The sequence below is a fragment of the Methanolobus halotolerans genome, assembly GCF_004745425.1.
In the GTDB taxonomy this organism is placed as follows: Archaea; Halobacteriota; Methanosarcinia; order Methanosarcinales; family Methanosarcinaceae; genus Methanolobus; species Methanolobus halotolerans.
Genome location: NZ_PGGK01000019.1, coordinates 1 through 41876, shown reverse-complemented (window position 1 = coordinate 41876; position 41876 = coordinate 1). Strand labels below are relative to the sequence as shown.

Genomic DNA, 41876 nt, shown 5'->3' with positions numbered 1-41876 from the left:
TGACAAAGGTAAGGAAGATAGGTAAGAAAAAGCAGCCGGTTGAAGAATATCTGAAAATGCAGCGTCGTTTTAAGCACCTTTTTACAATGGAAGGTGGTGAGGAAGAGATTGCAAAGATACAGGCGATTGCGGATAAGAACATTGAAGAGTTCGGTCTTTGAAGTAACGTGATCTATATGGAGTAATGATGGCAGGAGATTCTCATGATAAAACGCGAGTATATGCTGGGAAATGATGCGATAGCGCAAGGTATAGTGGAAGGCGGGGCGCAGGTAATATCCGGTTACCTGGCACACCCTCCTCCGAGATAATCGGTACCATTGCTTCAATGAAGGAAAGGAATTTCTATGTCGAATGGTCGGTCAATGAGAAGGTCGCCTTTGAAGTAGCTGCGGGAGCTGCTATGGAGGGTGTGCGTTCCATTGTCACCATGAAACATGTGGGACTTAATGTAGCCGCAGACCCACTGATGACCCTGGCTTATACAGGTGTCAGGGGCAGCATGATCGTTCTTGTGGCCGATGACCCTTCGTGCCACTCTTCACAGAATGAGCAGGATACTCGCAGGTACTCGCAATTCGCGCTTATTCCATGTCTGGACCCATCAACACCTCAAGAAGCAAAGGATATGATCCCTTATGCTTTCGGGTTGTCCAACAGGATGCAGCTTCCGGTGATCTTCAGGACGACCACCCGAATATCTCACGGGAAATCCGATATAGAGCTTGGTCCTGTAACGCAGTACATGCCTGCAGCTGATTTCGAGAAGGATCTTGAAAAATGGGTGATGGCACCCAAGAATGCCCGTATGCGCCATCCTCATCTGCTTAAATTACAGGAGGATATTTCTAGGGAACTGGAAGATTCACCATGGAATAATCTTGAGCTACGCGAAGGTGCAAACTTTGGTGTGGTAGCTTCGGGCGTGGCTTCTGTTTATGCAAAGGAGGCGCTCATCAAGCTGGGTGGCGATGCATCCTTCCTGAAAATAGGGACTTATCCTGCTCCCGAAGGCAAGATACGCTCCATGCTGCAAAGCGTCGATAAGGTAGTCATCCTGGAAGAGATGGAGCCTATAGTTGAAGAGCAGGTGCGCATGATCGCCCAGGAGATGGACATGCATGTGGATATCATCGGAAAGATGAAAGGGCCTGTTCCAAGGATCAATGAGCTGAATGTTGACGTGTGCATGGATATACTTTCAGTATACCTGAAGCAGGATGCAAGCCAGAAGTAAGCATTGCTGCCAGAACCGAATCAGGAGGATGCGGTCTGGAACTGCCCCAACACCCTCCGGTGATGTGTCCCGGATGCTCTCACAGGGCTACTTTCCACGCCATGAAAAAAGCCTTCGGAAAAGATGCTATCTTTCCCAGTGATATTGGTTGCTACACCCTGGGAATACTTAACGGGGCAGTGGACACCACTCTCTGTATGGGTGCAAGCATAACCGTTGCAAGTGGGCTGTATTATGCAGGTGAGAAACGGCCCATATGCTGCTCCATTGGTGATTCCACATTCTTCCATACCGGGATGAACGGCCTGCTCAATTCCATTTATAATAAGGCTGATATCACCGTGACCATTGTAGATAACCGTATAACGGCCATGACGGGGCACCAGCAGAATCCGGGAATGGGGAAGACTAGTTACCGGAGAGCCCACCGTGGAGGTCTCCCTTGAGGCCCTATGCCGTGGAATGGGCGCTGAGTTCGTGGAAGTTGTTGACCTTTACGACCTTGAAAGGACCGAGGAGGTCTTCAGAAGGGCCAGGGATTTCAAGGGCACTTCAGTGGTCATAACCAGGCAGGCATGTGTAATAGATGCAAAACGTGTCGGTATAAAGAGGAAACCCTTTGTTATAGATACTGAGAAGTGTACAGGTTGCAGGACATGTGTGAGGCTTGGCTGTCCTGCCATCGAGTTTGATGTGAAGGTAAAGCGTGCACGTATTAATGCAATGTGCACCGGCTGTGGTGTCTGTGCCAGGATGTGTAGGTTTGAATCAATCTCGGAGGTGAAGGGATGAATGCAAAAGGAATATCTGATTTCGATCTTGTGATAGCCGGTGTCGGTGGACAGGGTACCATCCTTGCCTCTGATATAATCGGCAGGGCAGTTGTTAGGGAAGGTTTTTCCATACGTGCAGCTGAGACTCACGGTATGGCCCAGAGGGGGCGGTTCAGTTGTAAACCATATAAGGATAGGTTGCACGCTCGGATCCATGATACCTCTGGGAGGTGCAGATGTGCTGCTTGCCCTTGAACCCAGTGAGACACTTCGTTATTTGGATTATCTGGCTGAGGACGGAGTCGTAATAGTAAACACTACGCCCATACTTCCTGTCACAGTGAAATCCGGGCTCTGCTCATATCCTGATGTTGAGGAAATAATGGCATCATTGCAGAGAAAGCGGAAAGTTGTGGGTTTCAATGCCACACAGTTAGCTATTGAGGCAGGTAATGCACAGGCTATGAATGTCATTATGGTGGGAGCGATTTCGAACTATCTGCCTTTATCACCTGATGTCATGCTTGATTGTGTAAGGGAACTTGTGCCTCCAAAGACAGTGGACGTCAATGTGAGGGCATTTGAACTTGGAAGATTAGCTGCTCAAGGATGAATCTCGATTCATTCTGACTTTTTATTTGAAATAATCTGTTAATTTAACTCTGCTTTAGTTTTTCTTGGCTTTGTAAAACAATTCTTGAATTACTTTCTTCCGGTTAAATACAGTAAATACAATCAACAATGTGAAACGCATTTAAAAATGATGAAGGTGTATAGAAATCGAGGTTTTCTACGAACCCAAAAATAAGTATATCTAGAGAATCAATATTGATTTTTATTCAAATAAAACCAATGTTGCCCTCCTACTCATGACAGAACGTGCAATTGTTAAAAAAAGGATGCATCTGTGGACTATATAAAATATTTTGGCAGTCCTGCGCGGATTAATTGCTTATGGATTAGTTGCTTATATATTATTGTCAAGTAACCTATATTGTTGTTCTACATAAACAGAAACACTATCTAACTAGGAATATTAAATTTTTTCAGTGGACCCGGCGGGAATTGAACCCGCGGCCTTTACGTTGCGAACGTAACGATCTCCCCCTGATCTACGGGCCCAAAACGGGAATTTAAACTTAAACAAAAGAAAAAGAAAGAAAAAGGTTACAAAGGCCTTCCGACTTCTGTGACCATTACGCTTTCAACACCTTCGACCTTTGCAAAGGCTTCCTCGACCTGCTCGGTACCGCCTTCAAGGTCGCCTACCATGACAACCATCATGAGCGCATTCAGACCAAAGGCTATAGGCTCTTCCTTGGATGTTCCAAAGGTCGCACCCTCCGGCAGGGCTGCAATGAGCCTTTCCTTCAGTGCTGTAAGGTCGGTGTCTACATCTACAGGCATTATTTTAATTGTTGCTGCTACATCTCCCATTATCTCACCTCACGGTCCCATAAAGCCACATTTCGGGCATGTATAAGGATTACTCTGTTGTCTGCAGCTTACACACCTTCCGAGTTCTCTGCCACAACTTGGGCATGGGAAGCGTGCAAATCCGGTATCTACCAGCCTTTTGCCGCACGCGGTACACTTTTCAACTTTATTTACCATATAAATTCTCCTTTAAGCGTGATATCTGATCTGATCAATATAATACTGAAAAATTCAGCATGTCGATGATTTGAGTACATACGCAGTATATCATTTAAATATTCCCCTTGATGTGAGTTCCTACTATATCTTTTCCGATAACAGCATCAACAACTCTTTCGGGATGCTTTCCATTGACTATAACACAATCCATCCTGTATTCCTTCAAAAGCAGGGGCAGTGTGTTATCCATACAGGTCGGGCCCATGCTCAGGACCTCGTCCGCTGTCATCCATGTCTGTACCACATCTTCTGCGTATACGCCATCCACATCAGTGACCTTGATGAATCTTGCATTAAGTTCCCTGGCAACCCATGCAGCTATAGTATCCGATGTCACATCCCACGAATGAGGAAGTTTGTCGGATTCCTTCAGAACTCTGTAAGGAAACAGCATTGTAACTCCAACGGGGATCCCCTCTATGGAATCAGTGGAACCGATCCCGGTCCGGTCCACAACATAGTAGGCATACTGTTCCATGGCGAGTATAGCCATCCAGTGGGCAGCATCGTCCCCGATCCCGTATCTCTCACTGACCGAACGGACGTCATCTGCAAAAGGTCCGCCGCCTGGCACGATAAGTATTGAAAAAACGCTCTGATCAATATCTGCCCCAAAATTATCAGATAGCGACCTGATAACCGCAGGTGCATCTTCCATCAGACTGCCACCTAATTTCACAACTACCCTTTTCATGGTACTCCTGTTATATTATGCCTGCTTATCCCTTAAAATATCTGCCTCGAACATCCTTGCAGCCGCATATGCCGGGAACACTCTGGAAATCTCATAACCCCATTTCTGAGCAACGGAGATGCATTCAAAACCAAGCCTTTTTGCAGCTTCCCTGATAAGGAACTCGCCCAGGCCTGCCGATACTATCCTGTCAAGTTCATTTCTCTGTGCTACCTGTAGTATCGCTTCGCCCAGCACACTGATCTGCTTTTCCTTTACCTGCTCAGATATACGGTATATATCATCAGGAGAAACTTCCGTGAGATCGGCACATACAACCCTTGCAAGCCTTCGCATGGCATCTGTCTTACTTTTTCCTGCACCGTCTGCAGTTTCACAGGTGTATATATCTTCTGGGATATCGTCCAGAACAAGGTATGAATCCCCTGTAGTTGCAAACAGTTCGGAGGACACGCGGCACTTACCGGCAACCATGTCCAGGCTGTCGAGCAGGTATGCAAGATTTGTTCGCAGGACGCCCGAGTAGACTAGTTCACTGCGGACCAGTCGGGAAAAATCAGAGATACCTGCTACATGTTTACCATCTTTTATAGGTATTATGTCGCTGGTCGTACTTCCCATGTCCACGAATATACAATCGCCGGTCTCCGCACCAATAAGATTCGCAGATGCAGCCCAGTTGGCTGCGGCAAGCTTACGCAGGTCTCCTGATCCATCATAGAACTGCCCCTGGCTGTCAATATACCTGACATCGCAATCAAAGGCACGGTCTACGGATTCTATAATGAATTTTATACCTGCTTCCTTGTCTTGGAAACAATCGGCAAGTTCTCCGGTCATCACAACACTCACCCCGTCAGGATGATGTTTTTCTGCAATCTCCTCTAAAGCCTCAGGAAGCCTGGTATCCTTCCATAGCGGTATATAATGCAATTCTATTATCTCACCATCGGCAGAAGCAAGCTTTGTATTTGCACCGCCAATGTCAATTCCGATTATTTTCATAAAATGTCCTCAAAGTCATCTTTTGTGAACGAGAATTCCCCGTCAATCTCAACAGATTCTGGAAGCGTTCCTGATATGTTTTTCAGGAGGAGATCTCCGATCTCGGCTTTCAATGTTCTTGCAAGCCCGAAAATAGCAGTCGTAGGCCGTGGGTTCACATCGACCACATAGTTCTTTTCACCATGAACGATATCAATTCCGACATAACCATTACATTTCAATGCTTTTACAGTAGCATCTGCAACATCAAATAGTTCACTCTGATAACTTGTCCTGTAAGGCACCATGTTACCATGATAACTTACCTGCGAATTCTCATTGCTGCTGTTTATTTCAATGAATTGTTTATTCACGCTTAAAGGGAGTGTCTTCTTCCCGCCTATAATGCTTACACTAAGGTGGTCGCCTTTGATATACTCATTTGAAATATACCCTTCTGCAGCATCGTTGAAAAAGGATATCCTTACCCCCTCGGATGCACATCCGAATCTGGGTTTGATTATGCATAAACCTTCATGTTCCCCGGTTATCAATCGGGGCACGTTTATTAAGCATGATTGCAACTTCCGGGTACACTCCAGTTTATCGGCACACATCCTGACGGACTGTGGGGAGCAGCCCAGGTTTATTGTATTGCTATCGATGATCTCCGTGAGATCGGCTAGTATTTCATCCGGCCCTATCACAAGCCCTGCATCACAATTGGCAGCTTCATTCTCAAGCACACTTTCAAAATCTTCAGTGCAGGAGATCACCGCTTTTCCTTTCTCAAGCAGGGGGCCGGAAGAGAGGTAGGAAACCTCATGGCCCAGTCTTGAAAAACTGTTCACAAGTGTCCCGAGCATGGCTGCGCCTTCCAGCATGAGAGTCCCACCAAGTCCTGCTCCGACAGCATACTCTGCAAGAAGTATTTTCATGTTGGATGCAAGTGCATTATTTAATATATTATTTGCTATGAATGTACCATGATCCTAATAATATAAATTAAAAATAAATATATAGTATCAAGTGAATTAGGAGTCCGGGATGACTATGGAATTTAATGCTGATAATCCATTTGTGCAGGCAATCGCAGTATCAACCACGCTGGCAGTCTTCATGATAGGTGTGGCAATGGGCATCATGAGACTGGCATCCACCGGCTCGCCTTCTGTACCTCTTCCCATCATACTGCTCATATTCGCAGTGATCTTCATTGCAGGATCGGTCTATTTTGAGAACAGGGGTGCCGATTATGTCGGATCCATGATCGGAGGGGGAATAGCATCTTTTGCTGCGACCTTTTCAGCGACTGCTTTCTTCACAGGCATAAGATATGCAATGGAAGGCGGGATCAGTACACTGGGATGGGAACAGATCATATCTGCCCTTGCTATCTGCATGGTTGCAAGCATGCTCATAATCAGGATGCTGCAACACAAACTGCAGTCTGTTTATTAATGTCGTGCTGTATGGGTATCATGGATGATATCGACTTTTTACCTCTTGAATCTTGTTTTTTTTAGAAAATTCTTCTCAAGATGAGAAAACTATTTATAGAATATCAAACAATGGTAAATAGGATACACTCAATCATACATTGAACTCTGGAGATAATGAGATGGAGAAAGGACCTGAGAATGGTGATCTTGGTTCGGGAACAGCTGACTCCGCAAAAGTTGATGAGTGTCCTCAGGAAGATGAGGTTTCACAACTTCAGGACAAGCTGTTACGAGTCACTGCAGAATTTGACAATTTCAGAAAAAGAAGTATTCGCGAAAGGGAAGAATACCGCAAGTTCGCAGTCGAAAAGATCATCACAGAGCTACTTGAAGTTTATGATAACTTCGAAAGGGCAATAGAATCTGCAAAACAGACCGATGACATAGAATCTGTGGTTAAGGGCGTAGAAATGGTCTTTAAACAATTTGCATCGATCCTTGAGAAGGAAGGACTTCAAAAGATCGAATGCAGAGGTGAGGAGTTCGATCCCACCCTGCACGAGGCCATAATGCATGTGGAGCATCCCGAACACGAGGAAGGCACTGTCGTTGATGTCTGCAAGCCTGGTTATTACCTGCATTCAAAGGTAATAAGACCGGCAATGGTTGCAGTATCAAAGAAGCCCGGTGATGAAGAATAGGACTCTTTAAAATAAGAGTGCTGTCAAATAAAATAAGAACATAATAGTACATATCGATCAATAAAGAGGTAAAGAGTATGGGAAAGATTTTGGGAATAGACCTTGGAACAACAAATTCATGTATGGCGGTTATTGAAGGTGGGGAGCCTACTATAATCCCAAATTCCGAAGGAGGCAGGACAACACCTTCAGTTGTTGCCTTTTCAAAGAAGGGAGAAAAACTTGTAGGACAGATTGCCAAGAGGCAACTCATCACAAATTCCGATAACAGTGTCAGTTCTATCAAAAGGCACATTGGTGAAGGCGATTACACAGTAAACCTCAACGGAAAGGATTACACGCCCCAGGAGATCTCGGCAATGATCCTGCGCAAGCTGAAGGATGATGCAGAAGCGTATCTTGGCGAGACGATAACTGATGCGGTCATTACCGTTCCTGCGTATTTCGATGACTCCCAGAGGCAGGCAACAAAGGATGCAGGCTCCATTGCAGGTTTCAACGTAAAGAGGATCATCAACGAGCCGACAGCAGCATCCCTTGCCTATGGAATAGACAAGGAAGCAGGTGACCATAAGATTATGGTATATGACCTTGGAGGAGGCACATTCGATGTGTCCGTCCTGGAACTCGGAGAAGGTATCTTTGAAGTTCTTTCCACAAGCGGCGATACCCACCTGGGTGGGGACGATTTCGACCAGAGGCTCGTGGAACATATCATAACTGAGTTCAAAAAGGAAGAAGGTATTGACCTTTCCAAGGACAAAGCTGCAATGCAGCGCTTGAAGGATGCGGCGGAGAAAGCAAAGATCGAACTCTCCAGTACTACATCCACTAACGTCAACCTTCCATTCATCACTGCTGATTCCAACGGGCAGCCCAAACACGTCGACATGGACATAACAAGGGCGCAGTTCGAGAAGATGATAGCAGACTTGCTGGACAAGACACTTGTGGCCGTTAACAGGGCACTTGAGGATGCAAAGCTCAAGCAGGGCGACCTTGAGAAAGTATTACTGATCGGTGGTTCCACCAGGATCCCGGCTGTTGTAGAGCTTGTACGTAAGGCTACAGGCAAGGATCCCTTTAAGAACATCAATCCTGACGAAGCAGTCGCCATCGGTGCTGCCGTACAGGCAGGAGTTCTCAGCGGAGAGGTCCATGACGTGCTCCTGCTCGATGTCACACCACTTACCCTTGGTATCGAGACCCTGGGAGGGGTTGCAACACCTCTTATCGAAAGGAACACAACGATACCAACAAGGAAGAGCCAGATATTCTCAACAGCCGCTGACAACCAGCCTTCTGTGGAAATTCATGTAGTTCAGGGTGAGAGGGGCATCGCCTCAGCTAACAAGACACTGGGGAAGTTCATGCTTGACGGCATTCCACCTGCGCCACGAGGCGTTCCACAGGTCGAGGTCACCTTCGACATCGATGCAAATGGTATCCTCCATGTCACTGCAAAGGATCTTGGTACCGGCAAGGAACAGTCCATATCCATCCAGAAACCCGGAGGACTCAGCGATGAGGAGATCGACAAGATGGTCAAGGATGCCGAAGCTCATGCAGAGGAAGACAAAAAGCGTAAGGAAGAGATAGAAGTCAAGAACACGGCAGAATCCCTCATCAACGCCACTGAGAAAACCCTTCAGGAAGCAGGGGATGTTGCAACACCCGAGCAGAAATCAAAGGTGGAAAGTGCTGCAGAGGATCTGAAAAAGGCCATGGAAAGCGATGATGTCGAGGATATCAAATCCAAGACAGAAGCACTCCAGACAGCCATGTACGACATATCTGCTGCAATGTATCAGAAAGCCCAGGAAGAGGCTGCTTCAGCCGCCTCTGCTGAAGAGGGTGCTACATCTGAAGGTTCCTCTGATGAGGACATTGTGGATGCTGACTATGAAGTAGTCGACGATGATAAGAAGTAACTCGATCTAAAGGAAACTACAAGTAAGATACTGCGATTGTGACAGTATCTTACATTGCATTTTATGTAGCAGAGGAAATTCACAGGAATCATACATGTCCACGACACGCGATTATTACGAAATACTCGGTGTATCGAAAGATGCAACAGAAGCTGAGATCAAAAAAGAATACCGGAAACTTGCAATGAAGTACCATCCGGACAAGAACAAAGAGCCGGATGCGGAAGAGAAGTTCAAGGAGATGTCCGAGGCATACGCAGTCCTCTCCGATCCCGAGAAGAGAGAACAGTACGATCGCTTTGGTCATGCAGGTATCGATAGTCGCTACACTCAGGAAGACATTTTCAGAAATGCAGATTTCAGGGGTTTTGAAGATCTTGAGGACATACTGGGGGGGATCTTCGGAGGTTCTTTCGGAGGCTTTGGTGGCTTCGGTGGTTTTGGCGGTGGCAGACAACAGCGCCGTGGACCTGTAAGAGGTTCCGACCTGCGATATGACCTGAACATCACGCTGGAACAGGCTGCTACGGGAGCGGAAACAACCATCAACGTTCCAAGGGCAGAGAGCTGTGAGGTATGTGGCGGTACTGGTGCAAAACCGGGAACAAACCCTAAGACATGCCCTACCTGTCGTGGTTCCGGACAGGTCACACACGCCCGAAACACTCCTTTCGGACGCTTCATGTCAACAACGACATGTAATATGTGCCATGGCACGGGAGAGATAATAGAGGATCCCTGTACTGCATGCAGAGGCACCGGCAAACAGAAAAAAGTACGTAAGATCTCGGTAAAGATACCCAAGGGTGCAGATAACGGAATGCGCTTAAAGATCAGGGGTGAAGGAGAGGATGGCAGTCCAGGTGCTCCTCCCGGAGATTTATACGTAGTCATCCATGTTGAACCTCATAAGTTATTCGAACGTGCAGGTGACGATATACTCTATGAGTTACCCATTAACTTCACACAGGCAGCCCTTGGTGCTGACGTAATGGTCCCCACACTGCACGGCAAAGTAAAAATGAACATAAAACCCGGGACCCAGACACATTCCATACTGCGCCTGAAGGGTAAAGGGATGCCATATCTTCATGGACGCGGACAGGGTGACCAGCTTGTCAGGGTCAATGTAAGGACACCCACAAAACTTACTGAAGAGCAAAAAGAGCTGCTTCGCAAACTGGATCTTTCAAAAGAGGGTGATCAGGTAAAGAGTACCAAAGGTGGCAAGGGTATATTCGACAAAGTAAAAGAGGCCTTTGATTAGGACCTGGTCCTGAATATTATATTACTTCTCTATTTCTTCTTTTTTTAAATAGAACGGCAAGATTTAAAAACCAATACCAGATATATGGCTTGTTTGTTCTGTCAATTATACTTATATTCAGAAGGGATCCTATGAAAATTGTTATCATCGGAGCAGGTGAAGTCGGTTATCATATCGCAAAGGCACTTCACCAGGCAAATGATGTTGTTGTCATCGACCAGAGAGAAGAGGCATGTGAACGTGCCGATGAGCTCGATGTCCAGGTAATTAGGGGCAATGGTGCCAATGTATCCATACTTGATCAGGCTCTTGAGGACACGGACCTGCTCGTGGCTGTTACCGGATTGGACGAGGTCAATATAGTAGCCTGTATGGCATCAAAACTAATTGTAAAGAATAAGAGCCGCTTTAATACAGTTGCAAGGGTAAGTAATCCTGATTATATCGATAAACCGGTTGCAAAACGTACTCAGATAGGCATAGATACAATGATATGCCCTGAACTCACACTCGCCTCGGAGGTTGCCGAGATACTGTCAATCCCTTATGCAATTGGTGCGGAATATTTCGCAGAGGGTAAAGTCGAGATGATGGAGTTTGCCGTATCAGGTGGCAATAAACTTGTTGGAAAGGAGCTAAAGGAACTTAACATGGCTAACTGTTGTATTGTCAGTGCTCTTTTCAGGGATGCAGAGGTAATTATCCCCCACGGTACGGACAGGATACAGGAAAACGACCATATTGTCGTTATCGGAAAACCGGCTGCAATGGCAGATGTACGCGACATGTTTGGTGAAAAGGTGGGCAGACGCAGCAAAGTCATGATTATCGGGGGGGGCATCGTAGGCTTCTATCTTGCAAAGCTTGTATCTAAAGGTGACTTCGACCTCAAGATTATCGAGGCTAATAAGGAGCGCTCATCCCAGATCGCAGACCAGCTTCCTAATGTACTTGTACTCAATGGTGACGGAACTGATATCAATCTTCTAAAGGATGAAGGTGTCGGAGAGATGGATGTTGTCATTGCAGTCACCAACAGCGACGAGAAGAACCTGCTCTGTGCACTTATAGCCAAGCAGCTTGGGGGGAAGAAGGTAATAGCCAGGGCTGACCGTTCGGACTATGTATCCCTTTTTGAGATGGTCGGTGTGGACAGTGCCGTAAGTCCCAGGCAGGCGACGGTAAACGAGGTTCTGAAGCTGACAATGGGTCAGGGAATAGAAACTGTCACGACCATAGAAGGTGAAAAGGCAGAGATAATCGAGTATACCGCTTCTAAAAGATCAAAGATCGTAGGAAAACCGCTCAAAAATATCAAATTCCCGTCGGGTGCCATTATCAGCATGGTCGTCCATAAGGGAAATACAGTTGTCCCACGCGGGAATTATGTTATTGAGGAAGGTGACAGGGTAGTCGTATTTGCCCTGCAGTCTGCAAATGCCGAAGTAGAAAGACTGTTTAAGTAATTATTTTTTGAAGGAATGTTGCGTATGAATTATGCGATAATTCTCAATGTCCTGGGAAAACTTCTACAGTTCCTGGCACTTCTAATGGCTATCCCTCTGCTTGTTGCAGTATACTATGGAGATCCTTTACTTCCATTTGCAGTTACACTTGTTGTCGCAGGCTTTTTGGGAATTATGCTCTCTCGTCATTACGGAGCCGGGGGTGACTGGAAGGCAAGAGAAGGATTTGCCATAGTTGCTTTTGGATGGCTAACTGCTGCTGTTTTCGGCTCTATCCCATTCATACTCGTAGGAATTGATCCTCTGAATGCGCTTTTTGAATCCATGTCTGGATTCACAACTACGGGAGCAACAGTTCTGCAGGATATAGAGACTCATTCAAAAAGTATACTCTTCTGGCGCAGCATGACCCAATGGCTCGGAGGAATGGGGATTATAATGATCTTTATTGCAATCCTCCCAAAACTGGGGGTTGCAGGAAGACAGTTATTCCGTGCAGAAACCCCCGGGCCTACAGAAGACAAGATAAAGCCCCGTATCAGAGGAACCGCAAAGATACTCTGGACAGTCTATATAGCCATCTCTGTTTTAGAGATGGTGTTATTGAAACTTGCAGGTATGTCCTATTATGATGCCGTCACACATACCTTCACGACAATGTCAACCGGGGGTTTCTCACCCTACGGGGCAGGTGTGGCCGGATTTGACAACCCCCTGATAGAAGGGATAATAGTTGTTTTCATGTTCATTGCAGGGGCAAACTTTGCTCTTCACTACAGAACATTATACACAGATCATCAGAGCCTTATAAAGGACAATGAATTCCGGTTCTATGCAGCTATAATACTAATAGCGACCATTGTTTTGACATTCTCCCTCTGGAAGGATATGGGGCAGTCTATTGGAACTGCTTTCAGGTATGCTATTTTCCAGGTTGTTTCCATAACTACAACTACAGGTTACGCATCTACTGATTTCGATTTATGGGCCGATTCATCAAGGATCGTTCTGCTTGCGGTAATGTTCATTGGCGGATGTGCCGGTTCCACAGCAGGGGGAATTAAAGTTGTCAGGCTTCTTTTGCTTTTTAAGTATGCACAAAACGCTCTTTTCCGATCCATTCATCCAAAAGCTGTCAAAACTATCAAGCTCAATAACAAAGCAGTACCTGAAGACGTGATGCAGGCAATAGTATCCTTTGTGGTCATCTATATTATGATCTTTGCTGTCTCTACAGCATTACTCTCTCTGATGGGAATGGAACTGATAAGTTCGATCACTGCATCAATTGCCACATTGGGTAACATAGGTCCGGGATTTAATCTCGTAGGTCCGATGTCCAATTTTGCTATGGTCCCGGCTCTTGGAAAAATATTGCTGATAGCAAATATGTGGATAGGAAGGCTAGAGGTTTTCACAGTGATCGTAATGCTCACACCGGAGTTCTGGAGAAAGTGACAGGAACCGGTTTGTTAAAAAGACTTAATTAAAAATATGAAGGCAGGAAGGTCCTGCCTTTCAGCGCTCAAAGTCAAGTTCATATTTGACAACGTTCTTGAACAGTACTCTCAGGTCCCATAGAAGTTTCCTGTTGGCTTTGAACAGGGCGTATAGAAGGTCGATCAGGCTCATGGTCGAGAAATTGAAACCTTTTAGTGAATGGGCCAGGCCGTTTAGCTCCTTATCTGTGAATTTGATAAAGACATTTTTGACTATGAGGCTGTTGTCGATCTCAATTCCAATTGTTGAACGCCACTTTTTTTCGTATTCGTTTAATTTTGCCACAGAAACATCACCCACGGAAATTGCGTTGTAGGCAACTTCGCCTGCGAGCTTACCCGCCTCCATGGCGTTGATAATACCTCCGCCGGTGATCGGGTCGGATTGCCTTGCAGCGTCACCTACAAGAATCAGTCCGTTTGCAGTTGTCCGTTCGATACTGCCACTTACAGGAACCCCTCCGACATCGATCTCAAGAATACGGGCATCCGGGAACTTATCCGCTACGAAGTCTTCCAGATACTGAATCACAGTCTTTTCCCCTGACTTGCTTCCGAGAATACCTATTCCCACATTTGCCAGATCCTTTCCCTTTGGGAAGATCCAGATGTAACCTGCAGGTGCAACTTCATTACCAAGGTAGAAGTAACAATAGTCCTGATCTATGCCCGTACCGCTCATCAGGAACTGGGCACAGGTCTCAATATCCGCAGGTTTGAGAGAAGTATCAATGCCTGCCCACCTGCCGATTTTTGATTCGATCCCGTCGGCACCTATCACGATCTTACATCGTATGTCATGCTCCTCTCCCTGATGCATGACCTTAACGCCCCTGACGAAGTCATCTTCTATGATAAGTCCTGTGGCCCTTGTTTTCACAAAGATCTCAGCACCTGCTTCTGCACTTTCGTATGCAAGTGCCCTGTCAAACAGTTTACGTTCCAGGACATAACCTACCTCTCCGCCCGCAACTTCCTCTGCCATCTCGATCATACTTCCGTCCGGAGAGAATATGCGTGAACCTTTTACATCGGCACATATCCAGCGGCTGTCCGGATTTATATGCTTCCTCAGCCAGACCTTGCTTACTCCTTCGGCACACCTTACAGGGTCTCCGATCTCCTGTCGCTTCTCGATCAAAAGAACACTAAGGCCTTTCTTTGCTGCTGATTTTGCAGCAACAGAGCCAGCAGGGCCTGCACCGACCACCACTATATCGTAATAGTCTTTCATTTACTCACCTCTATAGCCCCTAAGGGACAGACTTTAGCGCAGATCCCGCAACTCGTACAACTATCATCCACTTCGATCCAAGTTTCGACCAATTCAAGCGCACCGGCAGGGCACACACCCACACATGCACCGCAGTATCCGCATTTGAACTTGTTCACTTTAATGGCCATCAATTATCACCTGTATTAAACATAACTTTTTCTAAAAGCTTTTTAAGAAGATATATCCTTCCCGTTCAAAACGGTGGATCACACAAGGTTATCCTGTATGCCGTAAGCGATAAATATATTTGCATTACTGGCACAAACTTAATTTGACCCGTGACTTACCGTTATCCTTCATACCGAACTTACTGTCAATATAAGACTTTGACAAACCATGACCATGAAGCATGATCTCCACAAGGTCGTGAGGTTCGTCAATATCAGTACTAAGCAGGAAAGAGTCGTAAACATGAACTGATTGTCCCATCTCTTCCGCTATCCTGCAATGATTCAGGAAACTGGAGTCATAATATTTTACATAGAAACTGTCAGGATTCCTGATAAAAAGGACATTCGTACCTCCGCCTTTCCCGGGAACGATGATCAGGTCCTTTTCGATAGATTTCATTTCCTTTATGTGTCCGGGAGTCACAAGGGGCATATCCGCCATGATGATCAGGACCGGCTCACTGACTGTGTCCAGATATCCGTTAATGGCATTATTAAGTTCATGTTCACTGAACAGTATGTTAACATCAAGGTCACTCGGAACACCATTCTTCGGAGTTGTGAGCACATCGATATCACTCACTCCCGCAACCTGAAGGCTTCCGACAACGTCCCTTAGCATAAGTTCAACGAAATGTTCCCTCTCTTCGAGTGACAGAGCAGGAGAAAGCCTTGACTTTGCATGTTGTTTTTTATAGGGGATCATTGCTCTCATATGCATTCCTCATAAAGTGCATTCCTTTTCATGGGCGTCCTTCCACTCTCCCTGATCATCCACTCCAGCTCACCTGCAGATGTGTATTCACCGTTGCTGCCTCCGGAAGCAGTGGTTATGTGATCTTCCATGAGCGTTCCTCCCAGGTCGTTCGCACCACAATAAAGAGCCGTTTGTGCAAGTTTTATTCCCAGCTTTACCCAGGGTGCCTGTATATTATCAATATGCTTATGCAGTATGATCCTGGAAAGGGCAAAAAGCTGCAGGTCTTCGATACCGCCTGTCATATAGCGGCCTTCAAGCATCATGTTCTCACCGATGCGGTTGTTGTATGGCATAAAGGGCATAGGGATGAACTCGGTAAATCCTCCGGTCTGCTCCTGTATCTCCTGTACCCTGAAGATGTGCTTAAGTCTCTCACTGACAGTTTCCACATGCCCATACATTATAGTTGAATTGGTACGCAGGCCGATATCGTGTGCAGTGATGATTGTATCCGTCCATTCCTGGGTACTGAGCTTATCGGGACAGATGATCTCACGCACTCTGTCCACCAGTATCTCTGCAGAGGTACCTGTAAGAGTGCCAAGCCCGCTTTCTTTCAACCTTATAAGAGCTTCTTCAACTGACATCCCCGCTTGGCCTGCACAATAGAATACTTCCATGGGTGAAAGACCATGGATATTCATTTCAGGATATTCCACTTTTATTGCCTCAAAGATATCCGTGTAATGGTCGATAGTGAGTTTTGGAGTGTAGCCCCCCTGGACACAGACTTCTACTGCACCTGCATCATCAGCCAGTCTCACTTCTTCAAGCACTTGGTCTTTTGTGAGTACATACCCTTCTTTTTGTTTGAAGGCACAGAATCCGCAGTTCCCGATGCACTGGTTTGTAAGGTAGATGTTTCTGTTGATGACATAACTGACTGTATCGCCTACAGCATCCAGACGTATATCATTCGCAAGATCGAACAGCTCGAAAGGATGGGCATCCAGCAACCGAAGGGCATCTTCGGATCCGATATTCCCGCATCGTGCATTTTCAATAATCTCATCCGAAAGCAATATATGTACTCCTTACGCAATTTTTATGTTTGCTTTTCCTGGCTCTGCGGCATCGAAAAATTTACTGTAGACTGTGTTCCTCTGTTTTGGCTGCCTTCCTGAGGAGCGTATGAACCATTCAAGCTCCTGAGCAGACATGAACTCCCCGTTGGTTGCACCTGCAGACCTGGATATCTTTTCTTCCATAAGTGTTCCGCCTAGGTCATTGGCACCACAGTACAGAGCCACCTGAGAGAGCTTCTTACCGAGTTTCACCCAGCTTGACTGGATATTATTAACGTGAGTGTTGAGGATTATCCTGGCCAGGGCATATATCCTCAGGTCCTCCATGCCCGGTGTGATATATTTCCCGGACTTTAGCATTTCTTCTCCAACGCGATTGTTATAGGGCATAAAAGGTAAAGGTACGAACTCCGTGAAACCACCTGTGATCTTTTGTATACTCCTGATAAGCATGATATGATCAATCCTTTCCTCTACGGTTTCGATATGTCCGTACATCATGGTCGCTGTAGTGGGTATTCCTGTCCTGTGGGCTTTTGTGACAACATCTACCCACTCATTTGTTTTGAGTTTGCTGGGGCATATCACTTCCCTCACCCTGTCAGAAAGTATTTCCGCAGCAGTTCCGGGCATGGATCCAAGACCTGCTTTTTTAAGTTGTATCAGTGCATCATCCACCGAAGTTTCACTCTGTCTTGCTGCATGGTACACTTCCATGGGTGAGAAAGCATGGGTGCTTATATGGGGAAACTCCTCTTTTATGGATTCGATGATGTTCACATAGAAATCCAGGCCAATGTCAGGAAGCAGGCCACCCTGGATACATACTTCAGTTGCACCGAGCCTGTTAGCTTCGCTCACCTTCCTGAGTATCTGCTCGGTGCTGAGAATGTAGCCGTCGGAGTTATGCTTGAAAGCACAGAAACCGCAATTACCTATACACTTGTTTGTGAAATTGATATTACGGTTGATGATATACGTCACAAAATCACCCACAGACTCTGATCGCAACCTGTCGGCGAGCTGAAAAAGCTCAAATGGGTGAACCTGCAACAGGGAAAGAGCATCCTCTTTTGTAGTCTCTCCCGCAAGTGCATTTTCTATAATGTCATCACTGATAGTAAACTTCATTTCTTTCTCCAGTGGATAATATGTAGGGTAAAAACTGTTTACCATTACAAACTATATCAATTCAAACCTTTCTGTAACCATCTTCATCGGAAAATGATATGACAAGGTCTTTTATCCGGTCGCTATACCAGCCATTTTTCACATATTCGGGGTATATCGGCAATCTCTCTTTGAGCGGTATGTCCCGTACCATCTGTTTGAGCTTTTCAATACTCGGCCACTGAGCTTCGGGATTGATCCAGTCTACGGTCACAGGAGATATGCCACCAAGATCAGTGACACCACACTGTATGAGAATGTATGGGTCCAATAGATTTGGCGCAACCTGTATTGTTATGTCTGCGGGAAGTATTTCCCTGGCTATCAACACGGTCTGCATCATTTCCTCATCTGTCGGCGGAGGACAGTCGGCCATGGGCGTACCGGGTTTGGGTGCGAAGTTCTGGATTATGACTTCCTGTATGTGTCCGTATCCTTCGTGCAGTTCAGCTATCAATTGCAGTGAATTTATCCGGTCATCCAGTGTTTCTCCGATACCGACAAGCAATCCTGTTGTAAAGGGTATTTTTAATTCGCCTGCATATCTGATCGTCTTTATCCTGCCGGAAGGTTCCTTGCCCGGGCTGGAAACATGTGCATCCAGATCAGCAGTGGTCTCAAGCATCAGTCCCATACTTGCATTCAACGGCTTTAAGGTCTCAAGTTCGGTGTAGTTCAGCACACCTGCATTTGTATGCGGAAGAAGTCCAACATCTATCGCACTCCTGCAAAGTTCCTCCAGATATTCAACCGTGGAAGTATAGCCCATATCTGAAAGCCATTGTTTGTATTGCGGCAGTTCTTCACCGTACTCCCCGAGAGTGTACAGGACCTCAGTGCACCCTGCACTCTTGCCATCTTCAAGTATTGGCAGAATTTCTTCCGGGGTCATCAACTTTGCTTCCGGGTCATCAGGACTACGTCTGAAAGTACAATATCCGCAGTTGTTCCTGCAAACATTGGTCACGGGTACAAACACGTTGCGGCAAAATGTGACAAATTCGGGCATCGTTACTTCCATAGATACAATAACAAATACATAAGTTTAATTGAAGGTCAATATATATGAATGCAGCCCGGACATGTGTTCATCCCTTATATGCACATCACACGATTCATACTGCCTGAAAATGATCTATCGTGCAGCTTTTGAAAATAATAGCTATTGCAAGATATATATATGCGGACATACATTGGAATGCAATAGGAAAAACAAATGCAGAGGTTTAAAAAACGTAATTTTCCATATCGCAGAATAATCGGCGTTTTTCTGATATTAGTTATCACATTTTTATATAGTAATTTCGTATTCGCCTTTGAGTACGATGATAACTACTCGATCAGCATAAAGCCCAAAATACTCTCATATAAGGCGTCCGGAGAACCCGTCAAACTTACAGATAACGAATCGGCGCGTGACCCCACATGGGATGAGCTTATGATCTTCCTGAAAGAAGATGACACTGACAGGATCCTGTATCGGAGTAATATCTTTGACTGTGTGGATTTTGCAGAAAGACTGCATAATAATGCCGAAAAAGCAGGATTTCGCGCCGCATATGTTTCCGTTGATTTTCACGATCTTCGAAAAGGGCATGCCATAAATGCATTTCAGACAACCGATAAAGGTCTGACCTTCATTGATTGTACAGGTCCACAGGTCCAACTCGGAGAACTGGACAGCTATGATAAGGTCGCCTACATAGAAGAGGATAAAGAGTATGGGATCGTCTCCGTGTATTATACCGATACTCCCGATTATGAGTTCTATGAGCACAGAAAGGATAACCAGCGTTTAAGAGGATTTTTTAAAAGTGTCGGAGTAGTTAAAAGTGCGCATGTGTATTGGGAACATTATTGATATTCGTATTTTGCAGATCAGGACTGGGATGAGCACGAAAAGTATCGTTTGTTTATGTCATCACATATTACACAGTTCATATTGAAAAGCTGTTCTTGGTTAATGTGTTTAATCTCTCTTGCAGCCCTTTCAAAAACAGGAGCAAAAGCAGAAAGCAAGTTTTGTATTACTTTAACAACAGAAAAATTTGAAAATATTTAAAATTACTAGCAAAACTTTTAACATCTTTACTTTCATACAGCAAAATGAGCTTGGGGAAATGCGATTCTATTCCTGGATACATTAATAACTTAAAAATAATACTTTCACCTTGCATAGTAAAGCAATATAAATCATAATTGCATTTTCGAGTTCATAAAAATGAATTAAGAGGACTCGGATGAAGAAAACAACATGCGCCCGGTGTGAAGAAGGTCTGGAAATTATTGATAAGTACAGTCATTTATTAAACCCGGAAAAAAAGATAAAGACTTCCGATCAGCAAAAGATCAACGGACTGATATCAAAGATGTCAAATGTTCTCAACACATCAGTATAAACAGCCCACGACTGTGCCCATAACAAGCAACCAGTCATCGACGACAACCAACGTGAACCCGGTACAAGGAAGCATTTTGATTAAGCTTTTAAAGTGACCGGGAAGTCTGTTTTTGATCTTATCGCATTCCGGCAGATCGCAAAAACATCGGGATTCTGTTACAGATCCCTTTTTTTATCAAAAATCCCGTCTGGCAGGCATTTACGCTGCTTTACGGTTCGGTGTCATTTTTCCCGTTACATTCAAGTTGAAAATTGTTTTATTCAAACAATATTTTAGAAGCTTTGTTTATTGATTATTTATATTTTTAGGGCTGAAAATAATGTAAAAAGGGTACAAAATTAGTATCTTACTATTGCGCCGATAGTCTAGTGGTTATGAATGGGCCTTCCAGCCCTAAACCCGGTCCTAATCCCTGTTGATGCACTTGTTTTAAATCTAGAAAATATGTGGAATCCGGGTTGGTATGGCAAAACAAATATCCATTGTATTGTAATGATCAGAGTCTCAAAATCTATTTTAAAAGCCATATAGGTAAATATGGATGCTTAAATGCGTGAAAATACCCTCGACAGGTAAGTATAATCATTAGTGGGAACGGCTTTTATACTAGAATGAACATTTTCGCCATAATCAGAAGGTAGGATGAGGCACCCAATAAACCACCACGCTTATGGTGCCTCTTTCCTTACGAATCCGGGATGTCCCCACATCCCTTCAACCCCCACTCACTCAACCCGCATGGCTGAGAAGGCAGGATGAGACGCCTGATAAACCACCACGCTTTAAGGCGTCTCTTTCCTTACGAATCCGAGATATTCCCCAATATCTCTCTTTAACTCCACTCCCAATAGCTTGTGAGCGACCCCTGCTCACAATACATAATATGTTTTATTTGCATATAACCAGAACGCATTTTAATATACGGGTTGCTACTAAGTTTTGTTTGTAAGCAATGTTTTAACGGCGTTAAAATTTCATGTGATACTTGCAATTAATACCGCCTGGTGAAACCTGGCGCCCGTCCTACCAGGCCGGATCACTCCATCACCTTCCCCAATATCTCAGCAACCTCCGGATTCTTTTCCACAAGCTCCATCAAGGCCATAGAGATATCAGAGCGCTTTTTCTCAAGTTTCTTTTCGTGGCTGTAAATCCCACACTTTCACAATTTGTTATTATTTATAAAAAGTCCTATTCTTGCAAAGTGAAAGTATTATTTGCCTGTCGGCTTAAGATTTAGAAATTAGAAGCCTCGGGCGGGGTTTTAACAATATGTTCAAAGCCTTTATATGAAATGAAAGCATATTATCTAATGAGATGATATCATGGCAATCTACAAACTGAATGTTCAAAAGAGGATTGCTAGCATTGATGAGATCCAAACTTCTGATGCTAACAAAAGGATGATAAGGGATTTTGTAGACTGTTGCTATACAGAAGGGTTAACCGATCACCGGGCTTTAAAGTATCTTTCCTCTCTGAAACAGATAGCGCAATCTATAGATTGTGATTTTACTGAAGTTACTGAAAAGGAACTAAAAAAATTGGTTTCCGAAATTGAACGTTCCGGTAAAAGCGAATGGACAAAGCATGACTATAAAGTCGCATTAAAAAAATTCTTTAAGTGGATGTATGGGGGTGAAGAACATCCGGCTACCAAGTTCATTAAAACTACTATGAGACGTAAATGTAAGAAGTTGCCTGATGACCTGCTAACTGAAGATGATATCCTGAAACTGATCAACGAGGCAACAAATTCCAGAGATAAGGCTATCATTGCTTTACTGTGGGATATTGGCGCAAGGATTGGCGAAATTGGCTCACTCAAGATAAAGCACATAAAATTCGATGAACACGGTGCAATAGTTGTAGTAGATGGGAAAACTGGCCCACGAAGAGTACGTGCAGTCTGGAGTGTGGGATACCTTATGAATTGGCTGGAAGAGCATCCATCTGCTAATGATCCGAATGCACCTTTGTGGTTCAATTTCAGCCAGCGTCAGAACTCAATAGAAACCCTTCGATATGAAGCCATAACAATGCAAATAAAAAGAACAACTAAAAGGGCTGGAATTAACAAGAAAATAACCCCTCACCTATTCAGGCACTCGAGGGCAACTTTCATGGCGAACCATCTAACCGAGGCACAAATGAATGAATATTTTGGCTGGGTGCAGGGTTCAGATATGCCAAGCGTCTATGTACATCTATCAGGAAGAGATGTTGATCAAGCCGTATTGAAGGCAAATGGAATTGAAATCCAAGAGGAAGAGGAAAAACAAAAGACTACAACATGTCCAAGGTGTAAGATAATTAACACCCCAAACAACATGTTCTGTTTCAGGTGTGGCGCTGTCCTAAATCTAAAGACTGCAGTAGAATTGGAAGAGCAAGCCAAACCGCTAGATGAAAATTTGAACGCTTTGCTGGAGTCAAAGATAAATGAACTTGTTGAAGCTAGAGTAAACGAAATGTTAAGCAAAATGAGATAATCTTTAGTATAAAATGAGTATATAAAAAAAATTTAGCTTTTTTTATCCATAGTCTTAATGGTAATACTACTTCTCTACCTTTATAAGTTGGTTGTAAATTATCTTCTCTCCAAAGCTTGTAACTTGACGAAGGTTTTGGATTTTAACAGTCCCATTCAAGAAATCCATAGTTAGACAAGACTTGTAGAGGATATCAAAAATAAAATCATTCACAGGTAAACTAGAGCCAAACGCTATCACTCCCTTTTCGGTTACCCTTTGTTTTTCTTGCTTTACATCAGGAGATATACTTAATAAATAAGTAACTCTTTCTATTAAATCTTCAGTTTTTGTTCTTAAACAAAGATTAAAGAAAGTTGATGATTTCTTTAGCTGAGTCTTGAATTCTTCTTCTAAATAATATTCAGGGTATGCGTGGTTTTCTTTTGTACTTGTAAGTAAAGAACGATGCTTTTCTATCAAGAGATGTAAAGCATTGTCGTTTATTTGCATTACAGGAAGTAAAGAAGGATATTCATCTAGCATTTTTTCTAAAATTGGTATGTTGTATATAATACTGTATTTTGTAGGCCGCCGTCCAGGAGAACTAAGTTTGATTTCTTCCCCACGAATATATTCTTTTGCTTCCAGTCTTTTTAAGTTCTTACTTATATTCTTGTACAGTATTTCTTTCTCTTTTTTGTAGCCTAGTTTTTCAGTTAAAGTTCTTGTAGTCGCACTAGAGTTTAATAAGGCTAGTAATATTTTTGCAGACACAGATATCTTTTGCTTCATGTTAACATTTCTGTCTAACTTATATTTTAATAAATCGCTTGTAATCCGATTAATTGTCAACAAACACTTTTAAGTCTTTAATTATCGGCGTCTACTAGAAAATCACCAACTAAAAAAATATATTAAGTATTCATACTAATTCTAATTTGTACTTATGGAAAAATCATAACGCAACAAGAAAAGAGGAATTATATGTTATACTTTGGGCAAAGAAAAATCCACAAACAGGGTGGAAGCTATATGGTTTCACTTCCAATGCCTTGGATTCAAACCATGGGCGTCAATATAAAAAATGTCAGCATAGAAATGGATAACGAGAATACGTTAAGGATTGTAGCCGGTGATCTCCGCCAAGATAATCCCGGCTACAATATGCACTCACAGCCAACTAAAAAGAAGGTGATGAGCAATGACACGTATGAGTGAAAAAGATATAAAAGTATCTTCTGACAAAAAGTTACCTTTTTTAAAGTGTCCAAGATACAAGAGTTGTTCAGTGAACAATTGTCCCCTTGATCCTTGCTATCCTTATGGCTATGTCGATAAGCGTGACTACGAAAAAAAATGTACTCTCGCAAAACCTTATCGTTCAAGGATCGGGAAACAATTTTCGGATATTCTTCCACGTGGCGGCCTAACTACTAGCGAGTACGCAGGTAGAAAAAGTTGGGATGAGATGTCTGAACAGAAAAGGTCAAAAATCACTGAAGAAGGTAAAAAACGCCTAAAAGCTCTTCATCTGAAAAATAAAATTGGAGATTCATACCTAAGTGGGGAAGTGTGAGCAATGAAGTATAACACAAAAAAAGAGGGTGTATCCCACGATAAAGATTTGTTCACTCATATGCCGAAGGCTTTACAGACCATGGCTTTAATTGAACAAAGGGCAAAAACACGCTTTTTGGAGATTAAGTCGTCTATTGAAAGAGGAGAAACGACTCTGGAAGAAGTAAAGCGACAGAGGGGGTTAATTTAATGACCGTACCTCTTAATGATATGTCTCTTTATGATGCAAGCAAATATTACCATGAAATAGGGATGCGACCACATCCATTATCCAAACCCGACGATAAAAGAGCAAGCCCTGGAAAAAGACCTCTTGTAGAGAACTGGAACCATATAGGCATCTTGACAGACCGACAATATGAAAAGCACTTCATGAATAATAAATGTAATATTGGAAACGTTTGTGGTAAAGATTCTAATACAACAGTTATAGACCGCGATTTCATTGTAAAAGGAATTTGGGAATATATTACAGAAGGCATTGAAACTAGTCTATTTGTTATCCAGAAAAGAATAAACTCTAGGGATCATTTATTCTTTAAATATACTCCTAAACTCGAATCAAAGAAATACCATGCACTTGGTTTTGAATTATTGAATGATGGATGCAATGTAGTATTATCTCCATCAATACATAAATCTGGACAAAGATATCAATTTAATAAAGATCCTGCTGACAAACCAGAAATTCCAAGTAGTATGGTTAATCGTATAGAGGAAATTTGCAAGGATTGGGAATCACTTATTTCCAAGTTGCATTTTTGCAGGCCAGCTTTTCAACGTTTTTTCCAAGCACATTTTGTTGACAATACAAAAAGCAACCCACATTATAGAGATATGTCTGTCTTCCATGGATCAACCGGTCGTGAGTTGGAACTGCATCTATTTGCTGAACTCAAACGTAATGGTGCTACTGAGAAAGAACTCATGATTCTTTGCATGTTAATACACTTGGAAGAGTATGATTCTCAGAAATCATCATATCAAATCGATAAAATAAACCCTGAAGCTACTGCAACAACTGACACAATAAAGAAACATCCTATATTATCGCAGTTCAGTATTGAAAAAGATTATGATTGTAGAATGCCTAACATCTCTAATGAACCAGAATCAGTAGAAAATTCTGTAGAGGATAACATATTACCTATTGACATTGAACTTTTGAAAGAATGTATTGGAGAGCATAATTTTATTATTGATTTTATAGATTATGTTGATTTAGCTACAGACGCTTATCCAGAGTATGCATTTCAAAATGCTGTGATGATTCTTTCAACTATAGTAAAGAGACGTCTTAGGCTAAATCTTGCAGTAGGTCCAGTTTATCCAAATATATGGAGCATAAATATTGGATTGTCAACTGTAAGCAGGAAAAGTACGGTGTTTGCACTTGCACTTGATTTGCTAGAAAGTAACGATTTTGGCATCCTGTTACCTGGTGATTTCACACCTGAAGCTCTTGTTTCCCAAATGGCAACAAAAACAGTTTACGAAAAGCAAACCAAAAATGGATCTAAAAAAGTTGAAAAAATTAATGAGAAAGGAAAAGAAAACTCTAGTAAAGGATTCTGGAGGGATGAATATAGTTCATTTGTTGCTGGGATGACAAAATCATATAATCAAAGCTTGAAAGAATTTTTATGTTTATGCTATGATTGTCCTATCAAGTATGACAGAGCTCTAAGGCGTGAACATTTTTATCTTGAAGATGTTTATCTTCCAATCAATGTTAACACAACTATAGCAGCTTTAAGTGAAGTGGTAAATTCGCGAGTTGACTTTTCAAGTGGTTGGTTACCTCGTCATTTATTTGTAAATCCTACTTACTCTCGTGAGAGCCGCAGAATGAATTTGATGTCGGAAGAACAAGTCCATCTTCGCAATAAACTATGTGATTTTTTACGTTATATGGATAAGGCATTAAATGTTGGTTGTTTAGATGTTGGTATAGAGAGTGATGCACTTGAATATTGGAACGACTGGTCAGAGTTCAAAACACAACAAATCCAGAAAGCACAGGATGAAGTAGAAGCTGCAGCTTTTGGAAGATATAATATTGTTGCTTTGAAACTGGCAATTCTGTTCGAACTGGGTAAACAATATGCAAATACACTTGATTCATTAAGTGAAATAAATGATATAAGTATATTAAATTCACTTAGTATTAGTATAGAAAGTATCCAATGTGCAATATTTCTTATTGACAACATGTATATGAAGTATTTTAGAGAGGTTAAAGAACTTATTGAACTTAATAATTTACAGAATTATATTTCTGTTACTCTCAATGTATTAAAAAAGAAGAAGGAAATAACAAGGTCAAAACTGTTAAGAGCTACAAAACTCTCATCACGTGATCTTGATGAAGCACTAAGAACTCTTTCAGAAAGAGAACAGCTTGAGATTATTATTGATGATAAAAACTCCAAAAAACCCGTAACTCTTTATAGATACATCCATAGATGTGATAATGACGTTGAAAGTGAAGATAATCTGTTTAAAAACACTTGTGGATGTAAAAACTCTTCATTTGCAGCCCCCACAAAAAAAGTCAATTGCGAGTCTATAGAAACGAAGCTTACTCAAGAGCAAATATATAGATTCTGTAAAAATTGGGAGTGTAAATCTAATAAACATATCAATAGTCAGAATTATGTGGTAGTTGCTGAGAAATGTTGCCAAAAACACAAAGGTAACGATTTACAACGAGTTCTATTTTTTGTAAGTAAATACGCAAAAATAGCTTCTACAGCTTTTTCAATAGATCATGTTGATGAGGTAAACTCTTCATGACTGATAAACGCCGGAGACTTAAATATGTCAAATGCCAATATCACAAGCAATATCAATAAAAATCCGTCAGAAATCTTATCCCGACAACATTTGCTTGATGTTTCTAGTAAGATGATTAAAGAAATATTGTCTAGGATAAAATCTAAGCGTTTCAGGCCTACTGAAGGAGATTCAATCAAACTCCAATACCTTCGTGTACTTGTAAGCGCCATACAAGCTCACAATTCCATTCTAAAGGATACTGAGTTAGATGATATAAAAAAACGTTTAGAAAACCTGGAGGTAACATTGAATGACAATTGCAGCACTTAAGAAAAGATTATCTCGACTTGAAAAAGGAAAATGTAGAGGAAGAAATATCTTTCTTTCTTCTCAATTTGAGAGGTATGAGGATTATCTTGTAGAGGCTAAAAAAGCAAGAAATGATTTTCCTAATACTATCTCAAGCATTAATGTAATTCCTCCAGCAAGTGAATTAAAAGAATGTCTACAGCGTATGGAAACTGCAAAAATGGATGAGGAACTCATTGATTTTGTAAAGAAAGAGCTTGCATCATACCCTAAAATAGCCTGTTATAAAAGATGATACTAGTTTTTAAGATACTTCTGACGTGTCTCCCATAATTGTACTCCTCTAATATTTTATTATTTTCATACTTACATGAAATGTATTCTTAACGTATGGTTTCAAAAATCAGAAGTAATTAGCTTCTAATGTATATACAATAAAAATAAATAACAATAAACTTGTTATTATTCGAACACGATGGCTTACAAAAAACTCAGTTTCAAAAAATTGGATAATGTCGTTAACCCTAAATCAATACATGGTATTTATCCTTATAGGGGAAAAATATCTGCAGTTGATGCTAAACAATTAATTTCACAATTTCCTAAGACGGGTATATTATTGGACCCTTTTTGTGGTTCAGGAACTATCATATACGAAGCCAAAAGGCATGGAATGAATGTGATAGGTGTAGATAATAATCCAATTGCCACTCAAATCTCAAAAGCAAAATTAGCTCATGTTGATATTGATTCATCTCTGGAAAAAATCAATAACATTGTCGAAAAAATTGATTTATCTTCCTTTATTCAAATGCCAGAAAATGCTTCTAAATACTTCCATGATAACACAGCCAATCAAATAATGCATCTTAAGGAACACTATGATGTTTTTTCTGATTATGAAAAAGGTTGCTTTTTAGGTGCTATCTGTTTAGCTGCTAGAGGCTGTAATAACTATAAATGGAGTTCCACTCAAATCGGTTCAATATCAGATGAAAAAAAAAATATTGATTTTCATTCTAAATTCAAGATGAAACTTAAAAAACATAATTTTCCAATTAGTTCAAATGGCTCTTTAGTCATACAAGGAGATACAAGAAAAATTAGTGAATATGTTGAAAAGGGTTCTGTTAATTATGTATATACCAGTCCACCCTATTTTGATGCATTAGATTATACCTCTAACTATACTAGGATAATTCACAATATATTTGAAAATGATTATCTAACCATAAAAAAGAATTTGATCCAAAATTATAAAAGTTACGAGAAAGACATGAAATCTTGTTTCGATGAAATTAAAAAAGTAACTGCTCCAGATGCTATTATTGTTTTTGTCGTAGGTAACAAGAAAAGAGGAAAAAAGATTATCAATGGCGGGGATTTTTTCGAAGAAATTATTGATGAAAAGCCATCATATATATTAGAAAGAGAGTATACTGGTACAGCAAGCAAAATATGGGACAAAATTAACAATACTACAAGAAAAGAACAAATTGTTGTATGGGATAAGTCAGAATGGTAGCTACTAAAACAGAGACTAAACTATTTTGTACAGATTCAAGAAAAATGTCAGAAATAGAAGACGAATCTATTCATTTAATAATAACTAGTCCTCCTTATTATGATTTGAAAAATTATAATGAAAATGATAATCATGAAAACCAACTTGGTAATCCAGAAAACTATGATGAATACATAAGTAGTCTTAACAAAGTATGGAAGGAGTGTATTAGAACCTTATGTCCAGATGGTAAAATTTGTATTAATATTATGCCAATATTTCTTTCTGGCAAAGAAACACACTTTAATCGCCGAGTAACAAGAACGGTTATAAATGATATTGAAAACTATATGAATTCGACAGAGGAAATGTATTTACATTCTCTTTATATATGGGATAAACGTAAAATTGCAAGATTTAGTTCATTTGGTTCCTACCCCTATCCTCCAAATATATTTTCTACAATGCCTTATGAATGGATTGTTGTATTTGCAAAAAAAGGAAAAAGAAAGTTTGATAAGGACTTAAAAAAGAAATCAAAGATAACAACAGAAGAATGGCAAAATTGGGCTATAAATTCAATTTGGGAAATGCAACCTGAAAAAGCAAAATTCATTGGTCACCCTGCTCCATTTCCAGAAGAATTACCTCGAAGGCTTATTAAACTATATAGTTTTGTTGGGGATACAGTATTAGATCCTTTTATAGGTAGTGGTACTACGGCAGTGGCAGCAAAAAAATTAGGTAGGAATGCTGTTGGGTATGAAGTAAATCCTGAATATATCCAAATTGCTAAAGAAAGGCTTGCTCAAACAAATATTGAATCTTTTTGATTTAAAATTATTTACACCAAGGAGCTTTTCGCAAGGAATAAACATCATTTTCCTTGGTTACAATCCCACCTGCAAGTAAACCTATAAATCTATTGTCTGCGAATAACTTTGGGAACCAAGTTTCCCAATTCCATTCTTTAGAAATAGATAATTGGTAAGCCCTTAAAGATCTTAATGCTTCAATGGAAATAAATCTTAAATTTTTTTCTTCTATATACTTATATAACTCAAGTCTTCTCGTACTGTGTGGAGCATCACTATTTTCTGGATATAGGCCTATTTCATTTCCTCCAACTAAGTATGAAAAGATCAAAGTATAGTTGTTTTCTTTAGATTCCTTTTCCAGCTGAGATTTATACCTGTCCCATTGGTCACGAGAAATATCTCTCAACATTGCAGCAACAGAAGCTTTACCTTCTAAAACACATACTATTTTATCTTGTGGGGAACAAATCGTAATATCGAGATGACCCTCGCGAGAATCCAAGTGATTAGATGTATTTATGGAGAGTTCCCCGCTTGGTGATGAGCAAAAAAATGTCCTTGTAGGGTCACGAGATAAGTTCCATATAATTAATGTACCTAATGGATTAGAAATTTCCGTTTCTTTCTGCATAGAATGGTTTGCTAATTTATCAGCTGCAGGTCCAAACCGCGTATACTTTCCTTGAAACAGCTTATTGCAAGTATTCTGTAGACTTATATTGGTTTTAAATTGAGAAGGGGATCCTTGTACGGTCAGGTAATTTATTTCTTCAACATCTATACAATTTAAACATCCAAAACATAATTTATTGTCAATATCACCAATATTAGCTCCTTTTAATGCATGACTATTGGGAGTACATATTTCAATAAATTCTCTATTTAATGTAGTTTCATTACTAACTGCCTTCAAAAAATGGTCTAATGTGGCCCCAGATGGCATCCTAATACTATTTTCGCAAAAAGTTTTCAATATAGCCTCTCCACAAATATTTCATCATTGTTTAATAATTCTTCTATCCTTAATTTTACAAATGATGGGGCACAAATGGCATTATTCGACAAAACATTTATAGTTGGAGTAAGATAATCATTTTCAAGAGTGTTAATGTACCCATACAAAGCAACATTAAATCTCTCAATGTTTAGAATTGTCTCATATTGTGAATCTTTAGAAATATAAAATTGCTCATCTTGAAGAGAAACTTCTGCTAGTTTACTGAGTGAAATCATTGTATTTGTTTCATTTGCTTTTCGGAGAGCTTCAATTAAAAGAAGTTTCCGGTTTTTTGATTTATTCCCAAATTGTATTCTGGCATTGTTAATTACATTTTCTTTACAACAACGGCATCTGTTGCCTAAGTTTCTATCCGTTGCTTTTGGAATAAAATGTTCATATGTAATTCCATTTGATAAGTCAAGTCCATTAGAAACAATTTGCTCTATTTGTGATTTATTAATGGACCATTTCCTTGGGAAATGTTTTTTGTTATCTAAAGCTCTTTCAGTTAACCAATTAGAATATCTAAAAGGCGTAAGATCATAATCTGTTGGATAACCAACTGGTTTTACTAAATTTGCGCTTGCACAAAGCATCAACAGTGCTGTAGTAGATCTAGTTACTGCATCATTAGAAGTATTCCCATCCCATGTTTGTACTCTTGTTATTGTTCCATTTTGACAAATTGTTTCGACGGGCTCATTTGTTGGCAAAATGCTTAATACTTGATAGAGATCTGTATTTCTAATTAACATAGAAGTAGATTTATGGAGATTATGTATCAAATTGACAACCGGACCATAGCTTAAGATTTTTTTAGTTAGATATTCATTCAACTCTGAACTGCCCCAAGACAAATTCAAAATATCTTCAGCTTCTGCAGTCCATTTTATCTTCTTTAGAATTCCATTTGATTGTGTAATTAAATCACATAATCCGAAAATGTTCATAGCTATGCAAGTTTGCCCTACAGGTTTTGATTTCTGCGAATCATTGTCTCCAATTGCATGAACCCATTGACATATTCTTTCGTCTGTTCTTGTTTTTAAAAAAGGACAATAATGAGTTCTTCCTAAGTGTTTGGCAATATGTTCGGGAAGTTCCTGCCTCCCAGGGCAAACATCTATAGGATTTATGCCGTATTCAGGAGAACATTTCAAATCCATTGGTTTAATTTCATCTCCTGAACTTGTAAAACGTGATTTGAACACGCCCCATAAACAACCAAGGTTTCCATATTCTGCACGATTAATTATATTTGCCATTTTTCAATCCTCCTTGTAATATGAAAAAAAAGTATTTTGCGGCCATTCAATTGTATGCAAACGTTTCAGAATTTTTTCGCTTGTAAGTATGATAACACCTGCAACATCAATGTTTTCACTTTCTAAAATAGAAAGCTGCCGACCTAATTCTGCATATTTTCTTCTGATGTCCGCACTTTTTGAAATTGGATGAATAATCCACCTAAGTTGATCAGGTGTCTCAATTATATACTTAAAAACAATGTGCCTTTGTTTATAAGGGATATAATAAAATATATTTTCCCTATACTTTATACGGCATTTTTTAGAAAACGTAAGAACAAAAGATCTTGGAATATCATCTGCTTTGCCTTCAGGAACATAAGCTTCCATTTTTGATTTATGTTCACTTGTAATATCTCCGCTTCTATACACTGTAACAATTTCAGGAAACTCTTCTTTGCATAAATCAAATGTTTTTGGGATACATTTTGCATAATAACTATTCATCAAATCTGTAGCAAGTTAGGAATAAATCCTTTATAAGTTTTTTCCAAAAGAGGTTTAGATATTCAAAATTATTATTTTATTTTATAAATTTTTAATGATACTTGTTAGTAGATTGTTTCAGAATAAGTTTAACCTCTATAATGTGCACGTGCACAACTCTTAAAATTGCTTACTGCATCAAAAATAAATTAATTGGTAATGTGGTAAAGAAATAACTAAAAGGAAAACTCGAAAGGATTAGGTTTTATTAATTTACTTTGTTTCAAAAAACAAATTATGTAAAAGCAATATCTAAAAAAGGCTTTGAACAAAAATTTAGAAGCCTCGGGCGGGATTTGAACCCGCGACCTCGTCCTTACCAAGGACGCGCTATACCCCTAAGCCACCGAGGCACAGAATCAATATTGGGGCGCTGGCACATAATATGCGGAATCAATTAATAATGTTTCGGTCAGGAGGCAGGGGTTTATATAAATTTACAGCTCCCACCGGGAATCCACCGGGAATCTCTCATTGATCCACATCAGGACGCTATTATGGTGTACTATGCGATATGAGCGGGAGAGAACCATATCTGCGCCGAAAACAGGTTTGTGATCACTTAGCTCAATGTCCTCGAAGTCCCTGCGTGTTTCTATGCTGTTATCACGAAGTATTCTCCCAATGGGGATATCGGCTTTCATCATATCACAGCGTACAGAATCGGGCATCTTATCTATAGAAGATAGGGAGCGGGCGTACACGTAAGGGGTATCCCCGGCCATGAGCGTGACAACGCGATCGTTGATATCCGCGCCGACCTCCACGCCGAATATCTCTGCCATCATCTCATCAGCAGGGATTATAGTCTGATACTCCGTCACAACCGCGGTCGTATGCTTGGTCATTATCTCCAGCAGGAAGGTCACCGAGCCGTCGGTTCCTGCACACACCCTGAGACATGTAGGGATATCAAAGCTCTTCAGTTTTTCAATAAAATCCATTTTTAACAAAATCCCGGATTCTGGTCAAATAAAGAAATAACTTACTTGGAAACTTTCTTCTTTGCCTGTTTCAGGCGCTCCTTGGCAGTGTATCCTGTAGCCTTGTAAAGGAAATCCCTGAAACGCTTATTAGTGTCCAGAATAAGTTCATCGTCCGTTACGGAAGTATCGGACACCGTATCAACAGCCAGTTTTTTACCTTCTATCCATACTGTCAGGCTGGAGAGGATTCCATAAGATGTAACAAACTTGTCACCTTCCTTTTTGACCTCGCTTGAGAAGGACTCATTCAGGCATTCGTATATCCGATCCATGTCAGCTGTATAACCACGCTTTAACTTGTATTCTTGCATTTCAATCAGGATATACAATAGTCTTAAAGCGAATAAATTTACCGGTAGATCTGAAGTAAGATACTATGAGATAGGACAACAGAACACATAAACAATTGTAACTTCACCAACCGTTGCAGCCCCCGATCCTTGATAGTGTGGATAAGGCCATCTTCCAGCAATTCACGGCCTTGCACATGGGATGTCATCAGGGATACGACAAGGCCCTCGATGTCTATATCTGACTACAACATATCTTTCCACGTTGCGTAACTGGACGAAACTCTACGCCTTCAAACTTAGTCGTTTCCTTTTCTATTACCGACTTGTAGGAGTCGTGCTTTTCGAACTGTTGCAGTCAAGAACTGTGTTGATTGCAGACCTGAATCTTTGTATGACGAATATCTCGTATCACTGAGCAAGGCAGAATATTTTTTGATAACAGAGGAGCTGTCGACGAAGAGTCTTCATGAGAAGTAGGATTAACTAAACAAAAGAACAGTAGCCTTAGCAGCACCGATATCACAAAAAAATACAAGAAAATGCAGAAATGGCATTTTCCCTGTGTTGCAACGTGTTAGTTTAGAACGTTATCACATTTCTTCAGTTTCGTTCACCTGCTGAGTTGCGTTCGTATCTGTCTCTTCAGTATCGTTGACCTGCTGAGTTTCGTTCATATCCGTCTCTTCAGTATCGTTGACCTGCTGAGTTTCGTTCATATCCGTCTCTTCAGTATCGTTGACCTGCTGAGTTTCGTTCATATCCGTCTCTTCAGTTTCGTTCATCTGTTGAGTTGCATTCGTATCTGTCTCTTCGGTCACATTGAAGGTGAACATATAAATATCCCAGTTATTCTCTTCATTGGTCCCCATCCATACGGCTGTATCATTCGATATTGAAGGATTCCTCTGAGCTGTTTCATTCTCGGTTACCTGCATCTCTTCTTCTGAAGTAATGTTGTACATGAAGATATCCCAGTTATCGTTACGGTAATCCATCCATACAATCTTATCTTCAGCAACTGCGGGAGACCACTTTATCGAATCGTTATCTGTTACCTGCATCTCTTCTTCTGAGGTGATATTATACATGTAGACCTGTCTGCTGTCGTTACCTTCACCTATCCAGACCACTGTATCATTATAAATGGCCGGGACCCGCTCATGTGACTCGTTTGTGGTCAACTGTGTCTCTTCTTCTGAGGTGATGTTGTACATGAAGATATCACGGTTATCGTTACGACTGTCTTCCCATACGATGGTGTCGTTATAGATGGCCGGGTTTCTCTGGTTCGATTCATTTGTGGTTATCTGGGTCTCTTCCTCTGATGTGATATTGTACATGTATATATCCCAGTTACCGTTGCGGCTGTCCTGCCATACGATCTTGTCATCGTAAATTGCCGGGAAATACTGCCTCAACTCGTTAGTGGTGATCTGCATCTCCTCTTCCGATGTCAGATTATACATGAAGATGTCCCAGTTACCTTCACGGTCATCCATCCATACTATATTGTCACCGTATACTGCAGGATAATACTGTCTTGATTCATTTGATGTTATCTGCATTTCCTCTTCCGCAGAGATATTGTACATGAAGATATCCCAGTTATCATTACGGTTATCCATCCATACTACCTTATCATCATTAATGACAGGGAAGTACTGTCTTGATTCATTTGTGGTTAGTTGCGTTTCATTCCCCTGAGCTGGCTGTGCGGCAACATTGCCTGCCAGCATCAGGAACGAAGCAACTATAAAGCATATCATTACACTTTGCCTGAGTTTCAATTCTAACCCCCCTAGAATACAATCCATCCTTATATCCGGATTGCTAGTATAATAAGAGGCTTGTGTACTTTTATTGCTTTGGAACTATAGCTTCTGAAAATGGTTTCTGTATTAAGGCCGTTATGTCATCTTTTCAAGACCATCTTTCCTCTGTCCCCGACAAGCCTTACCTGTGGCACCTTCTGAAGCACCATCCTCCCCAGTTCCTTGAGATCACCCCATGAAGGTGTAGGCTCTTCATGGCCTTTGAATGGAAGGTCGAACTCCGGATTGCTCATGAACTGGTAAAGCATGACCTCTGAAGCACCTTCAAGCTCAGGCAGAATACGTGGCATTGTATCAGTATTCACATACTCGGGTATTACCCTTATCCATATCCTGAGCCACTTCTGTCGCGTGATCTCAAGTGATCGGTGCAGAAGGTCAACATACTTTTGAGTGCGTTCCCCGGACATTCCTGTCAGTTCCATTATGGCCTGGATATCATCAAGAGGGGCCTTGATCTCAAGCACAGAACCCTCAACAAAGGGCAGTGCACTCTCCAGTACATCAGGCTTCATACCATTGGATTTTAGAATGATCTTCTTTCCGGTGTCATTAAGTTGTTCGATCAGTTGCAAGATATCTTTTTGAAGGGTTGGTTCAGCTCCACCCAGATAGACATTTTCAGTTGTGGATTTTTTTGCAAAATCCACGATATCCTCAACGGACCATTCCTTCATTGGCTGATGTATATGCACACAATAGGGACAGCGCATATTGCACCCTGCAAATTCCACGCGGATCTGTCCCTTGGCATCAGATAGATCAATCAGTCTCATTCAAATCCTTCCTGTACATATTAAGATAACATCAAAGATATTATTATCTATTATTTTCAATACGGATCTTGTTTACGGCAGAAAAAAAGCAGAATGGGGTCCTTTTGATATATTCAAGGTTCCGTTTCCAACAGCGATTACTATTTATCCGGCGCGAACTATCAAACCTAAAAATGAGGTGATCAATTTGGCAAAAAGGTTACAGCTTGAAGATCTGGAGAAAGCAAAGTCCATGGAGAATGTCGATGAAAAAGAGCTTGAAGGCCTCTATGATCTGATCATACCACCGGGCACTCCTTCATACATCATTTATGATATGGTGGAGGAGTTCGATCTTGAACCCATAGGAAGGAAAATAAATGTCGATATTGTGGAATGTGATGAAAGAGAAGTTATCGTATTACGCGGAACTCTGGAGGTAGTACAGGCCGCCGAAAAGTTCCTGAAAGAAGAGTTAGAGGCATGGGTCAATAGCGACTGATAAAAGCTCCATGCTCTTTTTTTACTTATTATCAGGATCAAATACCAATTCCTGTTATTCCATCCTTTGATAGATCGAATACAGTAGTTCTGCCACTGTCGTCATAGATGTCCAGTTTGCGGACCTCTTCGATCTTTCCGATGATTGCAGCCTTTAATCCTGCTTTTTCTAATACTTCGATGCATTCGGCAGACTTTTCCTTTTTTGCAGTCAGGATATAGCCTGTGGCGGGATATATCTTAAGCCATTGTTCAAAGTCCACATTATCAGGTCTTGGTATCTTCCTGAGGTCAACAGATGCTCCTGTTCTGCTGACCTCACAGAGCATTCCCAGGGTGCCGATGGTTCCTGGGTTACTTATGTCCTTGCCGGCGGTCACAAGTCCTTTCTGGCCGATCTCCTGCATGACCATAAACCTTTCACGCACAACTGCTGGCTCTTTGAATGATGTGGTGTCCCAGCTGTAGGGAGAATTCTGGCCCACCCTGCCTTCCATATCATAAGCTGCAATGATAACATCATCCGGCCTTGCAGTATCACTCCTGATAACACTGTCCTTTTTGGCTATGCCAATTATCGCAACCGCAAGAGAATTGTAAGGTGTGTCTGGATGCATGTGCCCTCCGACCATGGGTACGCCGAACTTTTTAATCCCGTCCCTGATACCTTTCATCACTTCCCCGGTTGAATTATGGTCACTGGAGGACATCACATTCACCATGGCAAGGGGTTTTCCACCCATGGCTGATATATCGTTCACATTAACCACTACGGATGTGTAACCGGTCCACCAGGGACTTTTATTTACTATTTTGCCCCATATGGCATCCGCTGCGAAGAGGATGACATCATCAGTTCCGATATCAATTACTGCAGCATCATCTCCGAAATCCACTATGGCATCACCATATTCCGGACGTACTGTCTCAAAGATGCGTATGATGTCGGATATCGGTTTTTTACGGGTTACTCCTTCAAAGGTCCTGATACTTTCCGCAAGCTCTTCAATATACAAAAAAACACCTGCACAATGATAATATAATTAATAGATTATCTACAGACAAGAACCTCAAATGAATATCAGTGGAAGGCCTATGCCTTCTCATCTGAACTCATTTTCTTTTTCATGTCAAGCTTAACTATGTTCCTGCGCTCTTCACTCATCTGTGAAAGGTCCTTGCCGATAAGACCGAAAGCATCCGACCTGCACTGACGACAGTGTCTCATCTGCTGGACATAAGGTGCACATGTATCCTGGATGGCCTTGCACTCTGCAGGGGTTGGCGCTACCTTGTCTGCGAACTTTGCCTGACAGATAAGTGGCATCACATTCATGATAAAGACGCCAAGCTCGTTTATCTTCCTGGCGACCTCGACAATATGCTTATCATTGATACCCGGAACAAGAACGGTATTTATCTTGACGACAAGACCTGCCTCAACTGCAAGCCTGATGCCTTCCAGCTGGTTCTTAATCAGAATCTCAGCTGCCTCAATGCCCCTGTAGACCTTTCCCTTATAGGAAATATGGCTTATCAACTGAGCTTCGATCTCCGGATCAATTGCGTTCATTGTTACCGTCAGTGTAGTGACCCCTGTTCTTAACAGGTCCGGCAGCCTCTCGGGCAATGCAAGCCCGTTGGTACTTAGACAAAGTGTCGCATCAGGGAACTCATTCTTAATAAGTTCCAGTGTCTCAAACGTCTCATCGTTTGCTAGCGGGTCACCGGGGCCTGCAATACCTACCACCTTGATGAAAGGATATTCCTTGAGTACCTGCCTGGTCTTCTCAAGAGCAGCCTCCGGGGCCAGTACTTCACTGGTCACACCTGGTCTGCTCTCATTCACGCAGTCAAACTTACGATCACAATAATTGCACTGAATATTGCATTTCGGAGCTACCGCCAGGTGTATCCTCCCAAACTTATGCTGGGCTTCTTTGGAATAACAGGGATGTTGCGCTATCACTCTTTTGATATCCGCTTCCCTGGAAATTTCTATATTACATGTATCTGAGTCTTGGTTCTCCATATTTACAACTCCTTGGCAGCTCCTGCAAATTCAGGTCAGTTTAAGCATAAACCATTGATAAAGTTTTGTATCAGTAATCCATGGGAATATTTGCTCAGGGACATATCTCGCACCACTTGCCCTGACCTTCCCATATCTTCAGGGACAGCGGGAACTCAAGTCTTGAGGAAAGGCGTGCATGCATATGCTCGCAAAGGTTCTCAACACTCGGATACTCCAGTATCTGGTTAAGCAGGACATGATCGTATTCCTTCAGAACTTCCTTCACTATCTTTTTTATATCGTAGAAGTCCATCACCATCCCATTTGTATTCTTCTCTCCCTCAATTACAATCTCAATTTTGTAAGTATGACCGTGCACTATTCCGCAGGTAGTGTGCTCCGGAAGATAGTGAGCACTGTCAATATGGTCGATTATTCCAAGTTTCATTTTCATTATAAGCACCCCCACATCCTGTGGGTCTGTGGTATTATCTTCGTATCGACATTGTCGAGGAGTTTTTCCTGAAGGTCCAGCAGGTAGCCCTGTTTTGGTAAACTCTCGGCCTGTGACACAGGTTGCAGCACCAGGCAGGAAATATAACCGGAGATCGCCCCCACAACACCTTCGATATCATCTGCATCAGTATCTTTTGTAATAACGATCTTGCAGAAACAGTCTCTGTTTTTGGTATTTTTCAGAACCCTGAAGCATTCGATCGTTCGCTCTATATGGTCATCAAAATCCTCAACAGAAGACGGAGGTATCATCTTGACATCACCTGAGACATAAGACAATTTGTCCCTGACCTTTTTTGCCATGTGTGGCAGGGTCATATTGGATTCTAGATATAGAGGTTTTGATATATTCAGTCCGGAAATGAATTCCGCATGCAGCAATGGCTCTCCTCCTGTCAGTGATACCGAGTGTATATTCCCGAAGGAAGCAACCATCCTTTCAACAGCATCTCCTGAAAGGGGGTTTTCCAGATAGCTGAAAGACCCGGACCCGGATTTCTCCTCAAATCGGCTCATTCCCGGGCTCCCGGTTGGCGTATCACAATAGGAACAACTAAGGTTGCATCCTGAGAAACGTACGAATGCCTGTCTGGAACCAACGTAAGGACCTTCTCCCTGCACAGAACAGAATATCTCGCTTACGGGAGCATACATCAGATCACATCCAGAGGCCTGGATTTCCGAAGATCTTTTTCGATGTCATTTATCTCATTGTGGTAAGAATTTGCTATTTCATGCAGCACTTTATCAACCTCATCTCCTGTGATCCCCATTTCATTCAGGCTCCCGTAATGGTCATGGACCACGTTTATACCGAGATGGATCTTCTGAGACACTGCAGAGGTACTGGCAATGGACACAGTGAGCTTCTTACCTTTTATGAAAAGATCGTCGCCCATACGTTCGATCAAGGGATATCGGAACAACAGGACCTCGCTGGTAATTGCTGTGAACAGCCTCTGTCTTGCATAGACCAGTTTCAGATCGGTGGAGTCGAAGTGTTCAATGATGAAATGAAGCATATCCTCAGAGAATATGATATCACCTTGCTTTTTGTCCTCAAGATCGATCATATGCTCTATCTTCACATCACATGCTCCCCTGAAAGCTATTATGGAATCTGCCTTTACATCTGCCAGGTTATATGCCCAGAGAGAAGATATCTGACTACCATCATAATCAATTGACTTATCAAGAATAATGCATTCCATATAATCACCAGAACTGTTAATCAGGATATTACTCCAAGCCTTACCAATAGCGGGTCAGAGACATCTGCCTCAGTAAAGGCTCGTTTTCGCCTCACACAACTCTCACAGGTACCACAGGGAATCTCTTCACCGTGATAACAGCTCCAGCTGAACTCAAGAGGAGCATTTAGTGCCATTGCTTTCGCAACGATCTCCTTTTTATCCATTCCCAGAAGAGGAGACATTACCCTGACCTTGTTCAGGGTGGAATAGGACAGTGAGTCATCCATAGCATTGATGAACTCCTGGGAATTGTCAGGAAACGTAACAGCTTCTTCCCTGTTGAAGCCCACGATCACATGGTCAAGTCCCATGCTTTCGGCAAAGCTGGCGGCAATATTGATCATCACACCGTTGCGGTTAGGTACCCAGACATTCTTTGCGGATTCGAAGCTTATCGAAGGGTCCGCATCTTCGGAGATTTTCTCAAGGGACATCGCAGGAACTTCTTCCTCCCTGTTTACAAGAGAGGTCGTGGTTATTCCGGCAAGCCATCCAAGGTCCACTACCCGGAGTTCGAACCCGAAATGTCCGCTTATCCTTTTTGCACATTCGATCTCACGTTTGGCTGAACGCTGGCCATAATCGAACACCAGTGCCAGTTTGATATCGGTATGCTTCCTCGCAAGCGATATAGCAGTAACAGAGTCGAGACCGCTGCTTAAAAGAGCTATTGCATTAGTAATATGAATCCTCCATTGTATAACTGATAATCAACAATAGTATTCTGTCATAATACTCAGAGAATATATTTTTACTATAAGAAAGCATCGCTTTAAGTATGATAACCATATATAATTATAAACTAAATAATATATAAACTAATAAAAAATGGGGTATTTGATTGGCAGTTATTAAAGATAAGGAAGTTTTTATTTCTCTTATCCAGAAAATGGGTAATCCACTATCATTCAGTTGATGTTATGTAATATGAATTAGACATATTTTCATCATGGGGAAACGGGGACCAAAACCAAAATACACTAATGTTGCTTGTCCTAATGAAGACTGTGAATATTATG

At 41.7% G+C, this 41876-nt stretch carries 44 protein-coding genes, 2 tRNA genes and 3 pseudogenes; 22 read left to right on the top strand and 27 right to left on the bottom strand.

Annotated features, from left to right (window positions below; all coding sequences use genetic code 11):
- The 3 pseudogenes from CUN85_RS13455 to CUN85_RS12065 form a co-directional block, all read left to right on the top strand.
- A pseudogene (locus CUN85_RS13455) lies at window positions 1-161 on the top strand (pyruvate ferredoxin oxidoreductase); the annotation flags it as partial.
- A 42-nt stretch (window positions 162-203) separates the two neighbouring features.
- Window positions 204-2029, top strand: a pseudogene (gene iorA / locus CUN85_RS13670) (indolepyruvate ferredoxin oxidoreductase subunit alpha).
- Window positions 2026-2623, top strand: a pseudogene (locus tag CUN85_RS12065) (indolepyruvate oxidoreductase subunit beta). Before iorA ends, CUN85_RS12065 begins: the two co-directional pseudogenes overlap by 4 nt.
- Window positions 2624-3060: 437 nt before the next feature.
- On the opposite strand, the gene CUN85_RS12060 reads toward CUN85_RS12065, so the two are convergent.
- The 6 genes from CUN85_RS12060 to CUN85_RS12035 all read right to left on the bottom strand — a co-directional run bounded on the left by CUN85_RS12060 (window position 3061) and on the right by CUN85_RS12035 (window position 6282).
- Window positions 3061-3132 (bottom strand) — tRNA-Ala (locus CUN85_RS12060).
- A 45-nt stretch (window positions 3133-3177) separates the two neighbouring features.
- A complete protein-coding gene (locus CUN85_RS12055; RefSeq protein WP_135390565.1) occupies window positions 3178-3447 on the bottom strand; it encodes an elongation factor 1-beta in 270 nt (89 codons plus the stop codon).
- Between the two features lie 9 nt (window positions 3448-3456).
- Window positions 3457-3624, bottom strand: coding sequence for an HVO_2753 family zinc finger protein (locus CUN85_RS12050; protein WP_135390564.1), 168 nt, complete (start codon window positions 3622-3624; stop codon window positions 3457-3459).
- 94 nt (window positions 3625-3718) lie between these two features.
- A complete protein-coding gene (locus tag CUN85_RS12045) occupies window positions 3719-4360 on the bottom strand; it encodes an amino acid kinase family protein (RefSeq protein WP_135390563.1) in 642 nt (213 codons plus the stop codon).
- Window positions 4361-4375: 15 nt separating this feature from the next.
- On the bottom strand, window positions 4376-5365 hold the full coding sequence (locus CUN85_RS12040; protein WP_135390562.1) for a hydantoinase/oxoprolinase family protein: 990 nt from the start codon (window positions 5363-5365) through the stop codon (window positions 4376-4378).
- Window positions 5362-6282: an ATP-grasp domain-containing protein gene (locus CUN85_RS12035; protein ID WP_167848880.1), complete on the bottom strand. Its 921-nt coding sequence runs from the start codon at window positions 6280-6282 to the stop codon at window positions 5362-5364. The genes CUN85_RS12040 and CUN85_RS12035 overlap by 4 nt, the downstream gene beginning before the upstream one ends.
- A gap of 109 nt (window positions 6283-6391) precedes the next feature.
- On the opposite strand from CUN85_RS12035, the gene CUN85_RS12030 reads away from it, so the two are divergent.
- The 6 genes from CUN85_RS12030 (at window position 6392) to CUN85_RS12005 (ending at window position 13609) form a co-directional block, all read left to right on the top strand.
- Window positions 6392-6805 carry a heat-shock protein gene (locus CUN85_RS12030; protein ID WP_135390561.1) on the top strand — a complete coding sequence of 138 codons (414 nt, stop codon included), beginning with the start codon at window positions 6392-6394 and terminating at the stop codon, window positions 6803-6805.
- A 160-nt stretch (window positions 6806-6965) separates the two neighbouring features.
- Window positions 6966-7487, top strand: a complete 522-nt coding sequence (grpE, locus tag CUN85_RS12025; RefSeq protein ID WP_135390560.1) for a nucleotide exchange factor GrpE — start codon at window positions 6966-6968, stop codon at window positions 7485-7487.
- A gap of 77 nt (window positions 7488-7564) precedes the next feature.
- On the top strand, window positions 7565-9418 hold the full coding sequence (gene dnaK / locus CUN85_RS12020; RefSeq protein ID WP_135390559.1) for a molecular chaperone DnaK: 1854 nt from the start codon (window positions 7565-7567) through the stop codon (window positions 9416-9418).
- 94 nt (window positions 9419-9512) lie between these two features.
- The gene (dnaJ, locus tag CUN85_RS12015) at window positions 9513-10685 is read left to right on the top strand and encodes a molecular chaperone DnaJ (RefSeq protein ID WP_135390558.1); all 1173 of its coding nucleotides are present in this window, start codon (window positions 9513-9515) and stop codon (window positions 10683-10685) included.
- Between the two features lie 131 nt (window positions 10686-10816).
- On the top strand, window positions 10817-12151 hold the full coding sequence (gene trkA, locus CUN85_RS12010) for a Trk system potassium transporter TrkA (protein WP_135390557.1): 1335 nt from the start codon (window positions 10817-10819) through the stop codon (window positions 12149-12151).
- A gap of 24 nt (window positions 12152-12175) precedes the next feature.
- Window positions 12176-13609: a TrkH family potassium uptake protein gene (locus CUN85_RS12005; protein WP_135390556.1), complete on the top strand. Its 1434-nt coding sequence runs from the start codon at window positions 12176-12178 to the stop codon at window positions 13607-13609.
- A gap of 60 nt (window positions 13610-13669) precedes the next feature.
- Here the strand turns inward: CUN85_RS12005 and CUN85_RS12000 are convergent, their stop codons facing one another.
- The 6 genes from CUN85_RS12000 to cofG form a co-directional block, all read right to left on the bottom strand.
- Window positions 13670-14884, bottom strand: a complete 1215-nt coding sequence (locus CUN85_RS12000; protein ID WP_135390555.1) for a geranylgeranyl reductase family protein — start codon at window positions 14882-14884, stop codon at window positions 13670-13672.
- On the bottom strand, window positions 14881-15054 hold the full coding sequence (locus CUN85_RS11995; RefSeq protein WP_135390554.1) for a 4Fe-4S binding protein: 174 nt from the start codon (window positions 15052-15054) through the stop codon (window positions 14881-14883). The genes CUN85_RS12000 and CUN85_RS11995 overlap by 4 nt, the downstream gene beginning before the upstream one ends.
- A 124-nt stretch (window positions 15055-15178) precedes the next feature.
- On the bottom strand, window positions 15179-15811 hold the full coding sequence (gene cofC / locus CUN85_RS11990) for a 2-phospho-L-lactate guanylyltransferase (protein ID WP_135390553.1): 633 nt from the start codon (window positions 15809-15811) through the stop codon (window positions 15179-15181).
- Window positions 15808-16878, bottom strand: coding sequence for a 5-amino-6-(D-ribitylamino)uracil--L-tyrosine 4-hydroxyphenyl transferase CofH (cofH, locus tag CUN85_RS11985; RefSeq protein WP_135390552.1), 1071 nt, complete (start codon window positions 16876-16878; stop codon window positions 15808-15810). The genes cofC and cofH (CUN85_RS11985) overlap by 4 nt, the downstream gene beginning before the upstream one ends.
- Window positions 16879-16890: 12 nt before the next feature.
- Window positions 16891-18012, bottom strand: a complete 1122-nt coding sequence (gene cofH / locus CUN85_RS11980; protein WP_135390551.1) for a 5-amino-6-(D-ribitylamino)uracil--L-tyrosine 4-hydroxyphenyl transferase CofH — start codon at window positions 18010-18012, stop codon at window positions 16891-16893.
- Window positions 18013-18073: 61 nt separating this feature from the next.
- Complete coding sequence (gene cofG, locus CUN85_RS11975; protein ID WP_135390569.1) at window positions 18074-19060, bottom strand: 7,8-didemethyl-8-hydroxy-5-deazariboflavin synthase CofG; 987 nt, start codon at window positions 19058-19060, stop codon at window positions 18074-18076.
- Window positions 19061-19267: 207 nt separating this feature from the next.
- On the opposite strand from cofG, the gene CUN85_RS11970 reads away from it, so the two are divergent.
- From CUN85_RS11970 to CUN85_RS11965, 4 genes are all read left to right on the top strand, one after another.
- The gene (locus CUN85_RS11970; protein WP_235856325.1) at window positions 19268-19912 is read left to right on the top strand and encodes a hypothetical protein; all 645 of its coding nucleotides are present in this window, start codon (window positions 19268-19270) and stop codon (window positions 19910-19912) included.
- A gap of 379 nt (window positions 19913-20291) precedes the next feature.
- Window positions 20292-20450: a hypothetical protein gene (locus CUN85_RS13090; RefSeq protein WP_167848879.1), complete on the top strand. Its 159-nt coding sequence runs from the start codon at window positions 20292-20294 to the stop codon at window positions 20448-20450.
- Window positions 20451-21457: 1007 nt separating this feature from the next.
- The gene (locus CUN85_RS13085) at window positions 21458-21604 is read left to right on the top strand and encodes a hypothetical protein (protein WP_167848878.1); all 147 of its coding nucleotides are present in this window, start codon (window positions 21458-21460) and stop codon (window positions 21602-21604) included.
- Window positions 21605-21778: 174 nt separating this feature from the next.
- A complete protein-coding gene (locus CUN85_RS11965) occupies window positions 21779-22945 on the top strand; it encodes a tyrosine-type recombinase/integrase (RefSeq protein ID WP_135390550.1) in 1167 nt (388 codons plus the stop codon).
- A 66-nt stretch (window positions 22946-23011) separates the two neighbouring features.
- Here the strand turns inward: CUN85_RS11965 and CUN85_RS11960 are convergent, their stop codons facing one another.
- Window positions 23012-23719: a hypothetical protein gene (locus CUN85_RS11960; RefSeq protein ID WP_135390549.1), complete on the bottom strand. Its 708-nt coding sequence runs from the start codon at window positions 23717-23719 to the stop codon at window positions 23012-23014.
- 240 nt (window positions 23720-23959) lie between these two features.
- On the opposite strand from CUN85_RS11960, the gene CUN85_RS11955 reads away from it, so the two are divergent.
- From CUN85_RS11955 to CUN85_RS11930, 7 genes are all read left to right on the top strand, one after another.
- Window positions 23960-24145 (top strand): hypothetical protein, encoded by a 186-nt coding sequence (locus CUN85_RS11955; RefSeq protein WP_135390548.1) that lies wholly within the window; start codon window positions 23960-23962, stop codon window positions 24143-24145.
- Window positions 24138-24503 carry a hypothetical protein gene (locus CUN85_RS11950; protein WP_135390547.1) on the top strand — a complete coding sequence of 122 codons (366 nt, stop codon included), beginning with the start codon at window positions 24138-24140 and terminating at the stop codon, window positions 24501-24503. The genes CUN85_RS11955 and CUN85_RS11950 overlap by 8 nt, the downstream gene beginning before the upstream one ends.
- A 191-nt stretch (window positions 24504-24694) precedes the next feature.
- Entirely contained in the window at window positions 24695-27301 is a 2607-nt protein-coding gene (locus tag CUN85_RS11945) for a DUF3987 domain-containing protein (protein WP_135390546.1), read from the top strand.
- Between the two features lie 24 nt (window positions 27302-27325).
- Window positions 27326-27613 (top strand): hypothetical protein, encoded by a 288-nt coding sequence (locus tag CUN85_RS13080; protein WP_167848877.1) that lies wholly within the window; start codon window positions 27326-27328, stop codon window positions 27611-27613.
- On the top strand, window positions 27594-27887 hold the full coding sequence (locus tag CUN85_RS11940; RefSeq protein WP_135390545.1) for a hypothetical protein: 294 nt from the start codon (window positions 27594-27596) through the stop codon (window positions 27885-27887). The genes CUN85_RS13080 and CUN85_RS11940 overlap by 20 nt, the downstream gene beginning before the upstream one ends.
- Before the next feature lie 180 nt (window positions 27888-28067).
- The gene (locus CUN85_RS11935; protein ID WP_135390544.1) at window positions 28068-29117 is read left to right on the top strand and encodes a DNA adenine methylase; all 1050 of its coding nucleotides are present in this window, start codon (window positions 28068-28070) and stop codon (window positions 29115-29117) included.
- Window positions 29111-29929 carry a DNA-methyltransferase gene (locus tag CUN85_RS11930; protein WP_135390543.1) on the top strand — a complete coding sequence of 273 codons (819 nt, stop codon included), beginning with the start codon at window positions 29111-29113 and terminating at the stop codon, window positions 29927-29929. The genes CUN85_RS11935 and CUN85_RS11930 overlap by 7 nt, the downstream gene beginning before the upstream one ends.
- Window positions 29930-29936: 7 nt before the next feature.
- Here CUN85_RS11930 and CUN85_RS11925 read toward each other — a convergent pair whose 3' ends face one another.
- From CUN85_RS11925 to CUN85_RS11900, 6 genes are all read right to left on the bottom strand, one after another.
- Window positions 29937-30887 carry a PD-(D/E)XK nuclease family protein gene (locus CUN85_RS11925; RefSeq protein ID WP_135390542.1) on the bottom strand — a complete coding sequence of 317 codons (951 nt, stop codon included), beginning with the start codon at window positions 30885-30887 and terminating at the stop codon, window positions 29937-29939.
- The gene (locus CUN85_RS11920; protein WP_135390541.1) at window positions 30884-32179 is read right to left on the bottom strand and encodes a hypothetical protein; all 1296 of its coding nucleotides are present in this window, start codon (window positions 32177-32179) and stop codon (window positions 30884-30886) included. The genes CUN85_RS11925 and CUN85_RS11920 overlap by 4 nt, the downstream gene beginning before the upstream one ends.
- A gap of 3 nt (window positions 32180-32182) precedes the next feature.
- Window positions 32183-32671, bottom strand: coding sequence for a hypothetical protein (locus CUN85_RS11915; RefSeq protein WP_135390540.1), 489 nt, complete (start codon window positions 32669-32671; stop codon window positions 32183-32185).
- A gap of 317 nt (window positions 32672-32988) precedes the next feature.
- Window positions 32989-33060 (bottom strand) — tRNA-Thr (locus tag CUN85_RS11910).
- Window positions 33061-33144: 84 nt separating this feature from the next.
- Window positions 33145-33651 carry a chorismate--pyruvate lyase family protein gene (locus CUN85_RS11905; RefSeq protein WP_135390567.1) on the bottom strand — a complete coding sequence of 169 codons (507 nt, stop codon included), beginning with the start codon at window positions 33649-33651 and terminating at the stop codon, window positions 33145-33147.
- A gap of 41 nt (window positions 33652-33692) precedes the next feature.
- A complete protein-coding gene (locus CUN85_RS11900; protein ID WP_135390539.1) occupies window positions 33693-34004 on the bottom strand; it encodes a DUF5611 family protein in 312 nt (103 codons plus the stop codon).
- A 244-nt stretch (window positions 34005-34248) separates the two neighbouring features.
- Here CUN85_RS11900 and CUN85_RS13075 point away from each other — a divergent pair, with 244 nt between their 5' ends.
- Window positions 34249-34401, top strand: coding sequence for a hypothetical protein (locus tag CUN85_RS13075; RefSeq protein WP_167848876.1), 153 nt, complete (start codon window positions 34249-34251; stop codon window positions 34399-34401).
- Between the two features lie 175 nt (window positions 34402-34576).
- Here the strand turns inward: CUN85_RS13075 and CUN85_RS11895 are convergent, their stop codons facing one another.
- Both CUN85_RS11895 and CUN85_RS11890 read right to left on the bottom strand, forming a co-directional pair.
- On the bottom strand, window positions 34577-35773 hold the full coding sequence (locus CUN85_RS11895) for a hypothetical protein (RefSeq protein WP_167848875.1): 1197 nt from the start codon (window positions 35771-35773) through the stop codon (window positions 34577-34579).
- Window positions 35774-35898: 125 nt separating this feature from the next.
- Complete coding sequence (locus CUN85_RS11890; protein WP_135390537.1) at window positions 35899-36594, bottom strand: radical SAM protein; 696 nt, start codon at window positions 36592-36594, stop codon at window positions 35899-35901.
- Window positions 36595-36781: 187 nt separating this feature from the next.
- Between CUN85_RS11890 and CUN85_RS11885 the strand changes: the two genes are divergently transcribed.
- Window positions 36782-37075 (top strand): hypothetical protein, encoded by a 294-nt coding sequence (locus CUN85_RS11885; RefSeq protein WP_135390536.1) that lies wholly within the window; start codon window positions 36782-36784, stop codon window positions 37073-37075.
- Between the two features lie 37 nt (window positions 37076-37112).
- Here the strand turns inward: CUN85_RS11885 and CUN85_RS11880 are convergent, their stop codons facing one another.
- The 6 genes from CUN85_RS11880 to queC all read right to left on the bottom strand — a co-directional run bounded on the left by CUN85_RS11880 (window position 37113) and on the right by queC (window position 41540).
- Window positions 37113-38090 (bottom strand): methanogenesis marker 2 protein, encoded by a 978-nt coding sequence (locus CUN85_RS11880; protein ID WP_135390535.1) that lies wholly within the window; start codon window positions 38088-38090, stop codon window positions 37113-37115.
- A gap of 77 nt (window positions 38091-38167) precedes the next feature.
- Window positions 38168-39106 carry a nitrogenase cofactor biosynthesis protein NifB gene (gene nifB, locus CUN85_RS11875; protein WP_135390534.1) on the bottom strand — a complete coding sequence of 313 codons (939 nt, stop codon included), beginning with the start codon at window positions 39104-39106 and terminating at the stop codon, window positions 38168-38170.
- A gap of 94 nt (window positions 39107-39200) precedes the next feature.
- On the bottom strand, window positions 39201-39542 hold the full coding sequence (queD, locus tag CUN85_RS11870; protein ID WP_205804451.1) for a 6-carboxytetrahydropterin synthase QueD: 342 nt from the start codon (window positions 39540-39542) through the stop codon (window positions 39201-39203).
- Window positions 39542-40258, bottom strand: coding sequence for a 7-carboxy-7-deazaguanine synthase QueE (locus CUN85_RS11865; RefSeq protein ID WP_135390533.1), 717 nt, complete (start codon window positions 40256-40258; stop codon window positions 39542-39544). Before CUN85_RS11865 ends, queD begins: the two co-directional genes overlap by 1 nt.
- Window positions 40258-40815: a DUF366 family protein gene (locus tag CUN85_RS11860; RefSeq protein WP_135390532.1), complete on the bottom strand. Its 558-nt coding sequence runs from the start codon at window positions 40813-40815 to the stop codon at window positions 40258-40260. Before CUN85_RS11860 ends, CUN85_RS11865 begins: the two co-directional genes overlap by 1 nt.
- A 20-nt stretch (window positions 40816-40835) precedes the next feature.
- Window positions 40836-41540, bottom strand: a complete 705-nt coding sequence (gene queC / locus CUN85_RS11855; protein WP_135390531.1) for a 7-cyano-7-deazaguanine synthase QueC — start codon at window positions 41538-41540, stop codon at window positions 40836-40838.
- Window positions 41541-41876: the final 336 nt, after the last annotated feature.

What these genes read in the sequence shown, in the direction of transcription:
- CUN85_RS12055 (WP_135390565.1), bottom strand. Translation starts at nt 3,447, where the DNA reads ATGGGAGATGTAGCAGCAACAATTAAAATAATGCCTGTAGATGTAGAC.
- CUN85_RS12050 (WP_135390564.1), bottom strand. Translation starts at nt 3,624, where the DNA reads ATGGTAAATAAAGTTGAAAAGTGTACCGCGTGCGGCAAAAGGCTGGTA.
- CUN85_RS12045 (WP_135390563.1), bottom strand. Translation starts at nt 4,360, where the DNA reads ATGAAAAGGGTAGTTGTGAAATTAGGTGGCAGTCTGATGGAAGATGCA.
- CUN85_RS12040 (WP_135390562.1), bottom strand. Translation starts at nt 5,365, where the DNA reads ATGAAAATAATCGGAATTGACATTGGCGGTGCAAATACAAAGCTTGCT.
- CUN85_RS12035 (WP_167848880.1), bottom strand. Translation starts at nt 6,282, where the DNA reads ATGAAAATACTTCTTGCAGAGTATGCTGTCGGAGCAGGACTTGGTGGG.
- CUN85_RS12030 (WP_135390561.1), top strand. Translation starts at nt 6,392, where the DNA reads ATGACTATGGAATTTAATGCTGATAATCCATTTGTGCAGGCAATCGCA.
- grpE (WP_135390560.1), top strand. Translation starts at nt 6,966, where the DNA reads ATGGAGAAAGGACCTGAGAATGGTGATCTTGGTTCGGGAACAGCTGAC.
- dnaK (WP_135390559.1), top strand. Translation starts at nt 7,565, where the DNA reads ATGGGAAAGATTTTGGGAATAGACCTTGGAACAACAAATTCATGTATG.
- dnaJ (WP_135390558.1), top strand. Translation starts at nt 9,513, where the DNA reads ATGTCCACGACACGCGATTATTACGAAATACTCGGTGTATCGAAAGAT.
- trkA (WP_135390557.1), top strand. Translation starts at nt 10,817, where the DNA reads ATGAAAATTGTTATCATCGGAGCAGGTGAAGTCGGTTATCATATCGCA.
- CUN85_RS12005 (WP_135390556.1), top strand. Translation starts at nt 12,176, where the DNA reads ATGAATTATGCGATAATTCTCAATGTCCTGGGAAAACTTCTACAGTTC.
- CUN85_RS12000 (WP_135390555.1), bottom strand. Translation starts at nt 14,884, where the DNA reads ATGAAAGACTATTACGATATAGTGGTGGTCGGTGCAGGCCCTGCTGGC.
- CUN85_RS11995 (WP_135390554.1), bottom strand. Translation starts at nt 15,054, where the DNA reads ATGGCCATTAAAGTGAACAAGTTCAAATGCGGATACTGCGGTGCATGT.
- cofC (WP_135390553.1), bottom strand. Translation starts at nt 15,811, where the DNA reads ATGAGAGCAATGATCCCCTATAAAAAACAACATGCAAAGTCAAGGCTT.
- cofH (WP_135390551.1), bottom strand. Translation starts at nt 18,012, where the DNA reads ATGAAGTTTACTATCAGTGATGACATTATAGAAAATGCACTTGCGGGA.
- cofG (WP_135390569.1), bottom strand. Translation starts at nt 19,060, where the DNA reads ATGCCCGAATTTGTCACATTTTGCCGCAACGTGTTTGTACCCGTGACC.
- CUN85_RS11970 (WP_235856325.1), top strand. Translation starts at nt 19,268, where the DNA reads ATGCAGAGGTTTAAAAAACGTAATTTTCCATATCGCAGAATAATCGGC.
- CUN85_RS13090 (WP_167848879.1), top strand. Translation starts at nt 20,292, where the DNA reads ATGAAGAAAACAACATGCGCCCGGTGTGAAGAAGGTCTGGAAATTATT.
- CUN85_RS11965 (WP_135390550.1), top strand. Translation starts at nt 21,779, where the DNA reads ATGGCAATCTACAAACTGAATGTTCAAAAGAGGATTGCTAGCATTGAT.
- CUN85_RS11960 (WP_135390549.1), bottom strand. Translation starts at nt 23,719, where the DNA reads ATGAAGCAAAAGATATCTGTGTCTGCAAAAATATTACTAGCCTTATTA.
- CUN85_RS11955 (WP_135390548.1), top strand. Translation starts at nt 23,960, where the DNA reads ATGGTTTCACTTCCAATGCCTTGGATTCAAACCATGGGCGTCAATATA.
- CUN85_RS11950 (WP_135390547.1), top strand. Translation starts at nt 24,138, where the DNA reads ATGAGTGAAAAAGATATAAAAGTATCTTCTGACAAAAAGTTACCTTTT.
- CUN85_RS11945 (WP_135390546.1), top strand. Translation starts at nt 24,695, where the DNA reads ATGACCGTACCTCTTAATGATATGTCTCTTTATGATGCAAGCAAATAT.
- CUN85_RS13080 (WP_167848877.1), top strand. Translation starts at nt 27,326, where the DNA reads ATGTCAAATGCCAATATCACAAGCAATATCAATAAAAATCCGTCAGAA.
- CUN85_RS11940 (WP_135390545.1), top strand. Translation starts at nt 27,594, where the DNA reads ATGACAATTGCAGCACTTAAGAAAAGATTATCTCGACTTGAAAAAGGA.
- CUN85_RS11935 (WP_135390544.1), top strand. Translation starts at nt 28,068, where the DNA reads ATGGCTTACAAAAAACTCAGTTTCAAAAAATTGGATAATGTCGTTAAC.
- CUN85_RS11930 (WP_135390543.1), top strand. Translation starts at nt 29,111, where the DNA reads ATGGTAGCTACTAAAACAGAGACTAAACTATTTTGTACAGATTCAAGA.
- CUN85_RS11920 (WP_135390541.1), bottom strand. Translation starts at nt 32,179, where the DNA reads ATGGCAAATATAATTAATCGTGCAGAATATGGAAACCTTGGTTGTTTA.
- CUN85_RS11905 (WP_135390567.1), bottom strand. Translation starts at nt 33,651, where the DNA reads ATGGATTTTATTGAAAAACTGAAGAGCTTTGATATCCCTACATGTCTC.
- CUN85_RS11900 (WP_135390539.1), bottom strand. Translation starts at nt 34,004, where the DNA reads ATGCAAGAATACAAGTTAAAGCGTGGTTATACAGCTGACATGGATCGG.
- CUN85_RS11890 (WP_135390537.1), bottom strand. Translation starts at nt 36,594, where the DNA reads ATGAGACTGATTGATCTATCTGATGCCAAGGGACAGATCCGCGTGGAA.
- nifB (WP_135390534.1), bottom strand. Translation starts at nt 39,106, where the DNA reads ATGGAGAACCAAGACTCAGATACATGTAATATAGAAATTTCCAGGGAA.
- queD (WP_205804451.1), bottom strand. Translation starts at nt 39,542, where the DNA reads ATGAAAATGAAACTTGGAATAATCGACCATATTGACAGTGCTCACTAT.
- CUN85_RS11865 (WP_135390533.1), bottom strand. Translation starts at nt 40,258, where the DNA reads ATGTATGCTCCCGTAAGCGAGATATTCTGTTCTGTGCAGGGAGAAGGT.
- CUN85_RS11860 (WP_135390532.1), bottom strand. Translation starts at nt 40,815, where the DNA reads ATGGAATGCATTATTCTTGATAAGTCAATTGATTATGATGGTAGTCAG.